Origin of the sequence: Thalassovita aquimarina (genome assembly GCF_018219815.1) — a bacterium.
Classification (GTDB): Bacteria; Pseudomonadota; Alphaproteobacteria; order Rhodobacterales; family Rhodobacteraceae; genus Thalassobius; species Thalassobius aquimarinus.
Genome location: NZ_JADMKU010000003.1, coordinates 1 through 57,671, shown reverse-complemented (window position 1 = coordinate 57,671; position 57,671 = coordinate 1). Strand labels below are relative to the sequence as shown.

The following is a 57,671-nucleotide window of genomic DNA, read 5'->3' as shown; positions in this document are numbered from 1 at the left end:
CACGCTGATCAATCAGGCGCGGGTGCATGAACTGTTCCTCGACGTGATGAAAAACTCGCCGCCGCGGCTGGAACCGGATTACAGCTGGGCGGTCCGGGACCTGCGCGTCGACACCACGACCGACGACTACCCGGTGACCGTGACGCTGGAAAACACCGGCGTGAATGCGGGGGAAACCGTGACCGTGCGGGCCAACTACTTGGTGGGCTGCGACGGGGCGCGGTCGAATGTACGCAAGGCCATCGGCGGCGAGTTGCATGGCGACGCGGCGCATCAGGCCTGGGGCGTGATGGACATTCTGGCCAACACCGATTTCCCCGACGTGCGGCAGAAATGCCTGATCACTTCGGCGCATGAGGGCAACGTCCTGATCCTGCCGCGTGAAGGCGGATACCTGTTCCGGATGTATGTAGAGCTCGACAGGCTCAACCCCGACGAACGCGTGAGCAACCGCAACTTCACCGCCGATCACATGATCGAGGCGGCGAACCGGATCATGAAGCCCTACACGATCGACGTGAAGGAAGTGGTCTGGTGGTCGATCTATGAAATCGGCCACCGGATGACCGACCGCTTCGACGACGCGCCCGAGGGAGAGGACCGCAATCCGCGCGTCTTCACCGCCGGCGACGCCTGCCACACCCACAGCCCGAAGGCGGGGCAGGGGATGAACGTGTCGATGCAGGACACGTTCAACCTGGGCTGGAAGCTGGCGCATGTGCTGCGGGGGCGGGCTGATGCAAGCCTGTTGCGCAGCTATTCCGCCGAACGCTGGGCCGAGGCCAAGCGGCTGGTCGATACCGATCACGAATGGGCCCGTATCATGTCGGCACCGCCGGGGGAATCCGAACTCGACGGGTCGGGCATGCCGCGGTTCCAGAAACAGTTCATCGAGAACCTGGAATTCACCGGCGGTCTGGCCGTGAAATACGAAGCGTCTGCCTTGATCGGCGTGCCCACCCATCAGGCACTGGCCAGGGGGCAGGAAATCGGCCGCCGGTTCCATTCGGCCCCGGTGGTGCGGGTGGCGGACGCAATGCAGATGCAGTTGGGTCATGTCGCCGACGCAGATGGCCGCTGGCGGATCTATGCCTTCGCGGGCAAGGGCGACAGTTCGTCCCCGGGATCGGCGATCCACAAGCTGGCCGACTGGCTGCAGAGCGATCCCAGTTCGCCGGTGGTGAGATGCACCCGGGAAGGCGAAGATATCGACGCGGTGATCGACCTGCGGGCGGTGTTTCAGCAGACCTTCGAAAACCTCGCCTCTGAGGACATGCCGTCGCTTCTGAAGCCCGTGAAGGGCAAGCTCGGACTGCAAGACCACGAAAAGGTCTTCTGCACCGATCACAAGGGGCAGGGCGACATCTTTGACATGCGCGGTATCGATCGCGACCAGGGCTGCATGATCGTGGTGCGTCCCGACCAATATGTCGCCCATGTCCTTCCGCTGGATGGCTACGTGGAACTGTCCGAATTTTTCGATGGGGTCATGCTGCCGGCCGGGAACGGCTGATGTCGTAGAAAGCGACCATCGGTCGGCAGGTGGGCGGGGGCGACCCCGTAGGATGCGAAACGGCCGGGGCGCACCGTTCGAGGAATTCATGAGGATCCGCAAGGATGCCGTCGGGCATTCCGTGGCAGGCTGGGCCATGTGAAGCCAATGCGGGTGCTTGGCCCGATTGCTTGCTCGCCGCAACGCATCACCACAGGTTGCGGCAAGGGCGTCTGTGACGACCAGATGACGCAGCTATAGCCAAAACAAATAGTTCAGACATGTTTCAAATTGGTCATCTTCCTTGCCGATAAATAGAAGCCAACCGATTCTCATCATCGGGAGGAACCCATGAAAAGTTTCCTGAAAACATCCTTCGCGGCACTTGCCGTTCTCGGCGCTGCCAGCGTTGCCCAGGCGCAGGAAGTGACTCTCAGCGTTCATCACTTCATGTCCCAAAAAGCCCCGCTTCACGCGAAATTCCTGGTGCCGTTCGCTGAAAACGTTGCCAAGGCCAGCGATGGCCGCATCAAGATCGAAATCTTCGACAGCATGTCGCTGGGTGGCCGTCCGGGCGACCTGTACGATCAGGCCGTCGACGGTGCCGTCGACATCGCCCTGACTCTGCCGGGGTATACCTCGGGCCGTTTCAACCAGACCGAAGTGTTCGAACTGCCCTTCATCATGCAGGATTCGGTGGCGACCTCGAAAGCCTTTTACGACCTGATCGAAAGCGATCTGCAGGATGGCGAATACGAGGAAACCAAGATCCTCGCCGGTTGGGTTCACGGCCCCGGTGTCGTCCATACCGAAGATCCGGTCAACAAGCTGGAAGACCTGGCCGGCAAGGAACTGCGCGGACCGACCCGCCTGGTGACCGATCTGCTTGGTGAACTGGGCGCGACCCCGGTGGGCATGCCGCTGCCGAAGATTCCGGAAAACCTGTCCAAGGGCGTGATTTCCGGCGCGGTGATCCCGTGGGAAGTCGCCCCGTCGATCAAGTTGCAGGAACTGGTCAAGAACCATACCGAGATGAGCGGTGACCGCGCGCTTTACACCGCGACCTTCGTGCTGGCGATGAACTGGGACGTTTACGAAGGCCTGCCCGATGATCTGCGCGCCATCCTTGACGAACAGACCGGCAAGGCGCTGTCGGAATTCGCGGCAAACGCGCTGGTCGAAGGTGACGTTTTCGGCCGCTCCAAGGCGGAAGGCAACAACATCATCCAGCTTGACGAGGCAGAAGTTGCCCGCTGGATCGAAGCGTCGAAGCCGGTCTATGACCGCTGGATCGAACGCGCCAAGGGGGAAGGCTTCGACGGCGCGGCCGCCATCGAGCAAGCCAAGGCGCTGATTGCTGAAAACCAGTAATTCCGCTGAACCCCTACGATGGTCCGGCCCGCCTGCGCGGGTCGGGTCGCCTATCTGCTGGATGACTTCATGACAATCTTCGAACGAACCGAACGGGTGATAACACGCTTCGCGGCCGGTCTGGCCCTGCTGGGGGGACTGGGGTTGGTCTTTGCCACCGTCGTCACCTGCCTGAGCATCATTCTGAAACTTGTCCGGCGGTTGCTGGACGGCATGTTCGGTTCCGGCCCGGTCGGCGAAGCCCTGCCCTGGCTGCATGCCATTCTTGGCGAGGAAGAGCTTGTCACCTATGGCGTCGGGCTTGCGCTTTTCGCCGCGCTGCCCTGGGTGATGATCCGGTCCGGCCATATCAGGATCGATCTGTTCGAACCGGTTTTCGGACGGCACCTGAACCGGGTTCTCAACTTGGTCGCGGATATCGCGCTGGCGGCGATCGCCTATCTGATCCTGACCCGGCAGTGGTTCCTGATCGTCAAGAAGGCCCGCGGATCCAAGGAACCCTTTGGCGATCTATTGCTGCAGGGCGATTTCGCGCAGGCCGCCGACCGCATCCGCACCAGCCAGGAATCGCAGATTCTCGGCCTGCCGCTCTGGCCCACCTATATCGTGGCCGAAATCTGCGTCGCCGCCTTCTTCATCGTCGCCTGTTTCTGCGTCTGGCGCAGCGCCCGCGACCTGTTCAAAAACCCTCAGGCGGGGCAGTGATCCATGTTCGAATTCCTGACATCCACTTTCACTGATTTTCAACTTGGTCTGCTCGGCTTCCCGGTCCTGCTGCTGCTGATCGCGCTGCGCGTGCCGCTGGCCGCCGCGATGTTCATCGTCGGTCTGGTCGGCACCTACTTGGTCGCCGGCAACATGCGGATGATGGACAGCCAGCTGAAGACCTTCACCTATGGCACGCTGACCAACTATTCGCTGTCGATCATCCCGCTGTTCCTGCTGATGAGCGAATTCGCCACCCGCGGCGGCATGTCCGCCGCCCTGTTCAAGGCCGCCGAGGCCTGGATGGGGCACCGTCGCGGCGGGCTGGCCATGGCGGCGATCGGCGCCTCGGCCGGGTTCGGCGCGGTCTGCGGATCGTCGCTGGCTACCGCGTCGTCGATGGGCCGGGTGGCTTTGCCGGAACTGCACCGCGCGGGCTATAGCGGCGCGCTGTCCACCGGCGCGCTGGCCGCCGGCGGCACGCTCGGCATCCTGATCCCGCCCTCGGTGGTTCTGGTCGTCTACGCGATCCTGGCCGAGGAAAATATCGAGAAGCTGTTCACCGCCGCCTTCGTGCCCGGCATCCTTGCCATGCTGGGCTACATGGTCACGGTGGCGATCTACACAAGGATGGTGCCGGGATCGGGCAACGCGCTGCCGCGGATGCCCTATCGCGCGCGGTTCCAGGCGCTGTTCCAGGTCTGGCCGGTGATGGTGATCTTCGCGCTGGTGATCGGTGGTATCTATACCGGGGCGTTTTCGCCCACCGCCGCCGCGGCCGTGGGCGTCGCCGGCACCGCGATCGTGGCATGGTCCAAGCGCAGCCTGAGCATCGACGTGATCAAGCAGGCGCTGCTGAACACCGCCCAGACCTCTGCGATGATCTTCTTCATCATCCTCGCTGCGGGCGTTTTCAATTCGTTCCTGTCCTCGGCGCAGCTTCCGCAGACGCTGGCGGCCTATTTCCTGGAAACCGATGTCAGCCCGTGGCTGATCCTGATCGGCATGCTGCTGCTGTACCTGATCCTGGGGACGGTGATGGATTCGCTGGCGATGATTTTCCTGACCGTGCCGATCTTCATCCCGATCGTGACGCAGCTGGATTTCGGCATTCCGCAGGCTGAAATCGGTATCTGGTTCGGCATCCTCGTTCTGATGTCGGCGGAAATCGGGCTGATCACGCCGCCGGTGGGGATGAACCTTTTCGTCATCAACGCGATATCCAAGGGCGTCGGCATCGGGCAGACCTATCGCGGCGCGCTGCCCTTCGTGGCCTCCGACATCATCCGGATCGCGATCCTTGTGGCCTTCCCGTCGATCACCATGGTGCTGGTGCGCCTGTTCTACGGCTGACGGCGGCAAAAGACGGCTTGACGGCGCGTGCCGTCAGGGATTTCAATCCGAAACGGCTCGGCTCATCGCCGGGCCGTTTTGATTTTATTGCAATACGGGACGCATAAAATTGGCCGCAACCCTGAACACAGCCCTTGCGCTTCTCGATTACCTGGTGCGGTTTCCCAGCCTGCCGGGGCAGTCAAACCTGACCATTGCCGGTTACATCCATGACTACCTGAAGGATCATGGGGTCTATGCCGAACTGATCCATGACGACAGCGGAGAACGGGCCAACCTGCTGGCCACCATCGGCCCGGCCATCGATGGCGGCGTTGCCCTGTCGGGGCACATGGACGTGGTGCCGGTCGACGGGCAGGCCTGGACAAGGCCGGCCTTCGAGCTAACGCGCGATGGGGGCCGCGTCTATGGCCGCGGGGCGGTCGATATGAAGGGGTTCCTTGCCTGCGCCCTTGCCATCGTGCCCGATCTGGTCACGGCGCCGCTGAAACGTCCCGTTCACCTTGCCTTCACCTATGACGAGGAACCGGGTTCCATCGGCGCGCCGGGGCTGGCGCGGCATTTCGTGGCGACGGGGATGAAACCGGCGGCAGTGATCGTGGGCGAACCGACCGAAATGAAGGTGATCGCGGGCCACAAGGGCGGGTTCGAACGCTGTACCCGGTTCACCGGTGTCGCCGGTCATTCCTCCGATCCCGGGCGCGGTGTCAGCGCCATCCACTACGCCGCCCGCTTCATCACCTTCCTGGAAGGGCTGGGGCAGGAGTTCGCGGCCAAGCCGCTGCCCGACAGCCCGTTTCAGCCCCCCTTTAACACGGTCAACGTTGGCACCATCGGCGGCGGCGCCGGGCGCAGCATCATCGCCGAGGATTGCACGCTGGACTGGGAATTGCGCGTCACCCCGCCCGACGACGGCATCGCGCCGATGCAGCGGATCGAGGCGTTCCTGACCGATCTGGAAACGGAAATGCAGGCGGCGTTCCCGCAGGCGTCAATCGTCACCGAAGAGGTTTCGAACTATCCCGGGCTGCGCTTCGATCCGGATTCGTCGGCCTTGGACGTGGTGCGGCAGCTGAGCGGAGAAAACAGCTTCACCGCCGCGCCGTTCGGTACCGATGCGGGATGTTTCGACCGCGAAGGCCTGCCCAGCGTGGTGTTCGGACCGGGCAGCATCGATCAGGCGCATATTCCAGATGAATATATCGAGACGTCGCAGATCGAGGCCTGCCTGGCCTTCCTCGAAGGGCTTCGCGCCCGACAATGCCGGTAAGCGCAACCGGAGATATGGAGCAACGACGGTCCGTACTGTCCCGGTTCCCGGCGGGGGATAATTGGCAACTGGTCATGGAGCGCAGCGGATTTTTTCAGTCAGGACCCGACGAAGGATACCGGAATTGACCCGGCATGCGGGGCGGTCTGCCTTATCTGCCGTGGCCCTGAATCGGGGCGTAATATGTGATTCGCAAACGAATCTATTCCGGGCATGCGGCGGTGGAAAATCGGGTTTTTTCTCTATAATAAATTGAATTTCAGCTGCAAAGTTCGCCCGAAGCCGCCCAACAAATGTTTCAAAAAAGTCACAATTTTGCTGTATTCGTCATGCGAAAAACAAGCATAGGGCGAAAATTTCAACCATTAGATGTTGAAACAAACAGTTTTTTAGATGTTTTGCAGACGGGTATATTTAATTTGATACTATTTCAATAGGTTGGACGTCGCTCTTACCAGGAAATTTGTGTGAGGGTCGGCATTTTCTTAATCTAAATCAATGTTCCGTTGTTTTCCGAGTGCCAGTCTAACCTTTGTAAGCCGGATGAAGTCGGTGAAGTTTCTGCCTTGATCCGTAAGAAAACGCGTACAGTGAAATACACGCGGAGAGTTGAGCGAAGAGAAACGCGCTTCGAGCGCTTTGAATATATGGAGTTGAATGGGATGAATTTCGTTACGCAATACATCGCAGACCTTGCCCGTCGTTTTCAAGATGAAGAAGAGGGGCTGGCGCTGACCGAATACCTGGTTGTTCTCGGCCTGTTGATCGGCGGTGTTATCGGTGCTGTTCTGATCTTCGGACAGAACCTGTCGGCAGCTTGGACGGCCTGGGGTGGCTGGATTCAGAGCGTTCTGGGCGCGACCCCGGCGACCTGACGGTCTCTCCGGTCGTGGAAGCTACCTTGATTCGGTCAGGGCCACATGGCTAGCCATTGCGGCCCTGGCGTTATCGCCAGGGCTGCGCTTTTTCAAGCTGAGCTTTCAATTCAAGCGCTGGAATTGATCTGGGTTGCGTTGGATCGAATTGCGTCAAGTCAGACAATTCGGACAGGTTCCGCTGGAACCGGGCTTCGAAACCAAGTTGCACGCAAACCCGGGTGTGCACAAATCGGAGCAGGGCAGAAATCCGGGGATTGAGAGTGGGGATAGCGTATGCGGCTTTCGATAGTCATTAGCTTCGTTCTGGCGCTGATTCTAGCCGGTCTTGCCGTTGTCGGCGCGCGTAATTGGCTGGCGTTGGAAAGACAACAGATCACGGATTCGATCCCCGCATTCACACGGGACGATGACGGGAAACCCAAGCACACGATCGTCGTCGCGGCGGAACAGATCAGCTTTGGCGAAAGGTTGATCCCGAACAAGTTGCGCGAAATCGAGTGGGCAAGCGATGTCTTGCCGCAGGGATCCTTTACGACCGTGGGGGATCTCGTCATCGACGACAGCGAGGAGAACGCGCGTTTCGCGTTGACGACGATGTCGGTCGGCGAACCCATTCTGTCAAACAAGGTGACGATACCCGGTCAAAGGGCCAAGCTGTCCACGGCGCTGACGCCGGGGATGAAGGCGGTGTCGATCAGGGTGAACGATGTTCTTGGCGTGGCCGGCTTCGTTCTGCCGGGCGACCGGGTCGATATCTTGCTGACCCGCGGCAAGGCGGGTGAATCCTTTGTCGACGTTCTGCTGCAAGGCGTGAAGGTGCTGGCGATCGACCAGATCGCGGACGACCGCAAGGATCAGCCAAGCGTCGTGCGCACGGTGACCTTCGAGGTGAATACCGAGGAGGCGCAGAAACTGGTGCTTGCCGCCAATGTCGGCACCCTGTCCCTGGCGCTGCGCAACGTGGCCTCGAACGATGTGGAACAGACCGACCGGATGACGCTCGTCGAACTCAGCGATGCCGATGTATCCGAAGCACTTGCCCGCGAAAACCTGCAGAGAATACGGGAAGAGGCCGAGAAGGCGAAGGAAGAGGCGAGCCTGGCCCGCGAAGAGCTGCTGAAGATGCAGGCAGAGGCGGATAAGGCGGCCGAGGAAGCACGGCTTGCCGTAGGGCAATCGGTTGACGAAGCTTCGCAACAGCGCCTTGATGAGCTCGAAACGTTGCTAAAAAACATATCTGAAGGAATTTCTGTACGCCTCGAGGGGGTAGAAGAGAAGATTCAGTCGCAGGAACCTGTTATAGTCGAGAAAGAAGTCGTGGTTGAACGCGTTGTTGAAAAGCCGGTTGTTGTGTCGCCGCCTAAGAAAAGCACGATAGGTGTCATTCGGAACGGAAATCGGGCCGAATACAAGGTGGGACGAGCCGAGGCGGACGAATTCAGCCAAGGCAGCGCCGAAGCGAAGCAATAAGCGTTGGCCGAGTGTTGGGAGGGACTGTGATTGTTGAATACGAGCAGTTTTCGAGGGCAGGTAGAAATGATGAATAAATTCATCCACAAAATGAAGGCATCGGGCGGATTCGCGGTTTTGGGACTGCTGTCTCTGATTGCCGTGGCGCTGGCGGTGCCGGCGTCGGCGCAGACGCGCGACATCATGATCGACGACGGGGTCGTGTCGAAGATCGAAATCGCACCAAGCACGACGCTGACGGTGCGGACCAACAAACCTTATGCGGACATCCTGATCGGGGACACCGGTATCATCGATGCTTTCCCGCTGACCGACAGTTCTCTCTACATTCAGGCCCGGCAAAACGGCCTGACCAACGTGACGCTCTATGACAGCGATAAAAAGCTGCTGGAGGTCGTTTCGGTCCTTGTTCGCACCGATTTCACGGAATTGGAGCGCGCGATTGCCCGCGCGGTGCCAAGTGCGCAGGTTGATGTGCTGAACGTCAACAATCGCATCCGCATTTCGGGCAAGGTCAAGGATAACGTGGATGAACGCCGCGTGATGGACATTGCCTCGCAGTTTTCCAGCGATCCGGTGATCAACGCGATGCAGGTTAAAAGTGCCCAGCAGGTCGAGCTCGATGTTCGCATCCTCGAGGTCGAGCGGAATTCGGGCCGGAACCTGGGTGTCGACCTGACCGGGACCCGGACCAGCAACGGCGAACAGGTTTTCAACACCAATGGCGCGCAGTTCTCGGCGACCACCGCGACCCCGTTCGGGTCGGTCGTGGGCGAATTGCTGGAAGTGTCCGGGGTGCAGATCGACGTGGTCATCAACGCACTAGAATCCAAGGGCCTTGCCCGTCGCCTTGCCAATCCGAAACTGGTCACGACCAGCGGGATCGAGGCGAATTTCGTCGTCGGTGGCGAAGTGCCGATTCCCGAAGCAACGATCAACGAAAACGGAACCGCGATTTCGGGCACCGACTACCGCGAATACGGTGTGCGCCTGAATTTCCTGCCGCAGGTTCTGGATGGCGAACTGATCAGCCTGCGCATCAGCCCCGAGGTCAGCGATATCGACCCGTCCGTATCGGTGAATGGCCAGCCGGCCTTCATTTCGCGCAAGGCCGAAACCACCGTTTCGCTGCGCAACGGGCAAAGCTTTGCGATCGCCGGGCTGCTGCAGGCCAACAACGCGCGCACCACCGACCAGGTGCCGTGGCTGGGGCAGGTTCCGATTCTCGGTGCTCTGTTCAGCTCGCGCGGATTCCAGAAGCGGGAAACCGATCTGGTGATCCTGGTGACGCCGCGTCTGGTGCAGCCCTCCGGCCCGAACAAGCCGCTGGCCTCGCCGCTGGATGATGCGCGCTCTTCGAATGATGTCGAACTCTTCCTCCTGGGGATGCTGGAAGTGAACCGCGACCTGCTGCGCCGGTTCCGCGACGGCCACGGAGTCGCCGGCCCTTACGGCCACATGATTGATCTGGAGTTTGAAGATGCTGTCATCAAGAAAAAGTAAGCTGGGTATCGCCGCGCTTTTTGGGGTTTCGACCCTGGTCCTGTCGGGCTGCGCGGACTACCTGAGCAACCGCGATACGGTCACGGCACGTGTGGGCAACGCTTCCATGGCGAACACGGCGATCCAGGAAATACAACCCTGGCCGCCTGCTGCTTACAAAACCACGGTCGGCTATGGTGGCTGAACACCGGTGCCGTTGATCGAACAACCGGACGATGGTGCGAATGAGTGCCCACCGTTCCTGCATTTGTGCATTTGTTCTTGAACGAGATCGGTCTCGCTATGTCTGAGCACGGCAATACCGGCGTCTGTGAGGATCAACAGGGGACCATCCTTGTTGAGACCCTCATTGTCGTCCCCGTGCTTATCATCCTGTCCTTCGGGTTGCTGGAATTCGGCAACATGCTGTGGCAGCGTATGCAGTTGCAGGCGGGGGTACGCGACGCAGCGCGATATTGGTCGCGCTGCGCGAATTCGCTCAACGGTGTCACCTGTTCGCAGACCATTGCGCGCAATATCGCTTTCTACGGCCAGCCGACGGTCGGCAGTTACGAACGTGTCGTCGGTTGGAACGACGCGTCCGAACTGACCATCACTCCTGCCACGCCGCCGTCACCGCCCGGACCGAACGATGTGGTCACCGTGACCGGGCGGACGGTATATCGGGGTTCGCCGGTCATGGGCTTTGTGCTGGGGACGGCCCCCACCATCGAATACTCATATCAGATGAGGTTCATCGGATGGTAAAGCGCGGTCCCTTACGGCGGTTCCTGGCTCAGGAATCGGGCGTCACGATGATCGAGGCGCTGTTGAGCATTCCCTTGGTCGTGATGGTGATCGCGGGAATGATCGAAGTCGGCGGTATGATGTACCAGTTCAGCCAGACCGCGAAGGCGATGCAGATCGCCGCACGTCTGGCCATCGTATCGACCCCGGCAGTGGCTGACATGTCCGCATTGACGGCGGATTATCCGACGGAAGCGGATGGCGATCCTGTCCCGACGACGCCCGTGACAGTGGTTTGCGGCGCCGGCGCCGCACCGTGCGATGCCGCCGCGCTGGCGCGGATCTACGATGGGGGTGACGGCGTGTGCGGTGCCACCGGCAGCCTGACAGATCTTGTCGGTGTGTGCGATGTCGCGCCATTCATTACCGACAGCGGCAATCTCAGGATCAGCTACACGCGTTCGGGGCTTGGTTATGTCGGACGTCCCAGGGGGCCTGTCGTTACCGTTCGTGTCGAGGTGCGAAACCTGACCTTCGACATGTTCATTCTGGATGATCTGGTAAGGTACTTTTCACCATCTTCCAGTTTTGGGGCGTTTTCGATCCCCACTCAGCCGGTCGCGATGACCAGCGAAGATTTGTCCAGTTGCCGGGGAGTGTGCCCATGAATTTGCGTGCTGACGAAAGCCTGTCCATGTCCAAGCAGCCCAATATCCAGCTTAATCTTGTGAATGGGCCGGGCGCGGTTTCGACCGAACTGGAAGGTCTGCTCGAAGCCAACCGGCGAATCCTTTTTTCGGCCATCGACGAAGCCGATCTGAACTTGGAAACCCATCTGTCCAACGCGGACGTTACCATCGCGAACCTGAGCGGTATGAATGGTGAGAACGTGGATTTCCTGAACAAGATCAGGGGCCTCGCGCCCGAAATGCCGCTGATCGTCACGACACCGCCGCTGTCGCCGCAGGAAACGCGGATTCTGTTCAAGTTCAACGTGCTGGACTGGCTGCCCTCTCCGGTCGGCGGCGACGAATTGATGGACAGCATCTTCAAGGGCGTCCGGGCCCGCAAAACCCATGACAACCGGGTCCATGCGGTGGTGTCCACGGTGGGCGGCGCGGGGGCGACCACGATGGCGGTTTCGATGGCGGACCTGGCCGCAACCAAACTGTTCAGCAAGAAGGGAACGGTCGCGCTGTTCGATCTGGACTTCTCGACCGGAAATTGCGGGTTCGTGGTGAACATGGTCAGCAATTTCAACCTGGCCAATGTGGTGGCGACACCGCGCCGGGTGGATGGGGAATTCATCCGCGTGATCCGGCAGCAGCATGAACACGGTTTCTACCTGTATTCATTCAAACGGCCCGAACTGAACACCGACCTGAACGGTTATGAACTGGTCCTGCGGATGCTGGATGCGGTCAGCGCCGAGCACGAGCAGGTGTTTCTGGACATCCCCTATTACGAAACCGAGTGGAAAGACGACGTGCTGGCGGCGGTGAATACCCTGACGCTTGTGACCGAGCTGAACCTGCCCGCGATCAAGCACACGCTCGAACTGGTCGAACGGATCAAGCGGCTGCGCGGTGACGATTTCCCGGTACAGGTGGTGTTCAACAAGTGGGAATCGCGGATGTTCGGGCAGCGTATCGGCACCCGGCGCTTGAAAGAACTGTTTGGCGACACGCCATTGCACTACGTACCGCAGGCCGGCAACCTGATCGGGGAAAGCATCGATCGCGGCGTGCCGCCGAGCGATATCAGCGCGCATTCGAAATACCTGCGTGCCCTGCAAAATTACATGAAGCATATCGAACTCGAGGAGCCGGTGAGGTGACGCGCCGGGTGACATTTTCCCGGCGGCATTTCGCATTGGGGGCCGCGCTGATCCTGATACCGGGGGCCGGGGTCAGGGCAGAATTGATGAAAGTGCCCCGCGATCATGGCGAAAAGACGCTGCAGATCGTCGATTATCCCAGCACGGAAAAGCCCGGGACGATCATTATTTCCAACCATGACCGGACGCTGCATCGCGTGTTGCCCGGCGGCAAGGCCGAAAAATTCCGGATCTCTGTCGGTCGTGATGGCTTTACCTGGACCGGCACGACCTATGTCGGTTCCAAGAAAAAGTGGCCCGGCTGGCGGCCGCCTTCGGCGATGCGGCAGCGCGATCCGTCACTGCCCGACTATGTCCCGCCGGGGCCTTACAATCCCTTGGGCGCGAGGGCGATTTATCTTTACGCCAACGGACGCGACACGCTGTACCGAATCCACGGCACCAATAGCGCGGATACGGTCGGCGGCTATGAAACATCCGGCTGTTTTCGTCTGACAAATACGGATGTCCTTGATCTATTTCAAAAAGTTCCAGTGGGGACCAAAGTTATCGTGCACTGAATAAAGTGGCAGAGAGGCTATCATGGTCGGAAGATTTTTTAAGAAGTTCCAAGATGGGCAAGACCAGATAAATAACGCGCCGGTTGCACCGGAAATGCCCGAGTCAGCAGAACCGCACGAGGCCGTCAGGCTCGCGGTCAGCAACGAAGCCGACCTGCCGGATTTCGTGAACGAACGTGTCACGCTGCACCACTACCTGATTGATAAGATCAATCTTTCGATCCTCGACACGATGGAAGAGGACGAAATCCATGCCGAACTTCTGCCGCTGGTGCGGGCCTATGCCAAGGAACACAATTTTCCCCTCAGTGCTACCGAGCTTGATGCGCTGGTCGAAGATATCGGCGATGAAATGCTGGGGCTCGGCCCCATCGAACCGCTGCTGGATGACGATACCGTTTCGGATATCCTGATCGTCGGCGCCGACCGGGTTTATATCGAACGCTTCGGCAAGCTTGAAAAAACCAAGGTCCGGTTCAAGGACGAAGACCACCTGCTGCGGATCATCAACAAGATCGTGGCCTCGGTCGGGCGGCGGGTCGATGAAAGCTCCCCGCTGGTGGATGCGCGCCTGGCCGACGGGTCGCGGGTGAACGTGGCGATCCGTCCGGTCGCGGTGGATGGGCCGCAGGTGTCGATCCGGAAGTTTTCCAAGCGGCCGTATTCGCTGAACCGGCTGGTCGATAATGGGGCGCTGGCCCCGGGCATGGCGGCGCTGCTGGCGGCCGCGGTCGAGGGCAAGATTTCGGTCATCGTTTCGGGCGGCACGGGGTCCGGTAAAACCACCATGCTGAACGCGATGTCGGCCTATATCCCGCATGACGAACGCCTGGTCACCATCGAAGACGCGGCCGAATTGCAGCTGCAGCAGCCGCACGTGGTGCGGCTGGAAACCCGCCCGCCAACGGTGGATGGCCGCAACGAGATCGTGCAGCGCGACCTGGTGAAAAACGCCCTGCGGATGCGCCCCGACCGGATCATCATCGGCGAGGTGCGCAGCGGCGAAGCCTTCGACATGCTGCAGGCCATGAACACCGGTCACGAAGGATCGATGTCCACGATCCACGCCAACAGCCCGCGCGACGCGATCGCGCGCCTGGAACAGATGGTCGGCATGGCCGGCATGCCGATGAGCCAGATGGCGACCCGGGCGCAGATCACGTCGGCAATCGACCTGATCGTGCAACTGGCGCGTCTCAGGGACGGGACGCGCCGGGTGACTTCCATTTCCGAAATCACCGGGATGGAAGGCGACGTGGTTCAGACCCAGGAACTGATGTATTTCAAGCGGCTGGGTGTCGATGAAGACGGCCGTGTCCTGGGCGAATTCCGGGCGACCGGCATACGTCCGCGCTTCATCGAGGAACTTGAAATCCTCGGTTTGAATTTGAAACCCGAATATTTCGACCCTTCAAAGGTGCTGTGACGCATGCTGAATTCCCTGATCGTTATCTATGGTCTCGTCTTCGCTTCTGCGTTGCTTCTGGTCGAAGCGGCGTTTCAGGCCATACTCACGTCGCGCCGGGAAGCGAAGGACGTGCAGAACCGGCTGGAAGCACTGAAACTCAAGGTGGGCGGCGATGTCGCCTATTCGCAACTGCTGATGCGCCGCGGCGTGCGCGGCGACGGCAGCCGGCAAGACCTTGCCACGATGCTGTGGAATTTCTACGCCCAGTCGGGGCTGGAAACCAGCGTGTCGCGCCGCATCATCTATGCCGTTGTATTGTTCTTAATCGGCTTCGCACTGACCGATATTTTCCTCACCAACAGCCTGTTCGCCAAGATTGCAATAGGTGTCTTGCTGACGCTTCTGGTTGCGTTCGTCGTGGTCTATGTCGCGCGCGCCCGCCGGATCAGAAAATTCACCGCGCAACTGGCGCCCGCGCTCGATATCATCGTGCGCAGCCTGAGCGCCGGGCACCCGCTGACCGCTGCGATCGGGCTTGTGGCGCGGGAAATGCCCGATCCGATCGGGTCCGAGTTCGGCATCCTGGCGGATCAGATCACCTTCGGGTCGGAACTCGAAGACGCGATGTTGAACATGATCGTCCGCGTCGGATCGCCCGAACTGAACTTGCTGGCGGTGACGGTGAGCGTGCAGCGCGGCACCGGCGGCAACCTGTCCGAGATTCTGGAAAACCTCGCGCAGATGCTGCGCGACCGCCTGATGCTACGCGCCAAGATTCGCGCAATTTCGGCAGAAGGGCGCTTCACGGCCTGGTTCATGATGCTGTTCCCGTTCGGCCTGTTCGCAATGATCCGGTCGATGGTGCCGACCTATTTCGATCCGCTTTGGGAAAGCGGCTACGGGACCATGGTTTTCTCGATTTGTATCATTTTCATGATTTTCGGATTTTTCATCGTGCGCCGGCTGGTGAACTTTGATTTCTGACCCTGCAAGCAGGGAGAGGGAGACAGAAAAGTGAATGAGAATCTCATTCTTCTTGCGGTTTTCACCGCCGTGCTGCTGGCCGCTTTCAGCACCATTTCGGCACTTGTCCAGCGCCGGGACGTGCAGCGCAATATCGAGGGCACCAAAAGGCGTGAAGGCGCGGATAAAAACAACGAGCTTCTTGCCACCGGAAATGAAAAGCTGCGCTATTATCTGGACGTGGTCGCCAACGAAGGTCCGAACAGTGTCCGGATGCGGCTTGTTCGGGCGGGATTTTACGACAAATCGGCGCTGCTGCGGTTCAACCTGATCCGGTTCACATCTGTAGCGACGGTGTTCGCGGTGGTGCAGACGGGCCTGCCCCGGCTGGTCCCGTCGCTCAGCGGGAACCTGATACTGGTCCTGTCGCTGTGCCTGGCAGGGATTACTTTCATCGCCTGTTCCTTTGTTCTGGAGAAAATGGGCGACAAGCGCTTGCGGGAATATCGCAAGATTTTCCCCGATTTGCTGGACCTGCTTCTTGTCTGCGTGGATTCCGGGCTCAGCATTGATGCGGCGTTTGACCGGGTGACGCGCGAATTCCTCAACACGGTGCCGGATTTCGGGATGCAGTTGTCGATCGTAAACCTTGAAATCCGCGCCGGCCGTCCGATGCACGAGGCGCTTTACAACCTGTCGGAACGGATCGCCGTCGAAGAGGCGCGCAACCTCGCCGTTCTGTTCCGCCAGTCCGAGGAACTGGGGTCGAGCGTGGCGAAAACGCTGCGCACCTTTGCCAACGAAATGCGTCAGATGCGGATCATCCAGGCCGAGGAAAAAGCCAACACCTTGCCGGTCCGGATGTTGTTTCCGATGGCTTTTTTCATGTTCCCCGTCAGCCTGATCATCGTGCTGGTCCCGATCATGATTTCGCTGGTCAGCCTGCTGCAACAGATGGCACCCGGCTGATAGTCCTGGCACGAGGCGTTCGATGACCTCCGAGCGAAGAAAGCTTTTCGATACACCGGGCAGCTATCGTTTGGCATTTTCCGGGGCGCTGCTGTTCTACGCCTTGATCCAGTTGAAGGTCGCGCCGGAATATTTAAGCGCTTTCCGCCTGCCCGATATCGACGACGAAATGCGTCTGGTCATGGTGCGCGACCTGTTGGCCGGGCAGGGGTGGTCCGACATGGTTCAGTACCGTGCCTTGCCGCCGGACGGGTTGCCGATGCATTGGTCGCGGCTGGTGGATTTGCCGTTGGCGGCGCTGACGGTGTTGTTTTCCCGGTTCACCGATCAGATGACGGCGCTGCAGATCACCGCGGCGATCTGGCCCGTTGCCCTGTTCGTGCTTTACCTGTCGATCATCGGGCGCACGATGGTTTCGGCCATCGGCTATGCCCAGGCGAGTTTCTCGGTGATGGCGGCGGCTGCCACGCCGTCGGTTGCCAGCACGTTCTTCGCACTGGGCCGGGTGGATCACCACAATCTGCAGATCGTTTGCATGACGGCGGCGCTGGCTTTGATCCTGCGGTCGGGCAATCCTGTCCGTCGCGGGATGGCAGCGGGTCTGATCAGCGCGTTTTCGTTGGCGGTGGGGCTGGAAACGATCGTGTTCTTTGCGCTTCTGGGTGTCGTTCTGAGCCTGGCTTACGTTTTCGACAGGCCCGGTTCCGTCGAAAAATTGGGCGGCTATGGCTTTGCCCTGGGCCTGTTCGCGCCACTGTTCTTTGTTCTGCAGACCGCGCCGCAGGACTGGACCGTAGCGCGCTGCGATCAGCTTTCCCCGATCACTCTGGCCCTGACGACATTGGCGGCGGGATTTGCGCTGCTGTTAGCAAGGCTGCGCCACAGGGTCCGGTCCCGCACCATGCGCTTCGGTCTGGTCGCGGTGCTGGGGGCGGCGATGTTCGCGGTGCTCTGGCCCGGTCTTGCACCTTGTCGCGAAGGATCGTTTTCGACCCTGCCGCCCGAGGTGGCCGAAACGATCCGGGCCGGCATCAGTGAATCGTTGTCGCTCAGCAGGATGTTCGTTCTGTCCCCGCCCACGGCGATACAGGCGGTGCTTCCCTATCTCGTGCTGGCGGGCGCGCTGATCCTTTATCTTCTATCCGGGGCCAACCGGCGCCGTCTTGCCCTGACCCTTCTCGCCTTTGTTCTGCTCGCTGTTGCCGGGATGTTTTACCAGATCAGGACGATCCTTTGGGGGCATCCGGCGCTTCCGATGGGATTTGGCATCGTGATGGTGTGGATGCTTGCGGCCGACTGGAAAGGGGTCCGGTGGGGCAGGCCGTTGAGTGCGACAGCTGTTTTCGTGCTGGTGCTGTTTCCGTCGATCCCGGTGTGGGCGGGGTTTGAAACCTTTGCCCGTGGCGGCGCGCGGGGTGACGGCGGGCGCGCCGGGGTTGCACCGGTCAAACGAAGCTGCACCGATCCGAGCGAAATCGCCCGGCTCAACGGATTGCCGCCCTCGGGCATCCTGGCGCCGCTGGATTTCGGCACGAAACTGCTGCTCTACACCCATCATTCGGTTTTCGCGCTGCCCTATCATCGCCGACCCGAAGCCTATGTGAACGGGACGTTGGCGTTTTACGGGGATGAGGCCGGGTTGGCCGCGAAGATGGATGAAACCGGTGCCGATTATGTGATGGTTTGCGCGGGAATGACTTATGCCAGCGCGGATAGCATCGGATCGATGCTGGCCCGGGGGGAAAGGCCGGACGGGCTTGAAAGGATCATGGAGGCCGGGGATCTGACAGTGTTCAAACGGAAGGAAAACTAGCTGCGTTATGGGACTGCGGATGGCCCGCGGGATCGGTCCGGCCACGGCCATCTGTGTCGAAAGGAAAAACTACCCCGGGTCGGGCTAATCGGTTAGGCTGATTCCAGAACGTTGCATCCGTTCTGATTTCCAAGTCTTCGGGCCCGTTCGAGGCGCCTGCGACAGTAAAAAGAATATTGACCAAAAAAGGATGCCATCGACGTGATCTTGAAAATTTTCGGACAGGACAAGAGCCAGAAACCCACCGAAGCCCAAGATGCCCCGGCGACGCCAGAAACGGCCTCTCCGCCGCCGCAGCCGGATATGGTCGAGGAACCGGATGCCCCTGAACCACAGCCCGAAGAAGCCGAACCGATGGCAGAGGTGCAGCAAGACCCGCCGGAACCGGCGACCGACCCAAAGCCATTCCACCACAAGGAACATTACTTCGCCGCCCCGCCACCGCCGAGAACGATGGAGGAAACCGGTCTCAGCGACACTTTCCTGATCGGCCTGGTCAGCAAGGTCCTGCAGCAGGGCGGCACCATGACGCCGGCCGAAATTTCGGCTGTGATCAAGATTCCCAAGGTGATCTGCCGCCAGATCATCAAGGAAATGTCCCACCTGTTGCTGGTCGAGGCACAGGGGCTTGAAACGCAGGACATCAAGTCGGACATCCGCTATTCGCTGACCGACCGCGGTAAGAAATGGGCGATGGATGCGATGGCGGTATCGCAATATGTCGGCCCCGCCCCGGTCACGCTGAAGATGTTCGAAGAGCAGGTTCGCAAGCAATCCATCGATCATGAAAAGGTCCATCGCGCCGAACTCGACAAAGCGTTTTCGCACCTTGTGATCCCCGACATCCTGAAGGCGCAGCTGGGCCCGGCGGTGAATTCGGGCCGGTCGATGCTGATGTACGGGGAACCGGGCAACGGCAAGACGTCTCTGGCCGAAGCGATCGGCACATCCTTTGTCGATATCGTCAGCTTCCCCTACGCGATCCTGGTCGGCAACCAGTTGATCCGCTTCTACGACGAAACCCTGCACCAGCTGGCCGACATGCCCGAAGACGCGGACCCGATCGATCCGCGTTGGGTGGCCTGCCACCGGCCCGTGGTGATCGCGGGTGGGGAACTGACGCTGCCGATGCTGGATCTGGAATTCGAACACACCGCCCGGTATTACGAGGCGCCGATGCATCTCAAGGCGCTGGGCGGCATTTTCGTGCTGGATGATTTCGGCCGTCAGTTGGAACGGCCGCAGGCCTATCTCAACCGCTGGATCGTGCCGCTGGAAAAGGGCTACGATTTCCTGTCGCTGCACACCGGCAAGAAATTCATGGTGCCCTTCGATCAGCTTGTCGTGTTCTCGTCCAACTTCTTTCCAGAGGATCTTGGCGACGAAGCGTCGTTGCGCCGGATCTATTTCAAGATCCACGTTCCCTCGCCCACCCGCGAAGATTACCTGCAGATTTTCCGCGACGTCTGCAAAAATGCCGGGCTGGAATGGAAATCCGATGTAATGGACGGGTTCTTCGAACGAAAATACGTAAAGGAAAATTACGTTACATCCGGCGCTCATCCCGGATTCCTTGTCAGTCACATCCTTGCCGCTTGCCGGTATCTCGACCGGACGCCGGAACTGAGCGACGAACTGCTGGAACTCGCCTGGCGCAACGTCGCGGCCAGCAAGAAACAGCATTGAGGACCGGGGGCTTCGCTCGCAAAGACATCTGTCTGTTGCCGAATTTCGGTTTGAAGGTTTTGCACGGTGAGGACTGGAAAAGAGCATCATGACGGCACGTGAAGCGCAGGAACCTACGGCGCAGCGTGAAACCGTCAGGGCCATCTGGGACCGGTTGAGCGCCGAGGTTCTTGTCTTAAGCAGGGAAGGGATCGCGGGGATTGTCCTGCTTTTCGTTCTGCTGCTGGTGACGCGCCCGTATGTGGGAATCGTGAACGACGCGATGCTTTACGCGGTGCAGGGATTGCACAGGATCGATGGCAGGTTGTTGGGCGAGGACCTGTTTTTCCGCTTCGGCAATCAGGACAGCTTTTCACCGTTCACCCGAATCTATGCCCCCGTGATCGGGCTGATCGGGCTGGCAAAGGCACATGCGCTGTTCTGGGTTGCCGGACTGTTGGCGTGGCTCTGCGGGCTGATCGCGTTGATCCGTGCAATATTCGGCAAAACATACATGGGTTTTGCCGCCGCTGCCGCCGCCATCTTGCTGAATGGGTATTACGGAAACCTGGTGCTGAGCTACGGGGAAGGCTTCGTCACGCCCCGCCTGTTTGCCGAAAGCTTTGGAATGGCTGCGATCGCCGCGGTTGTGTACCGCCGCATGATGCAGGCCGGACTCCTGGCGGTCTTGGCAGCCATGACGCACCCGATCACCGGCGCCTATTTCATGGCGTTCTGTTTTTGGCTGGCGTTGAACGACTGGCGCAAATTCCTTTTGGTCGGGTCGTTCGGGGCGATTGCGGTTGCCACGATGGCCGGGTTCGGGGTGGAGCCGTTCGTTTGGATCGTCGATAAATACGATCCCTCATGGTTCAATCTGCTGCGCGAACGCGCTTCGATGATCTTTGTCCTCGAGTGGAGCTGGCTCAATCTGTTCTCGGGGATAATGCTGCCGCTCGTTTCCTTGATAATCGTGTCGACCCGGCGGAACGACCGGTTCGCCCGCATTGCTTTGCCGGCGGTTGGTATCCCTCTCGCTTTGCTGCTTTTATCGGTTTTCGCCGTCTACGTGATGCAGAACAAGTTCCTGAGCGCGATGCAGTTCTGGCGCGCCTTGCTTATCCTGCAACTGTTCGGGAACCTTTTTGCGCTGCAGGCGGTCATGGGGCTGGTCCCCGGTTTTGCGCGGACCCGTGCGCTGTTTGCCATTGCGATTTGTTACTGCGTGGCGGAACGGTTCACCGGTAATGTGACGGTGGGATCCGCGATCCTGTCTCTGGCGTCGCTCATCGCTTATGGGGTCGAGCGTGGCCGGAATGGCGACCGGCCCGGAATTGGGGTGCGTGTGTTGACTGACCTGATGGGTGTTCTGGCCGTCCTGATCACCTTGCCCTTTCTGGCCGGGGTGCCGGTGATGAGCTGGGACCCCGAGGCACAGGTGAAATTCATTCTGCGTGCCGGTCTTGTCGCCGTCGTCGTCTGGCAGCTGTTTCTGACCAGCCCCACCCGATCACCCGGGCGCGGACTGCTTGTCGGGGGCGTGTGCCTGGCGGTTGCCCTGGTCACGATCGATGACCGCACGCGGCATCAGAAATTCGCCGAAACGCCCGCGCCGCCGGAAACCGATTTCGTCGAACACCTTCGCGGCCGAACTGTCTATTGGGAGGGCAATCTTGCCCTACTTTGGTTCCAATACCAGCTGCCGAGTTATTACAGCTGCCGTCAGATGGGAGGTGTGGCGTTCTTCAGGGCGCAGGCTTTCGAATTCGAAAGGCGGGCGGCCGGACTGCGGGGGCTGAACACCGACGATTTCTCGGAAGATAGGGAATCGACCTGCCCGCAGAAGCAGGATCCGGGGCAGCGTGGTCCGGTGGAAACCTCTCAACTGCAAGCCGCCTGCGATGCGCTTCCCGACCTCGATCTGCTGATTCTCCGCTCGGGGCTGCCCGGAGGATTTGCCGGCACGGTGGAGCTTCCGGTCCCGGCCTACGCGCCGGTCAAAACGCGTGACGTCTTCAAGAAGCCGTCAATCGAAGCGGAAACGACTCTCTTCCATGTCTACGAATGTGCAGATTTCCGGTCATGACCGGTCCAGCGGGGGCGTGAATCGGGGTGTTGTGTGTGAAAGTTACAACTCTTGCGTCCGCGAAAGCCCCCCAAAGGCATAGTAACGCTAAATAATTGACCGATCCTGTAGTAGGCTGCGATAGACTTAGATGAAGAAATCGTGACACCGACGACGCGGTATATATTCGAGGCATGGTGGTTATGAAGCGACTGATCATTCTTGCATTTGCGTTCGCCCTTGTGGGCTGCGAAAATGTTGGCTTCGGCGAATTCTCGACTTTCTCGGAATCGCCGGGCTCCAATAAGGACACTTCGAACGTCAGTTTCTATCCTGACGATGAACTAATCGTGTCAGCCAAGGTGCAGTTCCGCGAAGGCAATTACGGCAAATCCTACACCATGTTCAAAAAGGCGCTGGATGTCGTGCCCGACGATCCGCAGGCCTGGCTTGGTTTCGCTGCCAGCGCCGACATGCTGCGCCGGTTCGACAAGGCGGATTATGCCTATCGCAAGATGCAGCCGGTGATCGGCAACCGGATCGAGTTCCTGAACAACTATGGCTATTCGATGCTGCTGCGGGGCGACCTGAAAGTGGCGCGGAAATATTTCCTGCTGGCCTATGAAAAGGACCCGTCGAATCCGGTGACGGCTAACAACCTTGAAATGCTGCGCAATTCTATCAATTTCCCCCGGCGCGCGCGTAAGGATCTCGGGGGTATCTGACCCCGGTGGCGGGCCTCATTTCCATTATCGCCCAAATCGCGGTTGTTTTGCTGATGATTTGGGTCGCTTGGCATGATGCCCGGCATTTCAAGATACGCAATACCGTCGTTCTGGCGCTGCTGGTGCTTTATCTGCCGGTGGAAGGGGTGCTGGGATTTCAGCACTTGCAGGGCGATCTGTTCGCCGGGGCACTGCTTTTCATGGTTGGCTTCATCATGTGGATGTTGCGGGCGCTCGGTGGCGGTGACGCGAAACTGATGTTGCCGCTGGGCATGCATCTGGGATTTGACGGGCTGATGCCCTTCGCGATGCTGCTGATGGTGATGTCGGTCCTTCTGTATCTGGGGATCGTTCTTTCCCGCGTCATGGGGGCCGAACGGGGCATCGGCGGCTGGATGGCGGGGATGAAAGAAACCGGCAAAGTGCCCTATGGCGTGCTTCTCGCCATCGCTTCGGTGCCCGTTCTGATTTTGAATATCTTCATGATTGCTTGAAAAAAAAAGGCGTCGGTGCGACAATTCCAGCGTTGAAGATTTGCAGTGCGCCCTGACGCGACCGCAGTCTTGAACCGCTCATGCTTGCCGAACGGCGGATGGAGGTTCCTATGAAATGCTTTCACGCGGCCGAAGACGGTTTCGTTCTTATCCTTTCTCTCTTGGTCTTGCCGGTATTCCTGGTGTTCGGATTGCTGCTGATCGATATCGGCCGGGGCAACAACGCCCAGGCGGATCTGCAGGCTGCCGCCGATTCCGTGGCCCTGGCCGGGGCGCGGGAACTGGATGGCGGGTCCGACGCGATCACGCGGGCCCAGAACGCGATGGCGCAGGTCACCAATTCGGTCAGCATGCTGGCGCATTCGGGCAGCGACGTTCATATCGGGCTGACCTACGAGAATGCTGCCGGGAACGCATTCTCGGTCGTTTTCCTGGATGACATCCCGGAAAACGATACCACGCCGATCGACGCGGCCTGGATATCCGGTCACGCGACCACCGCTGGGTCCGAGGCGGAATACGTCTATGTCCAGGCGCAGTCGCGCAACCTCGATACGGTCTTCTTCGTGGACATGCTCAACCCGACGCAGCTTTCGGTCCCGATCGGGGCGACGGCGGTTGCGACCTATATCGCGTCCATCTGCCGTATCCCGCCGCTCTATATCTGCAATCCGTTCGAATATGATTCGAGCGGCACCTATGTCGGCGATCAGTTGCAGGAAAACTTCAGGCGCGGCGATCTGCATGGCCGGCTGCTCAAGCTGCATCCGGCGGGCAATCAGACCGCCGCACCGGGCAACTTCGGTTTCCTGCAGGTGAACGGATCGTCCAGCGCCGACGCGATTCGCGATATCTTTGCAGGGGGGGACAGCAGGACCTGCTATGACGCGGATACGGTGACCACCAAACCCGGCGCGGCGACATCAATTCGCCAGGGGATCAACGCGCGCTTCGACATCTATGAGGGGCCGTATGGCCACTATAACCCCAGTTCCCCCAACGGTTTCCCGATGCCGCCGGCCATGAATGTGCGCAAGGGCTATGCGCCCGACTTGAACGGCGGTAGCGGCACTTACGACTACTGCGATATCACCGAAGGCGATGATCATTTCAACCCACCGACCGGTTTGAATGGCGTCGACGATGGCGTTTACAGTTTCGAAGACAATTCCACCATGGCGGCGCCGAACGAAGGTGTGCCGGGGGCGTTTATCGGCAGCGGCGATTGGGGGCTGCAACGTTATCTCGAGGAAATCTATCTCGACACCAATGGCGGTGAACTGTCCGCGACCGAGGTTGCGTCGGTCATGGCCAGCATCCCGAGCGCCTTCCCGACATTGCCCGCCGGAAGCCAGGGCGTGCCGGGGCCGTCCCGCTATGACACCTATCTTTACGAACAGGCTGCGGGCAGCGATCCGAGAAGCACCACTGGCATGCTGATCGATCTGCCTTCTCAAGCCGGGGAATTGGGCCGGGCCCAATGTATGGCGGGGTCGACTGCGTCCGAAATGGCGCCGGTTGCCTCGGATCCGGTCAATAACATCGACCGCAGGATCACCTATGCAGCGATTATCGACTGTGGCGAAGGGGCCGCCGAAGGCGGCGGCGTGAATACCTACAACGTCAACAGCTATGCCAGCATTTTCCTTGCCCGTCCGATGAAGCAGAACGGGTCGATCGATTCGACGATCGACGTGGAAATCATCGACATCACCGGCTGGGGCGGGAATGGCAGCCTCGAAGGTGTCATGCGTGAAGAGGCTGTCCTGGTACGATAGAAAACCGCGGGCGCGGTTGCTGTGTTTCAGCAGGCGCACGTGGCGCGTGGTGTCTTCACGGTATCGGGGCGGTTCGGATCAGAATGTCGGCGGGGTGTTCACCCACAGGATTCGCGTCGTCCCTTCATGGGTATTGCGGTAACTGTGCGGGAGTTCGGACGAAAAATAGAAAGAATCCCCCTCGGTCAGGGGAATGATTTCGCCGTTCACGCAAAGCTCGGCCGCGCCTTCCAGAACATAGCCGATTTCTTCGCCTTCGTGGCGGATATCGCCGCCGCTTTCGGCGCCGGGTTCCAGCGTGTGGATATTCGCATCCAGCCGGGTATCCGGATATGTCGGCGACAGCCGTTCGATGAAAATCGCAGGCTGATCGCTGCGCCGCCGCACCATGACCGAAGGGCGCTGGCCGCTGCGATACAGGCTGACCCCATCGCCGCCGTCTTCTGAAAACAGTCTGACGATCGAGGTGTTCAGCGCGCTGGTGATCTGATGCAGGGTCTTCAGTGAAGGCGACGCCTGATCGTTTTCGATCTTGGATAGCATCGACAACGAACATCCCGCCAATTCGGATACGTCTTTCAGCGTCAGGCCCTGTTTTTGCCTCTCGGCCCGCAACCGGGCCCCCAGATCGCGGATCGGTGACAGGTTCTCGGTGTCATTCGCCATCAGTTACTCCTGCTTGGCCGGTGTAATGCATGTAGCGGATTCCGGTCACTGATCCAACCAGGCGTGTAGATCGAGGTGTGATGCCGTCGGGCGAAAGGTCCGGGACCTGCGTGAAAGGCTGTTCGCCAAAGCGGGGCAAGTCCAACCGGGGCTGAATCCAGGGCGGTGTCGATGCCTTTGAGCGCAGTAGGTTAAAACCGGTAAGGTTTCGCAAACGATCGAGGCGCAGGGCAGAATCGTCGGGTGGATGCGCGGCGAAAAGGCCGGAGCAATCTGCCCCGACACCCGCGCTTCAGAGGGCTGAAAATCGCCCAATCCGCAGCAATAACGATTTCGAGAAGTTTTGGTGCCCAGGAGAGGCTTTGAAAACCGATATCTAGTCGTCCCGGAAAATGTCAGCCCGTACGCGGTTGGCCAATTTTCCTAGGCTCTGGGCTCATAACCAGAACATGACGGTTGCGGCGAGAGCGACGGCCGAGAGGAAGACCTCCGGGTATCTGTCATAGCGCGTCGCGACACGGCGCCAGTCCTTCAGCCTGCCGAACATGATCTCGATACGATTGCGGCGATTGTAGCGGCGCTTGTCATATTTGACGGGCGTCTTGCGCGCTTTGCGGCCCGGGATGCAGGGCTTTATCCCTTTGTCTTCAAGGGCGTCGCGGAACCAGTCCGCGTCATAGCCACGATCTCCCAGCAGCCACTCGGCCTTCGGCAAGCCGCCCAGCAGCGCCGCTGCGCCGGTGTAATCGCTGACCTGGCCGGCGGTCATGAAGAACCGCAATGGACGGCCGTTGGTGTCGGTAACGGCATGCAGTTTGGTGTTCATGCCGCCCTTGGTCCGCCCGATCAGCCGCCCACGCCCCCCCTTTTTACCCCGCAGGCTGGAGGCTGTGCGGTGGGCTTTGAGATAGGTCGCGTCGATCATGATGGTCTTCTGGTTTGCCGCCTCGGAGGCCAGCCCCTCGAAGATCCGGGCGAACACGCCCATCTCGCTCCAGCGCTTACAGCGATTGTAGAGCGTCTTCGCTGGGCCATATTCCATCGGTGCATCGCACCAGCGCAAGCCATTGCGATTGATAAAGATAATGCCACTCAGCTCGCGCCGGTCATCGACACGCGGCTTGCCATGGCTTTTCGGAAAATAGGGCCTAAGCCACGCCATCTGCTCGTCGGTCAGCTAGAAAAGATTGCTCATGATGCCACCATTTTACGGCACGTGAATCACGCAACCAAGCGGTCCACAAGCCGATTAATGGGTCCAGAGCCTAGCTATACGGAAAACGGCATGGCCCGCGCTCTCTCAGAAACGGCTGGCGACCAGAAAAATCCCTTCACATTCGATGAACAAGCCGGCGGGGCAAAACGGCCAGCCTAGTACGAGATTCTCGCAGGGGGGTACCTGAAAGCCCATGGGGTCTTAGTAGGCCGATGAAAAATGATAAGATTTGGAGAAAAAAAGGTGAGCAAATCGCGAAAGCAAGGTGAGCAGAGCGAGGCGCTCCTGGAAGAGCTCTGCCGCAATGCAGACGCAGATTTTCGGAGCTGTCCGATTGAGGATGTTACCGGGCGCAAGCACGCCGGAATCTGCCTTGGCTGCCAGTCTGGCGGTTGTGAGAATCTTCGCGCCTTGGGGCTCGACGAAACAGGGAATCCGTTGCCAGTCGCAAACCGCCCGCGATGTGGCGCGAAGAACCGCAAGGGTTCGAGTTGCAAGCTGCCGGTGGAAGCTGGCAAGCGTCGTTGCCGGTTCCAAGGTGGGGCATCTACTGGGCCGAAGACCCTCGAGGGCCGCGAACGGATAGCTGAAGCCCAGCGCAAGCGGTGGGCGCGTCGTCGGTGATGTGAGGTAGCAACGGCACCAAAGCGGCTATAGGACGGTTGCTGTCTATGCGCGTGGTGAGATGCAAGGTCTTGGTAAATCGGAGCTCTACGATTGCGATCGCTCGTATGAGCCTATCCTCCAGAAGATTCTGGGCGAGTATTGTCACTAAGAATGTAGGCTGACGGAGTTATGAGAAATTGTCATTGATCAATCCGCATACGGCATTGGCAGTTTCGCAGTGAATGGTTTTCGCTGAACACAAGAGCTCCGCCCTTAGGGCGGCTTTGGTATACAGGAGTCCAACCGGAAATGCGGGCAGGCCCCAAAACAACAGGATGAACCGAAATGTTTGACCTTCTCCTAAAGGGCGGCCGGGTGATCGATCCGTCGCAAAATATGGATGGCGAGTTCGATGTGGCCTTTGCCGATGGCAGGGTGGCTGGGGTCGAGGCCGGGATCGATCCGTCGCAGGCCCGCGAGGTGCGTGATGTGGCGGGCAAGATTGTCAGCCCCGGCCTGATCGACCTTCACACCCATGTCTATTGGGGAGGTACCTCGCTGGGGGTGGATGCGGAGACGATCGCTCGGCGCAGCGGCACCACAACCTTCGTTGATGCTGGTAGCGCGGGTGCTGGTAATCTGGCGGGCTTCCGCAAGCACGTGATCGAGCTCGCAGACCCGCGCATCCTTGCCTACATGAACATCTCCTTCCCCGGGATTTTCGCTTTTTCTAAGACTGTGATGGTCGGCGAATGCGAAGACCTGCGGCTGCTCGACGCACGCGAATGCCTGCGCGTGGCTCGCGAGAACCAGGATATCATCGTAGGCATGAAGGCCCGCGTAGGGGCCAAGGCCGGGGGCAATTCAGGGCTGGCGCCGCTGGCGTTGGCAATCGAAGTTGCTGACGAACTGGGCTTGCCGGTGATGGCGCATATCGACAATCCGCCGCCAACCCGCGAGGAGGTGCTAGGCATCCTGCGCCCCGGCGATATTCTAACTCATTGCTTCCGGCCGTTCCCGAACGCGCCGATCCATGGCGATTGTTCGATCCGGCAGGAGATCCTTGAGGCGCGCGAGCGTGGCATCATATTCGACATTGGTCACGGGTATGGCGGCTTCGGCTTCCGCTCGGGGCGGGCAATGCTTGCCGAGGGGATCAGGCCCGACGTACTTAGCAGCGACGTGCACGTGATCTGCGTCGACGGGCCGGCCTATGACGTACTGGCGGTGATGTCGAAATTCATGGCACTTGGGATGAGCCTGACCGAGGTGATCGCGGCGACGACGCAGAACCCCGCGCGCGCGCTTCGGCGAGACGATATCGGTACGTTGAAGGTTGGCGCAGCAGGTGACGCCACGATCCTGACCGAGACCAGCGGCAGCATCACCCATACCGATGCGGTGGGCGAGACCATCACCGCCGATAGCTACCTAGAACACCGTGGTATTGTCATCGGTGGCCAGTGGTGGCAGGACGCCCCGGAAAAGTGATCTTGCGCTGAGAAGCGTCGCGACGGTCCCGGCCCACCGGCCGGGGCTTTCCGTTTCAGGCGTTGTGGCAGGCCACCTTGCGGCCACCTTCGAGTTCACGCAGTAGCGGTCGTTCGACCCGGCACAGATCGGTTGCAATGGGGCAGCGATCGTGGAAGGGACAGCCCTGAAGCTGCGTGAACCGGCTAGGCGGCTCCCCCTTTTCGATGCCGCCAGATATGCGCTTGGTTGCGTCGAGCCGCGGGACCGAAGCGATCAGGAGCTGGGTGTAGGGGTGGCGCGGATCTGCGAACAGGCCGTCACCATCGGCCATCTCCACCAGGTTTCCCATATACATTACCGCCACCCGGTCGCTGATCTGCGCGACCACACCGAGGTCGTGGGAGATGAACAGCATGGTCAGGCCCATCTCCTCCTTCAGGTCAGTTAGAAGGTTCAGCACCTGCGCCTGCACCGACACGTCCAGCGCTGAAACGGGTTCGTCCGCGATGATCAGCTCGGGTGTGGGTAGCAGGGCACGGGCAATGCCCACGCGCTGGCGCTGGCCGCCGCTCAGTTGGTGCGGGAAGCGTTCCGCGAAGGACGGGTTGAGCCCGACCTGGGTTAGGGTTTGCGCCACCAGATCGGCGCGTTCCTGACGATTTTTGAAGACGCCGTGGATATCGCCGGTCTCGGCCACAGAGTCGCCGATGGAGCGACGCGGGTTGAGCGAGGCGTAGGGGTCCTGGAACACCATTCTTACCTTGAGCCGCATATCTCGCATCCGGCGGCGATTCTCGGTGAAGATGTCGGACCCGTTGAGCAACGCTTCGCCGCTATCGGCACCGGTCAGCCGGATGATGGTGCGCCCGATCGTGGTTTTGCCACAACCGGTCTCGCCGACGATACCCAGCACTTCGCCCCGGCGCACATCGAACGAGACGTCATTGACCGCCTTGATCTCGTAACTCTTACCGGCGCGACGGGCAGTGAAGGTTTTGCGCAAGTTGTGCAGCTCTAGGATGGTTTCATGCTTGGTCATAACGCCTCCTGGGACAGCGGGAAATGGCAATGGGCGGCGTGGTTCGCTCCCGCGGCGACAGCCGGTACGGCGCCCGCGCGGCAGACGGGCTGCGCATGGTCACAACGAGGGGCGAATTTGCAGCCCTGTGGAACCTCTCCCGGCTTCGGGGCCTGCCCGGGGATGGTCCGGAACCGGCGATGTCCAGCGGCGGGATCGGGTACGCAACCCATCAATCCGCCCGTGTAGGGGTGCAAAGGATTGTGGAACAGTTCGCCCACAGGGCCGGTTTCAGCGATTCTTCCGCCATACATCACCGTCACCCGGTCGGCGAGTTCCGACACGACGCCGAGGTCATGGGTGATAAACAGCACGCCCATGTCGAAGGCGTCGCAAAGCTCGCGGATCAAGCTGAGCACCTGCATCTGCACGGTCACATCGAGAGCGGTGGTCGGTTCGTCCGCGATCAGGATTTGTGGACGGCAGGCCAGTGCAATCGCGATCATCACCCGCTGGCGCATACCGCCTGACAATTCGTGTGGGTAGGCATTGAGCTGCAGTTGCGCGTCGGGAATGCGCACCATCTCCAGCAGTTCGCGGGCGCGTTTGCGGGCGATCTCACCAGTGGAGCCGTCATGCACGCGCACGGCCTCTTCGATTTGCTCGCCGATGCGCAGCACAGGGTTGAGTGAGGTCATCGGCTCCTGGAAGATCATCGAGACGCCGCCATGACCGCGCTCGACGCGCAGATGCGGTGGTTCCTCGGTGATGTCGGCACCGTCGAGCTCGATTGCTCCTGAGCGTACCCATAGCTGCGGATGCGGCAGCAATCCCATCACCGCGAGCGAGGTGATGCTCTTGCCGCTGCCGGATTCGCCCACCAATCCCAGAACTTCGCCGCGATTGATTTCGAAAGACACGTCCGAGACAATGTCCAGCTTAGTCGAGGGGTGGCCGGCGGCCACCACCAGGTTTTTGACCGTAAGCACGGATTATCTCCTCTGTTTGTTGCCGAGCATCTCGCGGAACCGCGGGTCCAACTGGTCGCGCAGCACGTCGCCCACTAAGTTCAGCGAGAACGCGGTCAGCACGATCATGAGACCGGGATAGAACAGCAGCCACGGCGCACGGGTAATGTAGATGCGGGATTCTGCCAGCATGTTGCCCCAACTGGGAATCTCGGGCGGGGCGCCGAGACCAAGGAAATCCAGCGAGGCCGCGCCGAGCTGAGCGAAAGCGAAAACGAAGCTTGCCTGTACGAGCAGCGGCGAGATCATGTTTGGCAGGATATGCCTGCGGATCATCCATAAGGTGCTGGCGCCCATCGAGCGGGCGGCCTCGACGTAAGTCTCTTCTCGCAGGCGCAAGGTGACGCCATAGGTGATCCGCGCCGTGGTGGTCAGGTAGATCACCCCGATGGCGAGGATGGCGTTTGCCACGCTTTGGCCGAGGATCACGATCAGACCCAGCGCCAGCAGCAGCGAAGGGAAGGCCATCATCACGTCGACCATCCGCATCAGCACGCGGCCTATGCGAGGGAAGAGAGCCGAGATGATGCCGATCGGCACGCCAGTCGCTAGCGCAAAGCTGACCACGCCCACTCCGATCAGCAGTGCTAGGCGCGAGCCATGTAGAACCCGGCTGAACGTGTCGCGGCCGAAATGGTCGGTGCCGAACCAGTGGCCCCAGCTCGGTGGGCTCAGGCGATTGACCGGCTCGATATCTTCGGGCGCGTAGGGGGCGATCAGATTGGCCCCTAGAGCGAAGACGAGGATCGTCACGAGGTAGACCAGCCCCAGCAGCGCGATCGGGCGCGCGGTAAAGACCGACAGGAATGAACGGAGTTTCGTAGTCATTCGAGGTCCACCCTGGGGTCGAGGAAACGATAGGAGATGTCCACCAGTAGGTTGATCACAAGGTAGAGGCAGACGATGACGAGGATGACGCCCTGGATCACCGGATAGTCGCGGCGCAGGATCGACTGCACCACCATCCGGCCGATACCGGGCAGGGCGAAGACGGTTTCGGTGACAACGGCCTCGGAGATCAGCGCGGCGAATGTGAAGCCGAAGGCCGACACCACCGCCAAGAGCGCATTGCGCAGGATGTGACGGAGGACGACGCGGTAGGGGCGAATTCCCTTGGAACGCGCGGTGCGCACGTAATCCTCTTTCGCGACGTCGAGCATGCTGGCCCGCGTCAGCCGCAGGATCAGCGCCGCGTTGGGCGCGGCGAGCGTCAGGCTGGGCAGCAGCAGGTAGCGCAGGTTCGACAGTTCACCATCCTCAAAGATCGAGGGGTAGCCGGAGCTGGGCAGCCAGCCGAGATTGGCGGCGAAGATCAGGATCAGGTAGAGGCCCACCCAGAATGTCGGGATCGAGGCCAGCAGCATGGCGATGCCCGAGAGCCCCTGATCGACCCAGGTTCCCTGGCGGATCGCCGCCAGCACGCCCACCGGCACGCCCAGGGCCACGATCCAGACCATGGTGACGCAGGCCAGAAGCAGGCTGGTCTCGGCGCCGTCTCGGATGATCAGCGTCACCGGTTCCTGAAAGAAGATCGAGGTGCCGAGGTCGCCCCGCAGCACGTTGCCGGCCCAGTAGAAATACTGAACGTAGAGAGGTTGGTCGAAACCCATGCGAATGCGTAGCGCTTCGACCTGTTCGGGCGTGGCTTCGTCCCCGAGCATGACGTAGATCGGGTCGCCCGGAATAAGATGGATAAAAATGAAGATGACAATCGACGCGGCCACCAAAGTGGCGATGGCCGCGCCGGTCCTCTTCAGGACATAAGCAAGCATTACAGCTTGGTCCTTTCGTTAGAGATCACTTGGAGATGCCCCAGAAATGCGGCCAGATCAGTGTGGTCGCGCCCAAACCCTTCAGAGACGGAGAAGCGATGTTGTACGAATATACGTCGCCGACCTTGATGGTGGGGACCTGCTCATACATCAGCGCTTGAAGCTCCGACCAGGCCTCGCGGCGGACATCCAGATCCGAGGTGCCGGTGAACTTAGCCTTCAGCGCCGCCTTTTCGGGGGTCACCCACCAGCCGGGGTAGCTGTCGTTCAGCGCGGTCAGTAGGATCGGGTCGGGGATGTTGCCATGATGGGTCACGAACATGTCCCACTGATCGGGCTGGGCGCGCTTTTTCAGCAGCGTGGCCCAGTCGACCACTACCATCTGAACGTTGATGCCCGCATCGGCCAGTTGACGGGTGAACACAGTCGCTTGGTCGTAATGGGTCTTGTAGTTGGTCGACACCAGTAACTTGATCGGCGTGCCGTCATAGCCGGCGGCCTCGGCCATCGCCTTGGCCTTTTCCGGATCGCCGACCGAGTAGGCCTCGGTCCCTGCTTCGGTGTACCAGATATTGCCTTCGGGGTAGAACGAGCCATTGGCCTTCCACAGCGCCTCTTCGCCGACCGAGACGCGTAGCGCCTCTTCCTTGTTAAGCGCGGTATGGATGGCGCGGCGCAGTTCGAAGTTGTCGGCCAGCGGGCCTTCCTTGGAGTTCATGAACATCAGGCCGAAGATCGGTGCGCCGCTGAGGTGGATCTTGACCGAGGCATCATCCTTGAGCACGCCATAGAGGTCGCCCGAGATGAACTCGGCATAGTCGTAGTCGCCTGCCTGTACGCCGCTGACGCGGGTGCCAACGTCAGGGACGGGGATAAAGCGGATCGCATCGACCTCGGCCGTTCGGGCGCCGGCATAGCCGTCGGCGGGGGCGTCCACTCCTACATAGTCGTCGAATTTCACCAGCTCGACATGGCGGTTGCCGCGCCATTCCTTGAACATGAACGGGCCGGTGCCGACATAGTTCTCGGGCTTGATCGGGTCACCGCCGGCGGCGGTCACGATCTCGGACGGGTAGATCACCGGGCCGCCGTTCGGGAAGGCCAGCATGGATTTCCACGCGCCGTTCGGTTCGGACAGTTTCAGGGTGACCTCGTAGGGGCCGGTGGCCTCCACAGATGTGGCATTTGCCATCAGCAGCTTGCCGCGCGCGCCATATTCGCCCCAGCGTTGCAGTGAGGCGACAACATCCTCGGCGGTCAATTCCTTGCCGTTGTGGAATTTCACGCCCTGGCGCAGTGTCATCACGATGGTGCGGCCGTCATCCGCCAGCATCTCACCGCTGGCCAGAAGCGGTTGCGGCTCATAAGTGGAATCGAAGGCGTAGAGCGTTTCGAACATATGCTGGCCGATGGTCGCGGCGATGGTCGCTGTGCCCATGTGCACGTCGAGACTGGGCGGCTCGCCGATGGTGGCGTAGCGCAGGGTCTCGGCGCTGGCGCCGGTGATCGGGGCCAAACCTGCCAGCAGCGCGAGGGCCGCGCCGCTCAGCAGGTTTCTTAGTGAGTTTCGCATGGTAGACTGCCTTTCCGGATTGAGGTGGAGGATGCTGCTCGTTCTTGATGCCTCGGGAGAGGCGGGGCCCTGCTTGTCACCAGCAGGTGTAGCCGCCATCGATGACTAGTGAGGCGCCGGTCATGTAATTTGCGCTGTCGCTGGCCAGGTAGACGGCAAGCGGGCCGATATCCTCGGGATCGCCTAAGCGACCCTGCGGGATGTTGTCGAGGATGCCCTCAATGACCTCAGGGTGTTTCTGCGACCAGATTTTGTTGGGCTCAGTCAGGAAGATACCGGGGCAGATCGCGTTGACGGTGATGCCATGCGGCGCCCAATCCACGGCTAGGCTGCGGGTTAGTTGCAGCACGCCCGCCTTGGCGGTCTCGTAATGCCGGCCTGCAATGCCGCGCCCTGCGACCAGGGCGTTGATCGAGGCAATATTGATAATCCGCCCGCCGCTGCCGCGTTTGATCATCGCGCCGCCGATCGCCTTACAGCACAGGAAAGTGGCGGTCAGGTTCAGGTCCATCAACTCATGCCACTGCTCCAGCGGCATTTCTTCGGTGGGTATGTTCACGCGACGACCGCCGACATTGTTGATCAGAATGTCGAATGGGCCGATTTCGGCAAGCGCTTTGGTGCAGGCGGCCTCGCATGCGGTTGGATCGCCGATGTCGGCCTCGATGGTCCAGGCCGAGCGGCCGAGCGCGCGAATATCCTCGGCCGTCTGTTGCAGACTGTCGGAGGGGCGCGCGGCAAGTGCCACGTCGGCTCCGGCCGAGGCGATGGCCAGCGCCATTTCGCGCCCCAATCCCCGGCTGCCGCCGGTTATGAATAATTTTTTCCCGTCGAGACGGAAAAAATCGGGAAAACCCATTGAAGCCCCCGTTGTGTTGGACTAGTAGTCACGCCGGACAAGAAGGATCGCGGCACGCCATTTTTTGTCTGTTTCCCAGTAGCGTAGGCGATGGTTTTTACCTCACGAAATGCCGATTTCGGATTGGCTGATGCAAAGTTTGCATGGGCATGCGTGGGGAAAGTCCGCCCGGCGACACCGCTGAAGAACGACCTGCACCAACGGGCAGGGCCGATGGGCCGCTTTGGAAAACGCATGGGTTCTAGTGGGGCTCAGAGATCGATGGGTGGCAGCGCCGATCGACCGAGGGCGAAATCGGCCGCGCGTTCGCCGATCATTAGAGCTGAGGCATTGGTGTTGGCGGCGGGCATGTCGGGGATGATCGAGGTGTCGGCCACGCGCAGCCCGGCGATCCCATGCACGCGTAATTCATGGTTCACCACGTTGCGCGGGTCCTCGGCCGGACCCATCCGGCAGGTGCCCATCAGGTGATAGGTCGTGTTGCCGTTTTTCCGGGCATGTTCCAGCAATGCGGCATCACTGGCGGCGGTGGGGCCGGGCCAGCTTTCGGCCTCGACATACTGCGCGAAAGGCGCGGCTCCCGCGATCTTGCGCGCCAGCCGCATGGCAGCCACGATGGCGCGCCGGTCGGTTTCCTCGGCCAGATAATTCGGCTGGATCTCGGGCGCCTGCATCGGGTCGGGCGACAGGGCGCGCACATGCCCTCTGCTGAGTGGGCGCTGCTGCCAGCAGGCCATCGTCGCGCCGGGGAAGCGGTCCAGACCGGACCACACCCCGCCCGGATAGCTGGCGGGGGTGAAGGAAACTTGGATATCGCCGCGCGGCAGCGCCGGGTCGGATTTGCCGAAGCAGTAGAGCAGGGTGGGGGTCAGCGCCAAGGCGCCCTTGCGAAACAGGGCGTAACGCGCCAGTTCCACCAGCAGTGGCAAGCTGCGCACGCGCTCGTTGATCGTCTTCGCCCCGCGGATGCGCAGCACCATGCGCGCGGCGTAATGATCTTGCAGGTTGTCGCCGACGCCGGGCAGGGCGTGAAGCGGGGTCAGGCCTGCGGCACGCAGGCGTTCCGGGTTTCCGATACCGGAGAGTTGCAAGATATGGGGTGAGCCCACGGCGCCAGCCGACAGGATGACCTCTCGTCGGGCGCGCACGATGTGATCCTGCCCGCCCTTCCGATAGGCGACGCCGACGACGCGGCGGCCTTCCATGACCAGACGCTGAACATGCGCGTCGGTGCGGACCTCGGTGTTGCCCCGCCGTATCGCCGGAAACAGGTAGGCCCGCGCCGGGCTGACCCGCCGCCCGCGATGGATCGAGCGCTGGACATAGGCGATGCCGTCTTGCGTGGCGCCGTTGTAATCGGGGTTGCGCGGGATGCCGAGCGTTCCGGCGGCCTCCATGAAGGCCTCGCACAGCGGCTCGGGCGCGTCGATATCGGTGACGGTGAAGGGGCCCGAGCGGCCACGGTAGGTATCGTCGCCGGGGCCGACCCGGCGTTCGCAACGTTTGAAATAGGGCAGTACCTCGGCATAGCCCCAGCCGGGATTGCCCTGTGCCGCCCAGCCGTCGAAATCGGACGCGTCGCCACGGGTGTAGACATGGCCGTTGATCGCCCCGGTGCCGCCCAGAACCTTGCCCCGGCTTTGCAGGATCGACCGTCCGGCGGTGCCCTCAGAGGGTGCGGTGCGGAACATCCAGTCGAGCTTGGGATTGCCGAGCGCATAGACCACTGCGGCCGGGACGTGGATTGCGAGGTGGCGGTCATGGCCACCGGCCTCCAGCACGCAGACGGTGCCGTTGTTCGTCTCGGACAGCCGCCCGGCCACGACCGAACCCGCGCTGCCCGCGCCGATCACGACAAAGTCGAAACTGTCATCCGTGGTCACAGTTTGATGCCGACATTCTTGGTCTGGACGTAGCCCAGCAGCGCCTCTTGTCCCTTTTCGCGACCATAGCCCGACCGCTTCATGCCGCCAAAGGGCGTTTCCACCCCGCCGGCCCACCATTGGTTGACGTAGACCTGACCCGCGACCAACCGGTCGGCGACCGTATGGGCCAGCGTCAGGTCGCGGGTGTAAAGCCCCGCAGCCAGCCCGTAATCGGTACCGTTGGCGATGGCGATGGCCTCTTCCGTGGTGTCGAACGGGATGACGACGACCACGGGACCAAAGAATTCCTCCTGCGCGATGCGCATGTCGGGGCGGACATCGGTGAAAACGGTGGGCGCCATGAAGTACCCGTCCAGCCCCGCAACGCGGGTGCCGCCGGTGGCCAGCATCGCGCCTTCCGACACGCCCGCGCGGCACAGCGCCTCGACCCGGTCAAGCTGCCGGGCCGAGATCAGCGGGCCCAGATCGCAGTCGTCGATGCCGGGGCCGACGCTGAGCGCCTCGGCCTTGGCGACCAGGCGAGAGACCACCTCGTCATAGACCGAACGATGCACGATCAGCCGCGACCCGGCCGAACAGATCTGGCCCGCATGCTTGAAGATTCCCGCTGCGGCGCTGGCTGCGACCTGGCCGAGATCGGCATCGGGAAAGACGATGCCGCCCGACTTGCCGCCCAGCTCCATCACGCAGGGGATCACCCGTTCGGCCGCTGCGCGCAGCACGCTCTTGCCGGTCTCGACCGAGCCGGTGAAAACGATATGATCGATATCGTCATGCGCCGCCAGCGCGGTGCCCGCTTCGGCCCCCAGTCCGCAAACGATGTTGACCGCACCCTCGGGCACGCCTGCGCGTTCGCAGGCCTCGGCAAACAGGAACAAGCTGAGTGGTGAATCCTCCGGCGATTTCAGGACCACGGTGTTGCCGGTGACAAGCGCGCAGGCGATCGAGCGCGCGCCGACCGGCAGCGGCCCGTTCCAGGGCACGATTTGGGCCGAAACGCCATACGGTGCGTGGATGGTGTAATCCAGCAGCCCTGCGCCCAGCGGAATCTGGCGCCCCTCCAGCTTGTCGGCCATGCCGCCGTAGTAGCGCAGGTAGCGTTGGGTCAGGGGGATCTCGTCCCGGCCGTTGGCCAGTGTCTTGCCGTTGTCGTAACACTCCACCGCAGCGATTTCGTCGGCGGCCTTGTCCAGTTCGTCGGCGATGCGGAACATCAGCGCGCCGCGTTCGTGCGGCGGCATGTCCAGCAGAACACGCGAATTGAAACAGGCACGCGCCGCGGCGACGGCAGTGTCGATGTCGCGGGCGGTTCCGCGTGCGACTTCGCATATCGGCTGGCCTGTCGCCGGATTCGAGACGGCGAGACGGCCACCTTCGCTGCCGTCCACCCATTTTCCGCCGATGTAGTTTTTCCAGTAAGGGCGAATTTCAGTGATCATGGCGCTCTCCCACGGGGGCAGGCGGGGCCTGCGGACGTTTGCTTTCAATGCAGGGGATAATCACCGAGGCCGGGAGCTATGGCGAATGCTGAAATCGGATGCTGCCATGCCAAACTTGCATGCGGCCAAGAGCCCTTTTCATGCCGCGCGCCGTTCTGTTACGCTTGACCTTGGGTCAGCCTTGGGGGCATTGCACGGCCGGGAGGATATTATGGAAATTAAGTGGCTTTTGGACTTCCTCTCGCTCGTGGACACGCGCAATTTTTCGCGTTCGGCGGATGAGAGGGCAACCACTCAGCCGGCTTTCAGTCGTCGGATCAAGGCGCTGGAGGAATGGATCGGGGCCACCCTTTTCGACCGCAGCCAGCACCCGATCGAGCTTACGGCGGCGGGCCAGCGGTTCCGCCCCGTGGCCGAGGAAGTGTTGCGCCGCCTGTTGCAGAGCCGCGAAGAAATCCGGCAGATCGGCGAAAATACCGAAAGCACGATTTCCTTTTCCGCGACGCACAGCCTGTCGCTGGTCTTCTTTCCCAGTTGGATTCGCCGGATCGAACGCGACACCGGTATTCTGAGAACCCGGCTGGAGTCGAACAAGATCGGGACCTGCGTGCAGGCGCTGATGCGCGGTGAATGTCATTTCATGCTCAGCCCGACCCACAGTTCCGTGGAAATGCAATTGCCCGAGGATCGGTTTTCATCGGTCGCCGTGGGCGTGGACCGGCTGCTGCCGGTTTCGGCCCCGAATGAGGATGGCGAACCGATCCACGCCCTGCCGGGGAGTAAGGACCGGCCGGTGGATTACCTGGCCTATGTCGGGTCGGCCGCCAGCGGACAGGCGGTGGATTTCCTTCTCAAGCACCACGATCAGGCGCCGGTGCTGCAACGGGTGTTCGATTCGCACATGGCGGGGGTTCTGAAATCGATGGCAGTGCAGGGGCGGGGCGTCGCCTGGTTGCCGGAAAGCGAGATTCTGCCCGAACTGGAAACTGGGGCGCTGGTTCTCGCCGGGCCCGAAACCTACATCATCCCGTCCGAAATCCGACTGTTCCGCAGCCTTGAGCCGTTGCCCCGCGCCGCAGAGGAATTCTGGCAGCGGATGGTCGATGCAGGATCGGCATCGGCATAGACGGAGCTTGCATTGGCCGCCTCCGGACAAGGCCGCTAAGTTCGGGGCATCAACAATGCGAGGTCCGATTATATGTCCGAACAACAGCCGTGTAGGGTTGCCCTCCTTGGCCTGATGCTGGAAAGCAACAGCTTCGCGCCGGTTACCACCGAAGAGGACTATGTCAACCGGGTCTACCTGGCCGGTGATGAGATTCTGACCGACCTCGCCAGTTCCGATCCGATGCTCCCTACCGAACTGCGAGGCTTCTGTAAGGAGATGGACAGTCGGATAGACTGGACGCCGGTGCCGATTCTCGTCGGACTAGTGGAGGCTGGCGGCCCGCTGGACCACAAGTTCTTTGAGCTGAGCCTCAATGAGATGAAGAAAAGGCTTGAGGCGGCGATGCCGCTGGACGCTGTCTATATCTCCAACCACGGTGCGATGATCACCACCGAGAACAATGATCCCGACGGCGAGATATTTGCAATGGTGCGAGACATCGTTGGCCCCGACGTGCCGATCGTTGTTACGCTGGACCTGCACGGCAACGTTTCGCAGCGCATGGTCGATTGTGCCGACGTGATCGTGGCCTATCGGACCAATCCCCATGTCGACATGCTGTCCCGCGGCAAGGAAGCTGCAAGTGCGCTGCTGGAGCTGTTCGGCGGTATCATTCCCGACGTGTCCTTCCTGCGCCTGCCGGTCACGCCTCCCACCGTGACCCTGCTGACCGAAAGCGGCCCTTATGCCGACCTGATCAATTACGGCCAGACCCTGATCGACGAGGACATCCTGAACGTTTCGATTCTGGGCGGCTTTGCCTATAGCGACACGCCCAAGAATGGGCTGGCTATCATCGTGACCGCACGGTGGGCCAACGGCGCAGCCGAACGTGTCGCCCGCCAGATCGCCGAGCGCGCCTGGTCCGATCATGAACGCTACACCCCGATCCTGACACCGCTGGACGAAGCCGTCGAACGCGTTCTTGAGGTCGGCCGTGATCCGAGCCTGAAACCGGTCATTCTGGCAGACGTCGCCGATAATCCCGGCGGCGGCGGCAATGGCAACACGATGTGGATCATCGAGGCCCTGCACAAGGCCGGCGCGACCGGCGTGATCGCGGGCGTGATCAACGACCCGGCGCTGGCCGATGAGGCCACCGATCTGGGTGAGGGAGCCAGCTTCACCGCAGTGTTCAATCGGGTTGAACCCGATCAGTTCTCGCGCCGCTTCGAGGTTGAGGCCAAGGTGCTGCGCGTGCGCGACGGCGATTGCGTCGGGCGGCGCGGTTTCTATGCCGGGCGGCGGATGAACCTCGGGCGTAGCGTGCTGCTTGATCTGGGGGGCATCCAGGTCGTGGTGATCTCGATCCGCACACAGTGCGCGGATCCGATGTTCCTCGAGATGATGGGGCTCGATATTGGAAAGGCACGCGCCGTGGTGGTGAAATCGCGGGGTCATTTCCGCGCCGGGTTCAACGAGTTCTTCGACCATGACCAAGTCATCGAAGTGGATGCGCCCGGCCTGACCTCTCCGATACTTTCGCGGTTCGATTTCAAGAATTTGCCGCGTCCGGTATTCCCGGTGGATCAGGAGGTGGATTGGGTGATCCCGGCCTGACTTCGACGCTTCTGACCCGACTTTCAAGACCGTCCCCGGCCCCTGCTCCGGTGGACGGTCTTTTTGCATCTGCCGTTCGCGGTCATACCATTGCGGCATAGCTCCATCCGGACTTGGCATTTCGTTTGATCAAGGAGCGCTCGTAGTCTTTGGCTTGCGACTAATTCTCCGCACCCAACAGGGAGACTACTTAGAATGAAAAAGACCAAGAAACCACTCGCCAAATTCATCGCTGCCGCCGCGACTGCCGCTCTGTTTGCCGCGGCGCCGGCAATGGCCGAAACCATCAAGTTCGGGATGAATGCGCCGCAAGGTGACAACCCGGAATGGAACGCGTTGGTGGCGTTCAAGAACCATGTTGAATACAAGACCGAGGGCGAAATCACCGTCCAGCTGTTCCCCAGTGCCCAACTGGGCGCGGAACGCGCCTGCGCCGAGCAGGTGCAGCAGGGCACGGTCGAGGTCTGCCTGGTGGACACCGGTGCGCTGGCCGGGTTCTACAACGACATCCAGGTGCTCTCGATCCCTTACCTGTTCAAGTCGTCGGCCCATGCCTGGAAAGTGTTCGACAGCCCGTTCTTCGCCAACCTGGCCGAGGACATGCGCACCGAGACCGGCATCCGCGTGATGGCCTGGGGTGAAAACGGCTTCCGCGACTTCACCAACAACGTGCGCCCGATCCGCAGCCCCGAGGACCTCAAGGGCCTCAAGATGCGCGTCATGGAAAGCCCGGTCTTCATGCGCTTCGTCGAATCCTTCGGCGCCGCCGCAACCCCGATGCCGGGTTCCGAGATTATCATGGCCGCCAAGCAGGGGGTGATCGACGGTCAGGAAAACCCCGCCCAGGTGAACTATGACTACAACCTGATGGACGTGCAAAAATACATGTCCACCGACGAGCATATCCTGGGTGTCCACGCCTACATCATCTCGGACAAGTTTTTCGACAAGCTGACCGACGATCAGAAGGCGATCGTGATGGAGGCGGCGCTGCTGGCCTCGCGCATCGAGAACACTCAGAAGTTGGCTGGTGCCAAGAAATACATCGACCTGATCAAGGAAAAGGGCGTCGAAATCCACATGACCTCGATGGCAGAGAAGGCCGCCTTTGCCGAAGTTTCGCAGGAGCCGGTGCTGGAATACCTGCGCGAGCAGGTCGGTGCCGAGCTGGTGGCGGATCTGCTGGAGACGGCAGCTTCCTACGAACCGACGCTGTATGGCAAATAAGACCTGAACAGGCATAGCTAGGGATGGGAAGCGCCTGCATGGCGCTTCCCGTTCGCCTTCCGGCCGCAGGGCCGGGGGGCGGCAATAGGGTAGGAGGCAGGAACGTGCAGGGCACGCTATTAAGATGGGCGCTGATCCTCGCCAGGGGGACGGAAACGGTGGCTGCGATCCTGCTGATCGCGGTGATCGCGATGAACCTGGCGCAGGTGTTTTTCCGTTATGTTCTGGTCGACCCGATCTCGTGGTCGGAAGAAACCATGCGCTACACCACCACCTGGATGGTGATGCTGGCCGCCGCGCCCGCGCTTTTGCGACGCGAGCATATGGAGGTCAGCCTGTTCGACAGCGTCCGTTCGGAACGGCTGCGCCGGTTGGTGGGGCAGCTGGTGCATCTGTGCGTGGCAGGTTTCTGCGTGCTGCTGATCGTGAAGGGTTTCCCGGCCGCGATCGACAACATGCGGCAGGTTTCCCCTGCGGTGCGTATCCCGATGACCATTCCCTATATGGCGATCCCGGTCGGCGCGGTGCTGGTCCTGATCAACACGCTTTGCATGATGCTGCTGCCCGCCGAGGCGCTGGCACAGCTGGAAGACGGGGAGGGCGCGCCATGATCGCGATGGCCATTGCATTCGTGGTGACGCTGGCGATCGGGGTGCCCATCGTCTTTGCCCTGGGCATCGCCGGGGCAGTGGGTCTGTATGCGCTGGACCTGGACCTGATCACGGTGCCCACGCGTCTGTTTACCGGCATGGACAATTTCGTGCTGCTGGCGGCTCCTTTTTACATCCTCGCGGGCGAGATCATGAACCGCGGCGGCATTACCGAGCGGCTGATCCGTCTGGCCGGCCTGATCACCCGCGGGGTGCCGGGCGGCACGGCCTATGCCAATGTGTCGTCCTCGGTGCTGTTCGCCGGCATCTCGGGCGCGGCGGTGGCCGACACGGCGGCGCTTGGGCAGGTCTTTATCAAGGGCATGCCGAAAGAGGGCTATGACAAGAATTACGCCGCTGCGGTCACCATCGCGTCGTCGATCATCGGCCCGATCATCCCGCCTTCGGTCATCATGATCATCTATGCCGCGGTGACGCGGCTGTCGGTGATCGACCTCTTCGTGGCGGGCATCGTGCCGGGGCTGATGCTGGCAGGCGCGATGTGGCTGGTGATTTTCCTGCAGGCGCGCGGCGACCGGCTGCCGCGGTCGCAGCACCGGGTGGAGCGGCACGAGATCATGGTGATGATCCGCGACGGCCTGCTGGTGATGGGGCTGCCGGCGCTGATCGTGGGCGGGACGCTCATGGGCGTGTTCACCGCGACCGAGGCTGGGGGCGTGGCCGTTCTCTATGCGCTGGCTGTGTCCTGGCTGGTCTTCCGCACGATGGACTGGCCCAGCCTGTGGGAGTCGCTGAAGCGCGCGGCGCGTATCACCGCGACCATTTACCTGATCATCGCTGCGGCGACGGTGGTGTCTTACGTGCTGACCATCGGCGGGATCGGCATGATGGTGCAGTCCTTTGCAGCGCAGTTCGCGGGAAACCCGACCCTGTTCCTGATGGCACTGGCGGCGGTGCTGCTGCTGGTCGGTACGTTCCTGGAGCCGGGCGCCGCGATCGTGCTGATCGTGCCCATGCTGATGCCGGTGACGGCCTCGATGGGGATCGACCCCATGCAGCTGGGCATGGTGGTGATCCTGACGCTGACGCTGGGGTTGATCACGCCGCCCGTGGGGGTGTGCCTGTTCGTCGCCTGCCGCATCGCCGACAGCCCGGTGATGCCGATCTTCCGCGCGGTGTTGCCCTTCCTGCTGGTGGAACTGGGGGTCGTGGTGCTGCTGGTGCTGATCCCGGAACTGACCTCGACCCTGCCGGCGCTGCTGCGCTGAGCAGGCCCCGGGAGGTCCCGGAAAAGAAAACGCCCGGCCAGACGGCCGGGCGTTTCGGTTTCAGCGGGTGTGGATCGCTTACCAGCCGTTCACGCGCGACCAGACGGCAACGATGTCGGTGCCGTTGCCTTCGTCGCTGTCCACGACGTAATAGCGGTCATACATCGCCACCGTCATGCAGACATGGTTGGGATAGATCCGCAGGCGGCGGCCGATGGGATAATCCTCCAGCCGCTGGCCTTCGCACATCGGCACGAGGCCGTGTTCCTGATAGACCCGCGTGACGATCAACTGCGGCGCGACGATCTTGCCCGCGATATCGCCCACCAGGCCGAAGCCAACGTCGTTGGACACGTTTTCGGTGCTGCGGTCCTTGGACAGGGCCAGCGCGCCTGCGTCCACCGTCAGGTGGTTGAGGTCCGGGCGGTGGCTGGACACGTCGGTCAGCACCGATATCGCCAGATCGTCGAGCGTGCAGGACAGGATCTGCGCCTGGAACACGTCGCCGAACATGTAAACTCCGGCGCGCGCCTCGGTGACGCCATCAAGGTGGCGGGCATGCAGCGCGGTGGGGGTGGACCCGATGCTGACGGTGCGGCAGTCGATCCCGGCCGCGCGCACCGCTTCGGCCGCGGTGACGGCGGCGAGGCGCTCGGTCTCGGCCAGCGCTTCGATCTCTTCCAGCGACCGGCAGCCATAGGAATGGCCCGCATGGGTCATCACCCCGTCGAAATCCACATTCGGCGCGGCATCCAGGATGCGGGCGATTTCCGTCACCTGGTCAGAGTCGGGCAGGACCCCGGTGCGGTTTTCGCCGCAGTCGATTTCGATCTGGACATAGAAGGTGGTGTCGATCCGCCCGTTCGCGTCCGCGATGGCGCGGGCGACCCCCGCGTTATCGGTAATCAGCGCCACCTTGGCGCCACCAGCCTGGATGGCGGCCACGCGTTCCAGCTTGTCGGGGGTGATACAGACGGCATACTGGATGTCACGGATGCCATGGCTGGCGAAATATTCGGCCTCGCACAGGGTTGAAACGGCAATGCCCTGCGTTTCGTCATTCAAAACCATGCGTGCCACGTCGATCGACTTGGCGGTTTTCAGATGCGGGCGCAGGGCGACACCGTTGCGGGCGCAGGCATCGGCCATGCGGCGCAGGTTGCGCGCCAGTTTCGCACGATCGAGAACGAGGCTCGGGGTGGGCAGGTCGTAGAGTGTTTTCGGGGTCATTATGGTAGCCCTTACAGGTGTTGTATTCGCCGCCGTGGGGCGCGTTCCGCGCGGCGCCGAGACGGGGTTGAAACGGCTGTGCCCCACAGCCGGGCGCGGCCTGAAACAGTGCGGAGATCTTATTGCGACTCCAGGATGAATTCTTCGATCATGACATTCATACCGGCCAGCAGGCCGCCATCGACGGGCAGTGCGGCGCCGGTGATATACTTGGCATCATCGGAGGCCAGGAACGACACGGCCTTGGCCACGTCTTCGGGTTCGGCCACGCGACCCATCGGGTACCAGCGCGCCAGCTTGTTGAAAACGTCGGGGTCCTTCTTGATGCGGATTTCCCAGGATGCGTTTTCGGTCCGCACCGAACCGGGCAGCACCGCATTGCAGCGGATGCCATGCTTGCCGTATTCCGACGCGACCGACTGGGTGAGGTTGATCACCCCGGCCTTTGCCGCGCTGTAGGCGGGATTGCCGAAGAAACGCACGCCGTTCACCGACGAGATGTTCACCACCACCCCGCCGCCGCGGGCCTTCATCCCGGGCAGGATGGCGCGCAGGCAGTGGTAGGGGCCGTTGAGGTTCACGTCGACTTCGCGGTGCCAGTCGGTCAGCGCGATCCCGTCCAGATCGCCGGCATCGGTGAAACCCGCGTTGTTCACCAACAGGCCGATCGGCCCCAGTTCGGCCTCGGTTTCGGCCACGGCGCGTTCAACGGCGCCGAAATCGGTGATGTCCGCGGTTTTGCACGCCGCCTTGTGCCCGGCCTCGCGCAGCAGGCGGGCGGTGTCCTCGGCCTGTTCGCCGTTGATATCCAGCACGCAGACGGTGGCGCCCTCCTGTGCCAGGCGCATCGCAATGGCTCGGCCGATGCCGTGCCCGGCGCCGGTGACAAGCGCCACGGTGTTAGAGTGGTCGGGCATTGGGGCTCCTTTCGTCCTCAGGCCAGGGCAGCCGCGATCCAGTCCAGAGACTGCAGGCGGAAATGGCCGTAGTTGTAAAAAGAGACCGACGCGGGGTTGAGCCTGCGCAGGGCCTGAACGGCCCGCGCGACGTCTGCCGCGTCGGTCAAGTGGGGGAAGGTTGGGCGCAGGATGAAGCCGAGATCGGCCTCTGCGCCAGCAGCATTGCGCGCTTCGGCGGCGTCATTTTCGATAGCTTCCACACCGCATTGGTAGGCGGGCAGTTCCAGCCGGTCAGCTGCAGCGGCGAGACGGGAAAGGTCACTGCCTTCGATCCAGCACAGGCTGTTGGGGGTCTGAGTGGTGGGGATCACCGCCAGTTTCACGGCGTTTGGCAGGGTGGCGCGGATTTCGGCCACCAGATCGGCCACGACTCCGGCGCGCCATTCGTGCAGCGCCTGCCAGTCGGGATCGGTCGCCGGGTCGGTACCGGGAACCGCCCCGGTGGCGAAGAAACGGTCGAGTTGCGTAACGGTGTCTTGGGCCAGCCGCCCCATGTCCAGCCCGTGTTCGCCGACGCCCTTGCGGCAGGCCGGGCAAAAACAGGTGCCGAGCATGGTCTGCACCGCATTGTGTAGTTCGATCAGTTCGAATTCGTGGTGATGGCCGTGTCGGAAGGCCTGCCAGCCGGGGGTTTCGAGCGCGATTTCCCGCACTCCCTCTTGCGCTGCCGTATCTGCGCAGAGCGCGATGAGGTAATGTTGAACTTCAGGCTGCGCCGGGCATAGCGAATTGATCAGCGGGTCGCCGTAAACGGTCTGCGCGGTCAATTCCGGGTTCGCCTTACCTAAGCGCGAATTGTGCAGCCCAACCGTCCAGGCGGTCACTTTCAGGTCGGGGGCATGACAGGCCAGTTCGTGCAGCGCATCGTAACTTTCGGCCAACTGCGCGCGCTGCGATGCAAGGCGGCCATAGCGCGCCGCGTTGGGGGGGAAATAGACTGTGCCAGCCTCTGGGAAATAGACCTTGCCCTTGGGCGAGTGTGGCCGGAGGAATTTACCCGAGTGATAGCTTGTGGCCAGTGTAATGCTGTCGATTCCCGCCGCCCGTAGGCGATCGGCCACGATCTGGGCGCCTTCATCGCGTAGGTCCCAAGGGTAAAGATACATGCTATGCCGTGTCATCGCGGCGCTTTCGATCCGGGCTGGCTGTCGTTACTGGCAGGGTAGGGGAAGCCGTGCCGCCCGGCCAATGCCGAGAAAACATCGTGTGTTTCAGAATCGGCATTCGGCATTCGGGCCCCGAAAGGCATAATCTGATACAAACTTGTGCGCCGCCGCTCATGCGGAAATCGAAAATGGCGTCCGCGAATAACAGGAGACTAACATGAAGAACATCGTTGTTACCGGCGGGAGCGGGAAAGCCGGCCGTGCCGTGTGCCGGCACCTGGTCGAGCAGGGTTACAAGGTTCTCAACATCGACATTCAGCCGTCGTCGGATCCGGTATGCCCGTTCTACAAGGTCGACCTGAATGACCGTGGGCAGGTGATGGACGCGCTGCAGTGGACCGGCGGCAAAGACCACCCGTTCCGCGAATTCAGCACTCCCGACGCGGTCGTGCATTTTGCCGCCATCCCCGCGCCCGACCTGCTGCCCGAAGATGTGACCTTCCGTAATAACATGGTCAGCACCTACAACGTGTTCGACGCCGCCCTGCGCGTCGGCGTCAAGCGAATCCTCTGGGCCTCGAGCGAGACTACGCTGGGGCTGCCGTTTAGCCCTGAAAATCCGCCTGCCTACGCGCCTGTGGACGAGGATCACCCGATGCGGCCTGAAAGCGCCTATTCGCTGTCCAAGGACCTGGGTGAGGAAATGGCCCGCCAGATGCAGCGCTGGAATCCCGACACCACCTTCATCGGCTTGCGCCTGTCCAACGTGATGGAACCTGGCGATTATGATCGCTTCCCCACTTTCCAGGACGATCTGAATTTCCGCCAGTGGAACCTTTGGGGCTATATCGACGCGCGCGACTGCGCCCAAGCCGTGCGCAAGGCCTTGCATGTCGATTTCGTGGGGGCTGACAACTTCATCATCGCGAATGCTGATACCGTGATGGAGAAGACCAGCGCAGAACTGATGGCTGAAGTTTACCCTGACGTTCCCGTCAATGGCGAATTGGAGCCGCACCAAACGCTTCTGTCGATCGAAAAGGCCCGCCGCGTGCTGGGCTACGAACCGGAATTTTCCTGGCGCGCGCGCTAAACCGCCCGCCTGACCCTTGTTTTTAAAGGCCCGGCCGCCCTTGCGTGGCCGGGCCCATCGTGGTTAGATCGCAAATCTTCACGATGCCCGATCCACATACGATCATGCAATAATTCTATTTTCCAGAACGTAAGATTCGCCGCAGACTTTCCCTGTCAAACCGTTTCAGCACCGCCGCCCGAGCGGTGGCGTCGGTAAAAAAGTTCGATAGAGGAGATACCCTGATGATACCCGTAAAGAGGACAACCCTGGCCGCTTCGGCTCTGACGCTCGGCGTCATGGCTGGCACTGCCTTCGCCGAGACCACCGTGGATTTCACCGTGGCCGAGTATAGTTCCAAGACCGGCCCCTTTTTCGAAGAGGTGGCTACCGCCTTCGAAAAAGAAAACCCGGGCATCGACATCAACATCGAGGTGGTGCCGTGGGACACGCTGCTGCAACGCCTGACCACCGATATCGCCGGCGGCGCCGCGCCTGACATCTCGATCATCGGTACGCGCTGGCTGCTGGATTTTGCCGAGCAGGGTATCGCCGAACCGGTAGATGACTATCTGACGCCCGAGTTCAAGAGCACCTTCATCGACACTTTCATGGCGCCCTCGGTGATCGACGGTAAGATCATGGGTTTGCCGGTTGCCGCCTCGGCCCGCGCAATGTTGGTCAATATGGATCTGTTCGAAAAGGCCGGAGCCAAGCCGCCGGAAACTTGGGACGAGCTCTATGATGCCGCGAAAAAGATCTCGGCTCTGCCCGACAGCTATGGCTTTGGCCTGCAGGGTAAAGAAATCGAAACCGACGCCTATTTCTACTACTCTCTGTGGACCCATGGCGGCAACATTTTGAACGAAGATGGCACGTCGGGCTTGGCCTCTCCTGAGGCGATCGAAGCAGCGACGCTCTACAAGAAAATGCTGGATGAGGGCCTGACACAGCCGTCGCCGACTAACTACAGCCGCGAAGACCTCTTCAACATGTTCAAGCAGGGCAAGGTTGGCATGGTCTTCACCTTCCCGATGCTTATCCCGCAGATCCAGGAAGAGGCGCCCGACCTGAACTACAAGGTCATGCCGTTCCCGGAAAAGGCGGCCAAGGCGACCTATGGTGTGACCGACACGCTGATGGTGTTCGCAGATTCCGACGCCAAGGAAGAGGCATGGAAGTTCATCGAGTTCGCTTACAAGGACGAATGGCGCACCAAGTTCGACCACGGCGAGGGCTTCCTGCCGGTGACCAAGAACGTTGCTGCCGAGGACTACTACAAGACTGACAAGGACATCGCCGGTTTCGCCGCTGGTCTGCCCTACGCAAAGTTCGCGCCGACGATCGCCAACTGGGAAGAAATCGCCGACGTGACCACACGCGCGATGCAGCGTGTCTATCTGGGGCAGCAAACCCCGGAAGAGGCTCTGACTGCCGCTGCGTCCGAGATCAACAAGATCCGTGGCAAGTAAACCTCTACCTGTTGGGGGCGGCCTTGTGCCGCCCCTGCTTTTTTCCCGCTGGCCTGTGCCGGCATCGACTTTTTCGGGTGACTGAATGAAATCCCTCAACGGCTTCAAGCCACTTGCGATGATCTTTCCCGGCCTGTTGCTGGCGCTTTTCATCATCGGCTATCCGGTGCTGGACCTGGCCAACACCTCGCTGCAGGAAGTCAGCCGCTTCGGGCAACTGCGCGGTTTCACCGGGTTCGATAACTTCGCCGAAGTATTTGCGGACCCGTTGTTCTGGGAGTCGCTGTATCGGACGGCGATCTGGACGGTCACTGTGGTCGGCGGAACTCTGATCATCTCGTTACCGATTGCGATTATCCTGAATGACGATTTCTATGGTCGCGGCGTCGCGCGGGTGATCATCATGCTGCCCTGGGCGATTTCGCTGACCATGACCGCGGTGGTCTGGCGGTGGGCGCTGAACGGGCGAGCTGGGCTGTTGAACGCCACGCTGATGGATATGGGTGTCCTGGCCGAACCGATCGAATGGCTTGCCGAGGCGCAGCTTGCCTTCACCGTCGAGATAATGGTCGGTATCCTGGTGTCGATCCCGTTCACTACGACGATTTTCCTAGGTGGGCTGTCGTCGCTGCCACAGGATTCCTACGAGGCGTCGATGGTCGATGGCGCGACCCGCTGGGATCAGTTCCGCCACATCACGTTGCCGATGATGAAACCCTTCATCAACATCGCCATCGTGCTGAACGTGATCTACGTCTTCAATTCGTTGCCGATCATCTGGGTGATGACAGAGGGCGGTCCGGCGAATGGTACCGATATCCTGGTCACCTATCTCTACAAGCTGGCTTTCCGTTTCGGGCAACTCGGCAAGGCTTCTGCGATTTCGCTGATCATGTTCGGTGTGCTCCTGATCTTCACCATCATCTATGTCGCGCTGGTGATGCGGGGTGAAAATGACAGCGATGCGGGGAAGGACGAATAAGATGTCGAGCAAGCTAAAAAAGTCGCTGATCTACTGGGCCATCCTGTCTCCGCTGATGGTGGTGATCCTGTTCCCTTTCGCGGTGATGTTCGTTACCGCCGTACGCCCGCGGGACGAATTGTTCGTCTTTCCTCCGCGCTGGGGCTTCAGTGAATTCCGATGGGGTAATTTCGCCGAGATGTGGGTCAAGACCAACTTCGGCGAGGCGTTGTTCAACAGCCTCTATGTCAGCGTACTGTCGACGGCGCTGGCGCTGGCGCTCAGTATCCCGGCGGCCTATGCCCTGTCGCGTTACCGTTTTCGCGGCAAAGGGGCCTATCGCACCTTCCTGCTGATGACGCAGATGATGTCGCCTATCGTGCTGGTACTGGGGCTGTTCCGTCTGATGGTGGCCCTTGGCATGGTCAACAACCTCAACTCGCTGGTGCTGACCTATGCCGCGTTCAACATGGCTTTCACGATCTGGATGCTGCAAAGTTATTTCAGCACCATCCCGCGCGATCTGGAAGAAGCCGCCTGGATCGACGGCGCCAGCCATTTCACCAGCCTGACACGCATCTTCCTGCCACTGGCGGTGCCGGCGATGGCCGTCACCGGGATCTTCAGCTTTATCAATGGCTGGAACGAATTCGTGCTGGCGCTGACCATGATCCGATCGTCCGACGATTTCACTTTGCCGGTGCAGATCTATTCGCAGGTTGCCGGGCGTTTCCAAGTGGAATGGCACCACGTCATGGCGGGCACGGTACTGGCCACGGTACCGGTGGCGATCGTGTTCTCATGGCTTCAGAAATACCTCATCCGCGGCATGGCGCTGGGCGCCGTGAAATAACCCCGGACGTAACAATACAGGAAGAAGACAATGGCCTCTGTCACCATCCGGAATGTCGAAAAATCCTTCGGCGCAATGAAGGTAATTCACGGTGTCGATATAGACGTCCAAGATCACGAATTCGTCGTTCTCGTCGGGCCGTCGGGCTGTGGCAAGTCCACGCTGCTGCGGATGATCGCGGGTCTCGAGACGATCTCGGGCGGCGAGATCGTGATCGGCGACAAGGTGGTAAACGACGTGCCGCCGCGCGACCGGGATATCGCGATGGTGTTCCAGAACTATGCGCTCTACCCGCATATGTCGATTTTTGACAACATGGGCTTTAGCCTGAAGTTGCGTAAGCGCCCGAAAGCCGAGATCGAGGCCAAGGTGAAGGATGCCGCTGATATCCTGAATCTGACCTCCTATCTGGACCGTTCTCCGGCGCAGCTCTCGGGCGGCCAGAGGCAGCGGGTGGCGATGGGCAGGGCGCTGGTGCGCGACGCGCAGGTATTCCTGTTCGACGAGCCGCTTTCGAACCTCGACGCCAAGCTGCGCGTTGTCATGCGGACCGAGATCAAAGCCCTGCACCAGCGGCTCAAGACCACGTCGGTTTACGTTACCCATGATCAGATCGAGGCCATGACCATGGCCGATCGCATCGTGGTCATGAATGCCGGCCGTGTGGAGCAGGTGGGTGCACCGCTGGAGCTGTACGACAGCCCTGCAAATCTGTTTGTTGCGGGCTTTCTGGGATCTCCGTCGATGAATTTCATCGAGGGCCGCTACCTTCGTGACGGCGATACCGCGCAGGTGATCTGTGCGAATGGCACCGCGCTTCCGGCTCCGGTCGTGTCCTCGGCTTGGAACGAAAAGCAGGTGGTTCTGGGCGTGCGGCCTGAGCACATGCACTTGGCCGACGGGGGCGAGGGCGCCGCCGCCACGGTTGATGTGGTGGAGCCGACCGGTGCGAATATCGAGGTATTGGCGGATTTGGCCGGAGAGCGTGTTTGTGCGGTGTTCAGCGAACGCCATCCGTTCCGTCCCGGCGAAAAGATCGAGTTGGGTTGGGATTTGAACAAGGTGCACCTGTTCGATCCCGATAGCGGCAACAGGATCTGAAAGGCTTGGAAAGATGAAAAAGACAGTTGCCCGGGGAAACGCGAAACCCAACTCGGCTTCGGTGTCACCATGACGCAGGAAACTTGCCGCTCCGTTCTCGTAAGGGAACGGGAAAACGCGGTCTGATGAGGGGCACTCTCATGGATATACCCACCTACGATGACATGCTTGCTGCGCATGAGCGCATAAAACCGCATATCCGCCGTACACCAATCCTGCGATCGGATTACCTGAGCGAATTGGCGGGGGCAGAATTGTACTTCAAATGCGAGAGCCTGCAAGAACCCGGCGCTTTCAAGGTGCGCGGCGCATCGAACGCGGTCTTCGGTCTCAATGAAGAGCAGGCCAGGAAAGGTGTGGCGACCCATTCCTCTGGCAACCACGCGCTTTGTCTCAGTTACGCTGCCGGTCGCAGAGGTATTCCCTGCAACGTGGTCATGCCGCGTACTGCTCCGAAAGCCAAGAAAGATGCCGTGCGCCGTTACGGTGGCACGATCACTGAATGCGAACCGTCCACGTCTTCTCGCGAAGAAACCTTCGCGAAGGTGCAGGCCGAAACGGGCAGCGAGTTCGTCCACCCCTACAATGACCCGCGCGTGATCGCCGGTCAGGGGACCTGCGCAAAAGAGATGATCGAACAGACCGATGGCCTCGACATGGTCGTGGCGCCCATCGGCGGTGGCGGCATGGTGTCCGGCACCTGCCTCACGCTTTCGACGCTTGCGCCCGAAACCCGGATCATCGCGGCCGAACCCGAACAGGCAGATGACGCCTTTCGCAGCTTCAAGGCCGGGCACATCATAGCCGACGACGCGCCGGAAACCGTCGCCGATGGGCTGAAGGTGCCGCTCAAGGACCTGACGTGGCACTTCGTGTCGAACCACGTCACCGACATTCTGACGGCCTCGGAACAGGATATCGTCGACGCGATGAAGATCACTTGGAAATACCTGCGTGTCGTCATGGAACCATCCAGCGCCGTGCCGCTGGCGACCGTTTTGAAAAACAAGGACCGGTTTGCGGGTAAGCGCGTCGGTCTCGTTATCACCGGCGGAAATGTCGATCTCGACAAACTGCCATGGCTCACGTGAAGGGGGGTTGGCTCATGAGCGCACAGGACAAATTTAAAGATCTGGAAGTGGGTTTCGACGTTCCTGCGCTGCCGGGTATGGACGAGGCTGACATCCAGACACCCTGCCTGGTGCTGGACCTCGATGCGCTGGAGCGGAACATCAAGAAAATGGGCGACTATGCCAAGGCCCACGGTATGCGCCACCGCGTGCACGGCAAGATGCACAAATCGGTCGACGTCGCGAAACTGCAGGAACGTCTTGGCGGGGCGGTGGGCGTCTGCTGCCAGAAAGTGTCCGAGGCGGAAGTCTTTGCCCGCGGCGGCATCAAGGATGTGCTGGTCTCGAACCAGGTCCGCGACCCGCTGAAGATCGACCGGCTGGCGCGGCTTCCCAAGCTCGGCGCGCGCATCATCGTCTGTATCGACGATATCGACAACGTGGCCGAGCTGTCGGCGGCGGCTGAGAAACACGGCACGCAGATCGAGTGTTTCGTCGAAATCGACTGCGGCGCGGGCCGCTGCGGCGTGACGACGACCGAAGATGTGGTGAAGATCGCCAAGGCCGTCGATGCCGCCGACAACCTGAAATTCACCGGCATTCAGGCCTACCAGGGCGCGATGCAGCACCTCGACAGCTACGAGGACCGCAAGGAAAAGCTGGATGTCGCCATCGCGCAGGTGAAGGAAGCGGTCGAGGGCCTGAAGGCCGAGGGGCTGGACCCGGAACTGGTTTCAGGCGGCGGCACCGGCAGCTACTATTTTGAAAGCAATTCCGGCGTCTACAACGAGCTTCAGTGCGGGTCCTACGCCTTCATGGATGCCGATTACGGCCGCATCCTCGACAAGGATGGCAACCGTATCGATCAGTGCGAATGGGAAAACGCCTTTTTCATTCTGACCCAGGTGATGAGCCACGTTAAGGCGGACAAGGCCATCGTCGATGCCGGCCTCAAGGCCCAATCGGTCGATAGCGGATTGCCGGTCGTCTATGGCCGCGACGACGTGGAATACATCAAGTGCTCCGACGAGCATGGCGTCGTCACGGATCCGAACGGAGCCTTGAAGATCAACGACAAGCTCAAGCTGGTTCCCGGCCACTGCGACCCGACCGCCAACGTGCATGATTGGTATGTCGGCGTGCGGGACGGCAAGGTGGAATGCGTCTGGCCCGTGTCGGCCCGAGGGCGCGCCTACTGAGCCGGCGGTACCGAGACTTGGAGGGCTGGTTCAAAAGACGCCAGATGGCCCGCGTGCAGGCTTGCTCTCCGGTAGAGGCACACGGGCGCAGGAATTCTAATGGGAGAAAGACATGCTGATCGTACCCGAACGCGAAATTGCCGACCTGATGACCCGCGAAGCGGCCTTCGATGCCGTCGAGAAGGTCTTTGCCGCCATGGCGTCCGGTGATGCCTACAACTTCCCCGTCGTGCGCGAGGCGATCGGGCACGAGGATGCGCTTTACGGCTTCAAGGGCGGTTTCGACCGCGCCGGCCTGACGCTGGGCCTCAAGGCCGGGGGTTACTGGCCGAACAACCTGGAAAAGCGCGGGCTGATCAACCACCAGTCGACCGTCTTCCTGTTCGACCCCGACACCGGCAAGGCGAGCGCGATGGTGGGTGGCAACCTGCTGACCGCCCTGCGCACCGCCGCGGCCTCTTCGGTGTCGATCAAGCATCTGGCCCGCGAAGACGCCAAGGTCATCGGCATGATCGGTGCCGGCCACCAGGCAAAATTCCAGCTCCGCGCGGCGCTGGAGCAGCGTGATTTCGAAAAGGTCATCGGCTGGAACCTGCACCCGGAAATGCTTCCCAATCTGCAGGAGGTCGCGGACGAGGCCGGGGTCCCGTTCGAGGTGGTCGAACTCGACGGAATGGTGGAGGCGGACGTGATCATTTCGATCACCTCCTCCTTCGACGCGATCTTGGGCGCGGATCAGGTCAGCCCCGGCACCCACATCGCCTGCATGGGCACCGACACCAAGGGCAAGCAGGAGGTCGACCCGCAGCTTCTGGTCAAGGCGGATGTGTTCACCGACGAGGTGGCCCAGTCGATCAGCATCGGAGAGGCTCAACATGCCGTGGCCCAGGGCCTGATCGTGGAAACGGACATCGCCCAGATCGGTGCGGTGATCAACGGCACCAATCCGGGCCGCATCTCGGACGATCAGATCACGCTGTTCGACGGAACCGGTGTCGGTCTTCAGGATCTCGCCGTTGCGGCGGCAGTCGTCGACTTGGCCGTCGAAAAGGGCATCGCGATCGAAGTAGACTTCTGAGGGAAGGCGGGCCGGTCCCTTGCATTGCGCGCGTTGACCATTCGGACGCGAGTGTGAAGAGGCTGCCTCCTTCGCAAGCCAGATCGGCAGGAAACAGAGGAGAAGTAAGATGCATCAGGCAATTCAAAACGGCAACGTGGCGGTCGTCACCGGTGGCGCCTCGGGCATCGGGCTGGAAGCGGCGCGGCGCCTTGGCGGGCAGGGGATGCGCGTCTGCATCGCCGACCTGGCCGGGGAAAAGCTGGATCAGGCCGCGACCGAATTGCGCGATGCGGGGATCGAGGTGCTGGCGGTACCTACCGACGTCGCCGATCCCGACCAGCTGCGCGCGCTTGAAAAACGGGTCACGGGGGAACTGGGACCGGTCAGCGTGCTGATGAACAATGCCGGGATGCAGCCCGGAAGCTCGATCTTCGATGCCGAACAGAACTGGCAGCGCATCATCGACGTGAACATGTGGGGCATCATCCGCGGCTCGCAGATATTCGCGCCGGGCATGATTGCTTCGGGACGGCCGGGGTTGATCGTCAATACAGGGTCCAAGCAGGGCATCACCACGCCACCGGGCGATCCGGCCTATAACGTGTCGAAAACCGGCGTGAAAACCTTCACCGAGGCATTGCAGCACGAGCTGCGCAACACCGAGGGCTGCAAGGTCGAGGCGCGGCTGTTCATCCCCGGTTTCGTCTTCACCCCGCTGACCGCGTGCGGCCGGACGGAAAAGCCTGCGGACGCCTGGACGCCGCAGCAGGTGGTTGATTTCCTGCTCGAATCCCTCGGCCGCGACGATTTCTATATCTTGTGCCCCGATAACGACGTCGACCGCGCCACCGACGAAAAGCGGATCGCATGGGCGGCAGGCGACATCACCGAAAACCGCCCGCCCCTGTCGCGCTGGCATCCCGACTACGGCGCATCGTTCAAGGAATGGCTCGACTCGTGATCCGGTCGGCACGCAGGATAAAAAAACGCCTGTCGTATCGCGGCGATCCTGTCCGGCGCGGCCATCGCGGCCTGCTGCATGAGATCGCTACCTAAGAGTCGATCTTCATCCGCGCTGTGATTGATGCGCTGTAATTGACCTGCCACGGGATTTTTCCACCATTTGGAACTAGAGTCCGCCCCAACATGAGGACGGACAATGAAACGAACGAG

The 57,671-nt window shown here is 61.0% G+C and carries 52 protein-coding genes (1 of these 52 running past the window's edge); 38 read left to right on the top strand and 14 right to left on the bottom strand.

The window, feature by feature from the left end:
- From IT775_RS04455 to IT775_RS04350, 22 genes are all read left to right on the top strand, one after another.
- Positions 1 to 1,513, top strand: partial view of an FAD-binding monooxygenase gene (locus IT775_RS04455; RefSeq protein WP_212699891.1) — the 3' portion only. It extends 410 nt beyond the left edge of the window; the window shows 1,513 of its 1,923 coding nt (coding positions 411–1,923); its start codon lies off the left edge, out of view; the stop codon is at positions 1,511 to 1,513.
- Positions 1,514 to 1,843: 330 nt separating this feature from the next.
- Complete coding sequence (locus IT775_RS04450) at positions 1,844 to 2,863, top strand: TRAP transporter substrate-binding protein (RefSeq protein WP_212699890.1); 1,020 nt, start codon at positions 1,844 to 1,846, stop codon at positions 2,861 to 2,863.
- Positions 2,864 to 2,881: 18 nt separating this feature from the next.
- Positions 2,882 to 3,568 (top strand): TRAP transporter small permease, encoded by a 687-nt coding sequence (locus tag IT775_RS04445; RefSeq protein ID WP_212699889.1) that lies wholly within the window; start codon positions 2,882 to 2,884, stop codon positions 3,566 to 3,568.
- A 3-nt stretch (positions 3,569 to 3,571) separates the two neighbouring features.
- Positions 3,572 to 4,921, top strand: a complete 1,350-nt coding sequence (locus IT775_RS04440) for a TRAP transporter large permease (RefSeq protein ID WP_212699888.1) — start codon at positions 3,572 to 3,574, stop codon at positions 4,919 to 4,921.
- Positions 4,922 to 5,030: 109 nt separating this feature from the next.
- Entirely contained in the window at positions 5,031 to 6,191 is a 1,161-nt protein-coding gene (gene argE / locus IT775_RS04435) for an acetylornithine deacetylase (protein ID WP_212699887.1), read from the top strand.
- A 566-nt stretch (positions 6,192 to 6,757) separates the two neighbouring features.
- Positions 6,758 to 7,066 carry a Flp family type IVb pilin gene (locus tag IT775_RS04430; protein WP_212699886.1) on the top strand — a complete coding sequence of 103 codons (309 nt, stop codon included), beginning with the start codon at positions 6,758 to 6,760 and terminating at the stop codon, positions 7,064 to 7,066.
- Between the two features lie 276 nt (positions 7,067 to 7,342).
- Entirely contained in the window at positions 7,343 to 8,539 is a 1,197-nt protein-coding gene (cpaB, locus tag IT775_RS04425; protein WP_212699885.1) for a Flp pilus assembly protein CpaB, read from the top strand.
- Between the two features lie 69 nt (positions 8,540 to 8,608).
- The gene (locus IT775_RS04420) at positions 8,609 to 10,042 is read left to right on the top strand and encodes a type II and III secretion system protein family protein (protein ID WP_212699884.1); all 1,434 of its coding nucleotides are present in this window, start codon (positions 8,609 to 8,611) and stop codon (positions 10,040 to 10,042) included.
- On the top strand, positions 10,020 to 10,226 hold the full coding sequence (locus tag IT775_RS04415) for a hypothetical protein (RefSeq protein WP_212699883.1): 207 nt from the start codon (positions 10,020 to 10,022) through the stop codon (positions 10,224 to 10,226). The genes IT775_RS04420 and IT775_RS04415 overlap by 23 nt, the downstream gene beginning before the upstream one ends.
- A 44-nt stretch (positions 10,227 to 10,270) precedes the next feature.
- The gene (locus IT775_RS04410; protein WP_212699882.1) at positions 10,271 to 10,789 is read left to right on the top strand and encodes a TadE/TadG family type IV pilus assembly protein; all 519 of its coding nucleotides are present in this window, start codon (positions 10,271 to 10,273) and stop codon (positions 10,787 to 10,789) included.
- Between the two features lie 47 nt (positions 10,790 to 10,836).
- Entirely contained in the window at positions 10,837 to 11,436 is a 600-nt protein-coding gene (locus IT775_RS04405) for a TadE family protein (RefSeq protein WP_212699881.1), read from the top strand.
- Positions 11,433 to 12,605 carry a CpaE/TadZ family protein gene (locus tag IT775_RS04400; protein ID WP_212699880.1) on the top strand — a complete coding sequence of 391 codons (1,173 nt, stop codon included), beginning with the start codon at positions 11,433 to 11,435 and terminating at the stop codon, positions 12,603 to 12,605. The genes IT775_RS04405 and IT775_RS04400 overlap by 4 nt, the downstream gene beginning before the upstream one ends.
- Before the next feature lie 86 nt (positions 12,606 to 12,691).
- A complete protein-coding gene (locus IT775_RS04395; protein ID WP_212699879.1) occupies positions 12,692 to 13,165 on the top strand; it encodes a L,D-transpeptidase in 474 nt (157 codons plus the stop codon).
- Positions 13,166 to 13,259: 94 nt separating this feature from the next.
- Positions 13,260 to 14,591 carry a TadA family conjugal transfer-associated ATPase gene (locus IT775_RS04390; RefSeq protein WP_246525335.1) on the top strand — a complete coding sequence of 444 codons (1,332 nt, stop codon included), beginning with the start codon at positions 13,260 to 13,262 and terminating at the stop codon, positions 14,589 to 14,591.
- Positions 14,592 to 14,594: 3 nt separating this feature from the next.
- Entirely contained in the window at positions 14,595 to 15,557 is a 963-nt protein-coding gene (locus IT775_RS04385) for a type II secretion system F family protein (RefSeq protein WP_212699877.1), read from the top strand.
- A gap of 30 nt (positions 15,558 to 15,587) precedes the next feature.
- A complete protein-coding gene (locus IT775_RS21555; RefSeq protein ID WP_212699876.1) occupies positions 15,588 to 16,505 on the top strand; it encodes a type II secretion system F family protein in 918 nt (305 codons plus the stop codon).
- 22 nt (positions 16,506 to 16,527) lie between these two features.
- The gene (locus tag IT775_RS04375; RefSeq protein WP_212699875.1) at positions 16,528 to 18,318 is read left to right on the top strand and encodes a hypothetical protein; all 1,791 of its coding nucleotides are present in this window, start codon (positions 16,528 to 16,530) and stop codon (positions 18,316 to 18,318) included.
- A gap of 201 nt (positions 18,319 to 18,519) precedes the next feature.
- Positions 18,520 to 20,004 carry an ATP-binding protein gene (locus IT775_RS04370; protein WP_212699874.1) on the top strand — a complete coding sequence of 495 codons (1,485 nt, stop codon included), beginning with the start codon at positions 18,520 to 18,522 and terminating at the stop codon, positions 20,002 to 20,004.
- A gap of 88 nt (positions 20,005 to 20,092) precedes the next feature.
- Positions 20,093 to 22,069, top strand: a complete 1,977-nt coding sequence (locus IT775_RS04365; protein WP_212699873.1) for a hypothetical protein — start codon at positions 20,093 to 20,095, stop codon at positions 22,067 to 22,069.
- Between the two features lie 182 nt (positions 22,070 to 22,251).
- A complete protein-coding gene (locus IT775_RS04360; RefSeq protein WP_212699872.1) occupies positions 22,252 to 22,773 on the top strand; it encodes a tetratricopeptide repeat protein in 522 nt (173 codons plus the stop codon).
- A gap of 5 nt (positions 22,774 to 22,778) precedes the next feature.
- Positions 22,779 to 23,267 (top strand): prepilin peptidase, encoded by a 489-nt coding sequence (locus IT775_RS04355; RefSeq protein ID WP_343231107.1) that lies wholly within the window; start codon positions 22,779 to 22,781, stop codon positions 23,265 to 23,267.
- 110 nt (positions 23,268 to 23,377) lie between these two features.
- Complete coding sequence (locus IT775_RS04350; protein ID WP_212699870.1) at positions 23,378 to 25,045, top strand: pilus assembly protein TadG-related protein; 1,668 nt, start codon at positions 23,378 to 23,380, stop codon at positions 25,043 to 25,045.
- Between the two features lie 78 nt (positions 25,046 to 25,123).
- On the opposite strand, the gene IT775_RS04345 is transcribed toward IT775_RS04350, so the two are convergent.
- Together IT775_RS04345 and IT775_RS04340 are read right to left on the bottom strand one after the other, a co-directional pair.
- On the bottom strand, positions 25,124 to 25,711 hold the full coding sequence (locus IT775_RS04345) for a cupin domain-containing protein (RefSeq protein ID WP_212699869.1): 588 nt from the start codon (positions 25,709 to 25,711) through the stop codon (positions 25,124 to 25,126).
- A 436-nt stretch (positions 25,712 to 26,147) separates the two neighbouring features.
- Positions 26,148 to 26,888, bottom strand: coding sequence for an IS5 family transposase (locus tag IT775_RS04340; RefSeq protein ID WP_281414340.1), 741 nt, complete (start codon positions 26,886 to 26,888; stop codon positions 26,148 to 26,150).
- 258 nt (positions 26,889 to 27,146) lie between these two features.
- Between IT775_RS04340 and IT775_RS21415 the strand changes: the two genes are divergently transcribed.
- Together IT775_RS21415 and IT775_RS04335 are read left to right on the top strand one after the other, a co-directional pair.
- A complete protein-coding gene (locus IT775_RS21415; RefSeq protein WP_281414335.1) occupies positions 27,147 to 27,551 on the top strand; it encodes an HGGxSTG domain-containing protein in 405 nt (134 codons plus the stop codon).
- 327 nt (positions 27,552 to 27,878) lie between these two features.
- On the top strand, positions 27,879 to 29,024 hold the full coding sequence (locus IT775_RS04335; RefSeq protein ID WP_212699868.1) for an amidohydrolase/deacetylase family metallohydrolase: 1,146 nt from the start codon (positions 27,879 to 27,881) through the stop codon (positions 29,022 to 29,024).
- Positions 29,025 to 29,079: 55 nt separating this feature from the next.
- Here IT775_RS04335 and IT775_RS04330 read toward each other — a convergent pair whose 3' ends face one another.
- From IT775_RS04330 to IT775_RS04295, 8 genes are all read right to left on the bottom strand, one after another.
- The gene (locus IT775_RS04330; RefSeq protein ID WP_212699867.1) at positions 29,080 to 30,045 is read right to left on the bottom strand and encodes an ABC transporter ATP-binding protein; all 966 of its coding nucleotides are present in this window, start codon (positions 30,043 to 30,045) and stop codon (positions 29,080 to 29,082) included.
- On the bottom strand, positions 30,042 to 31,013 hold the full coding sequence (locus IT775_RS04325) for an ABC transporter ATP-binding protein (RefSeq protein WP_212699866.1): 972 nt from the start codon (positions 31,011 to 31,013) through the stop codon (positions 30,042 to 30,044). Before IT775_RS04325 ends, IT775_RS04330 begins: the two co-directional genes overlap by 4 nt.
- Before the next feature lie 3 nt (positions 31,014 to 31,016).
- Positions 31,017 to 31,880: an ABC transporter permease gene (locus IT775_RS04320; protein ID WP_212699865.1), complete on the bottom strand. Its 864-nt coding sequence runs from the start codon at positions 31,878 to 31,880 to the stop codon at positions 31,017 to 31,019.
- Positions 31,877 to 32,824, bottom strand: a complete 948-nt coding sequence (locus IT775_RS04315; protein ID WP_212699864.1) for an ABC transporter permease — start codon at positions 32,822 to 32,824, stop codon at positions 31,877 to 31,879. The genes IT775_RS04320 and IT775_RS04315 overlap by 4 nt, the downstream gene beginning before the upstream one ends.
- Before the next feature lie 25 nt (positions 32,825 to 32,849).
- Positions 32,850 to 34,397 carry an ABC transporter substrate-binding protein gene (locus tag IT775_RS04310; RefSeq protein WP_212699863.1) on the bottom strand — a complete coding sequence of 516 codons (1,548 nt, stop codon included), beginning with the start codon at positions 34,395 to 34,397 and terminating at the stop codon, positions 32,850 to 32,852.
- A 76-nt stretch (positions 34,398 to 34,473) separates the two neighbouring features.
- Positions 34,474 to 35,256: an SDR family NAD(P)-dependent oxidoreductase gene (locus IT775_RS04305; protein ID WP_212699862.1), complete on the bottom strand. Its 783-nt coding sequence runs from the start codon at positions 35,254 to 35,256 to the stop codon at positions 34,474 to 34,476.
- Between the two features lie 251 nt (positions 35,257 to 35,507).
- Positions 35,508 to 37,139 (bottom strand): GMC family oxidoreductase, encoded by a 1,632-nt coding sequence (locus tag IT775_RS21550; RefSeq protein ID WP_212699861.1) that lies wholly within the window; start codon positions 37,137 to 37,139, stop codon positions 35,508 to 35,510.
- On the bottom strand, positions 37,136 to 38,581 hold the full coding sequence (locus IT775_RS04295) for an aldehyde dehydrogenase family protein (protein WP_212699860.1): 1,446 nt from the start codon (positions 38,579 to 38,581) through the stop codon (positions 37,136 to 37,138). The genes IT775_RS21550 and IT775_RS04295 overlap by 4 nt, the downstream gene beginning before the upstream one ends.
- Between IT775_RS04295 and IT775_RS04290 the strand changes: the two genes are divergently transcribed.
- The 5 genes from IT775_RS04290 to IT775_RS04270 all read left to right on the top strand — a co-directional run bounded on the left by IT775_RS04290 (position 38,580) and on the right by IT775_RS04270 (position 44,415).
- The gene (locus tag IT775_RS04290; protein ID WP_343231109.1) at positions 38,580 to 39,707 is read left to right on the top strand and encodes a LysR family transcriptional regulator; all 1,128 of its coding nucleotides are present in this window, start codon (positions 38,580 to 38,582) and stop codon (positions 39,705 to 39,707) included. The two genes, IT775_RS04295 and IT775_RS04290, sit on opposite strands and share 2 nt — an antisense overlap.
- 72 nt (positions 39,708 to 39,779) lie before the next feature.
- On the top strand, positions 39,780 to 41,309 hold the full coding sequence (locus IT775_RS04285) for a M81 family metallopeptidase (RefSeq protein ID WP_281414334.1): 1,530 nt from the start codon (positions 39,780 to 39,782) through the stop codon (positions 41,307 to 41,309).
- A gap of 195 nt (positions 41,310 to 41,504) precedes the next feature.
- Positions 41,505 to 42,536, top strand: coding sequence for a DctP family TRAP transporter solute-binding subunit (locus tag IT775_RS04280; RefSeq protein ID WP_212699857.1), 1,032 nt, complete (start codon positions 41,505 to 41,507; stop codon positions 42,534 to 42,536).
- Between the two features lie 104 nt (positions 42,537 to 42,640).
- Positions 42,641 to 43,147, top strand: a complete 507-nt coding sequence (locus IT775_RS04275; RefSeq protein WP_212699856.1) for a TRAP transporter small permease — start codon at positions 42,641 to 42,643, stop codon at positions 43,145 to 43,147.
- On the top strand, positions 43,144 to 44,415 hold the full coding sequence (locus IT775_RS04270; protein WP_212699855.1) for a TRAP transporter large permease: 1,272 nt from the start codon (positions 43,144 to 43,146) through the stop codon (positions 44,413 to 44,415). Before IT775_RS04275 ends, IT775_RS04270 begins: the two co-directional genes overlap by 4 nt.
- 78 nt (positions 44,416 to 44,493) lie before the next feature.
- On the opposite strand, the gene IT775_RS04265 is transcribed toward IT775_RS04270, so the two are convergent.
- The 3 genes from IT775_RS04265 to IT775_RS04255 all read right to left on the bottom strand — a co-directional run bounded on the left by IT775_RS04265 (position 44,494) and on the right by IT775_RS04255 (position 47,725).
- Positions 44,494 to 45,645 (bottom strand): alanine racemase, encoded by a 1,152-nt coding sequence (locus IT775_RS04265; protein ID WP_212699854.1) that lies wholly within the window; start codon positions 45,643 to 45,645, stop codon positions 44,494 to 44,496.
- 119 nt (positions 45,646 to 45,764) lie between these two features.
- On the bottom strand, positions 45,765 to 46,562 hold the full coding sequence (locus IT775_RS04260) for an SDR family NAD(P)-dependent oxidoreductase (RefSeq protein WP_212699853.1): 798 nt from the start codon (positions 46,560 to 46,562) through the stop codon (positions 45,765 to 45,767).
- Between the two features lie 17 nt (positions 46,563 to 46,579).
- Positions 46,580 to 47,725 carry a hypothetical protein gene (locus IT775_RS04255; RefSeq protein ID WP_212699852.1) on the bottom strand — a complete coding sequence of 382 codons (1,146 nt, stop codon included), beginning with the start codon at positions 47,723 to 47,725 and terminating at the stop codon, positions 46,580 to 46,582.
- 202 nt (positions 47,726 to 47,927) lie between these two features.
- Between IT775_RS04255 and IT775_RS04250 the strand changes: the two genes are divergently transcribed.
- The 9 genes from IT775_RS04250 to IT775_RS04210 all read left to right on the top strand — a co-directional run bounded on the left by IT775_RS04250 (position 47,928) and on the right by IT775_RS04210 (position 57,459).
- Entirely contained in the window at positions 47,928 to 48,803 is an 876-nt protein-coding gene (locus IT775_RS04250) for an NAD-dependent epimerase/dehydratase family protein (protein ID WP_212699851.1), read from the top strand.
- 224 nt (positions 48,804 to 49,027) lie between these two features.
- Entirely contained in the window at positions 49,028 to 50,254 is a 1,227-nt protein-coding gene (locus tag IT775_RS04245; RefSeq protein ID WP_212699850.1) for an ABC transporter substrate-binding protein, read from the top strand.
- Between the two features lie 85 nt (positions 50,255 to 50,339).
- Entirely contained in the window at positions 50,340 to 51,236 is an 897-nt protein-coding gene (locus IT775_RS04240; RefSeq protein ID WP_212699849.1) for a carbohydrate ABC transporter permease, read from the top strand.
- A 1-nt stretch (position 51,237) separates the two neighbouring features.
- A complete protein-coding gene (locus IT775_RS04235; RefSeq protein ID WP_212699848.1) occupies positions 51,238 to 52,068 on the top strand; it encodes a carbohydrate ABC transporter permease in 831 nt (276 codons plus the stop codon).
- 30 nt (positions 52,069 to 52,098) lie between these two features.
- Positions 52,099 to 53,169 carry an ABC transporter ATP-binding protein gene (locus IT775_RS04230; RefSeq protein ID WP_212699847.1) on the top strand — a complete coding sequence of 357 codons (1,071 nt, stop codon included), beginning with the start codon at positions 52,099 to 52,101 and terminating at the stop codon, positions 53,167 to 53,169.
- A 125-nt stretch (positions 53,170 to 53,294) separates the two neighbouring features.
- Complete coding sequence (gene bhcB, locus IT775_RS04225) at positions 53,295 to 54,260, top strand: beta-hydroxyaspartate dehydratase BhcB (RefSeq protein WP_212699846.1); 966 nt, start codon at positions 53,295 to 53,297, stop codon at positions 54,258 to 54,260.
- Between the two features lie 14 nt (positions 54,261 to 54,274).
- Complete coding sequence (gene bhcC / locus IT775_RS04220; RefSeq protein ID WP_212699845.1) at positions 54,275 to 55,438, top strand: 3-hydroxy-D-aspartate aldolase BhcC; 1,164 nt, start codon at positions 54,275 to 54,277, stop codon at positions 55,436 to 55,438.
- A 112-nt stretch (positions 55,439 to 55,550) separates the two neighbouring features.
- A complete protein-coding gene (bhcD, locus tag IT775_RS04215) occupies positions 55,551 to 56,516 on the top strand; it encodes an iminosuccinate reductase BhcD (protein WP_212699844.1) in 966 nt (321 codons plus the stop codon).
- Between the two features lie 109 nt (positions 56,517 to 56,625).
- The gene (locus IT775_RS04210; RefSeq protein WP_212699843.1) at positions 56,626 to 57,459 is read left to right on the top strand and encodes an SDR family NAD(P)-dependent oxidoreductase; all 834 of its coding nucleotides are present in this window, start codon (positions 56,626 to 56,628) and stop codon (positions 57,457 to 57,459) included.
- Here the strand turns inward: IT775_RS04210 and IT775_RS04205 are convergent.
- On the bottom strand, positions 57,423 to 57,671 hold a 249-nt coding region (locus IT775_RS04205; protein WP_212699842.1), incomplete at its 5' end, for a hypothetical protein. The genes IT775_RS04210 and IT775_RS04205 overlap by 37 nt on opposite strands.

Coding starts and splice junctions, on each gene's coding strand:
- IT775_RS04285 (WP_281414334.1), top strand. CDS start 39,780: ATGTCCGAACAACAGCCGTGTAGGGTTGCCCTCCTTGGCCTGATGCTG.
- bhcC (WP_212699845.1), top strand. CDS start 54,275: ATGAGCGCACAGGACAAATTTAAAGATCTGGAAGTGGGTTTCGACGTT.
- cpaB (WP_212699885.1), top strand. CDS start 7,343: ATGCGGCTTTCGATAGTCATTAGCTTCGTTCTGGCGCTGATTCTAGCC.
- bhcD (WP_212699844.1), top strand. CDS start 55,551: ATGCTGATCGTACCCGAACGCGAAATTGCCGACCTGATGACCCGCGAA.
- IT775_RS04210 (WP_212699843.1), top strand. CDS start 56,626: ATGCATCAGGCAATTCAAAACGGCAACGTGGCGGTCGTCACCGGTGGC.
- IT775_RS04400 (WP_212699880.1), top strand. CDS start 11,433: ATGAATTTGCGTGCTGACGAAAGCCTGTCCATGTCCAAGCAGCCCAAT.
- IT775_RS04350 (WP_212699870.1), top strand. CDS start 23,378: ATGAAATGCTTTCACGCGGCCGAAGACGGTTTCGTTCTTATCCTTTCT.
- IT775_RS04405 (WP_212699881.1), top strand. CDS start 10,837: ATGATCGAGGCGCTGTTGAGCATTCCCTTGGTCGTGATGGTGATCGCG.
- IT775_RS04255 (WP_212699852.1), bottom strand. CDS start 47,725: ATGACACGGCATAGCATGTATCTTTACCCTTGGGACCTACGCGATGAA.
- IT775_RS04450 (WP_212699890.1), top strand. CDS start 1,844: ATGAAAAGTTTCCTGAAAACATCCTTCGCGGCACTTGCCGTTCTCGGC.
- IT775_RS04240 (WP_212699849.1), top strand. CDS start 50,340: ATGAAATCCCTCAACGGCTTCAAGCCACTTGCGATGATCTTTCCCGGC.
- IT775_RS04390 (WP_246525335.1), top strand. CDS start 13,260: ATGCCCGAGTCAGCAGAACCGCACGAGGCCGTCAGGCTCGCGGTCAGC.
- IT775_RS04330 (WP_212699867.1), bottom strand. CDS start 30,045: ATGACCAAGCATGAAACCATCCTAGAGCTGCACAACTTGCGCAAAACC.
- IT775_RS04245 (WP_212699850.1), top strand. CDS start 49,028: ATGATACCCGTAAAGAGGACAACCCTGGCCGCTTCGGCTCTGACGCTC.
- bhcB (WP_212699846.1), top strand. CDS start 53,295: ATGAGGGGCACTCTCATGGATATACCCACCTACGATGACATGCTTGCT.
- IT775_RS04445 (WP_212699889.1), top strand. CDS start 2,882: ATGGTCCGGCCCGCCTGCGCGGGTCGGGTCGCCTATCTGCTGGATGAC.
- IT775_RS04265 (WP_212699854.1), bottom strand. CDS start 45,645: ATGACCCCGAAAACACTCTACGACCTGCCCACCCCGAGCCTCGTTCTC.
- IT775_RS04290 (WP_343231109.1), top strand. CDS start 38,580: ATGGCGCTCTCCCACGGGGGCAGGCGGGGCCTGCGGACGTTTGCTTTC.
- IT775_RS04395 (WP_212699879.1), top strand. CDS start 12,692: ATGAAAGTGCCCCGCGATCATGGCGAAAAGACGCTGCAGATCGTCGAT.
- IT775_RS04360 (WP_212699872.1), top strand. CDS start 22,252: ATGAAGCGACTGATCATTCTTGCATTTGCGTTCGCCCTTGTGGGCTGC.
- IT775_RS04305 (WP_212699862.1), bottom strand. CDS start 35,256: ATGGGTTTTCCCGATTTTTTCCGTCTCGACGGGAAAAAATTATTCATA.
- IT775_RS04310 (WP_212699863.1), bottom strand. CDS start 34,397: ATGCGAAACTCACTAAGAAACCTGCTGAGCGGCGCGGCCCTCGCGCTG.
- IT775_RS04365 (WP_212699873.1), top strand. CDS start 20,093: ATGACGGCACGTGAAGCGCAGGAACCTACGGCGCAGCGTGAAACCGTC.
- IT775_RS04260 (WP_212699853.1), bottom strand. CDS start 46,562: ATGCCCGACCACTCTAACACCGTGGCGCTTGTCACCGGCGCCGGGCAC.
- IT775_RS04385 (WP_212699877.1), top strand. CDS start 14,595: ATGCTGAATTCCCTGATCGTTATCTATGGTCTCGTCTTCGCTTCTGCG.
- IT775_RS04230 (WP_212699847.1), top strand. CDS start 52,099: ATGGCCTCTGTCACCATCCGGAATGTCGAAAAATCCTTCGGCGCAATG.
- IT775_RS21415 (WP_281414335.1), top strand. CDS start 27,147: ATGATAAGATTTGGAGAAAAAAAGGTGAGCAAATCGCGAAAGCAAGGT.
- IT775_RS04345 (WP_212699869.1), bottom strand. CDS start 25,711: ATGGCGAATGACACCGAGAACCTGTCACCGATCCGCGATCTGGGGGCC.
- IT775_RS04420 (WP_212699884.1), top strand. CDS start 8,609: ATGAATAAATTCATCCACAAAATGAAGGCATCGGGCGGATTCGCGGTT.
- IT775_RS04250 (WP_212699851.1), top strand. CDS start 47,928: ATGAAGAACATCGTTGTTACCGGCGGGAGCGGGAAAGCCGGCCGTGCC.
- IT775_RS04320 (WP_212699865.1), bottom strand. CDS start 31,880: ATGACTACGAAACTCCGTTCATTCCTGTCGGTCTTTACCGCGCGCCCG.
- IT775_RS04335 (WP_212699868.1), top strand. CDS start 27,879: ATGTTTGACCTTCTCCTAAAGGGCGGCCGGGTGATCGATCCGTCGCAA.
- IT775_RS04235 (WP_212699848.1), top strand. CDS start 51,238: ATGTCGAGCAAGCTAAAAAAGTCGCTGATCTACTGGGCCATCCTGTCT.
- IT775_RS04415 (WP_212699883.1), top strand. CDS start 10,020: ATGCTGTCATCAAGAAAAAGTAAGCTGGGTATCGCCGCGCTTTTTGGG.
- IT775_RS04280 (WP_212699857.1), top strand. CDS start 41,505: ATGAAAAAGACCAAGAAACCACTCGCCAAATTCATCGCTGCCGCCGCG.
- IT775_RS04270 (WP_212699855.1), top strand. CDS start 43,144: ATGATCGCGATGGCCATTGCATTCGTGGTGACGCTGGCGATCGGGGTG.
- IT775_RS04315 (WP_212699864.1), bottom strand. CDS start 32,824: ATGCTTGCTTATGTCCTGAAGAGGACCGGCGCGGCCATCGCCACTTTG.
- IT775_RS04440 (WP_212699888.1), top strand. CDS start 3,572: ATGTTCGAATTCCTGACATCCACTTTCACTGATTTTCAACTTGGTCTG.
- IT775_RS04375 (WP_212699875.1), top strand. CDS start 16,528: ATGACCTCCGAGCGAAGAAAGCTTTTCGATACACCGGGCAGCTATCGT.
- IT775_RS04295 (WP_212699860.1), bottom strand. CDS start 38,581: ATGATCACTGAAATTCGCCCTTACTGGAAAAACTACATCGGCGGAAAA.